The following is a 41,774-nucleotide window of genomic DNA, read 5'->3' as shown; positions in this document are numbered from 1 at the left end:
CCACCCGCCCCCCCGCCCCTCCCCCGTACAATACAAAACACCACCCATACAACACAACAAAAACCCCCCCGGCCCCCCCCCCCCCCCCGCCGGGGGGGCCCCCCCCCCCCCCCCCCCCCCCCCCCCGCTTCTTGGTTCAGCCGGGAGGCCGGGTGGTCGGATCCGGATGGGGCATCGGGTCCGGGCCCGGCACCGGGTTCGGGAAGGGGGCGGGGTCCGGAACCGGCGGATACGGCACGGGGCCAGGGGGAATCGGGTACGGACCGGGATCCGGTTCAGGCTCCGGGGTCGACGGCGGTGCGGGCGGATAGTCCGGATCCGGCCCGGGCGGCGGGCCCGGCGGCGGTTCCGGGGACGGGGCGTGTTCGGGCGGCATGGTGGAGTCGCTGGCCGGCACCATCCGGGGGCTGGATCCATCGGTGGAATTCTGGAACATGCTTTCTCCTCTGCTGGTGGGAGTTGACGCTCGTTCGTGCCGCGGTTCCCGGCGACGTACCGGTCCCGGGCGCCGGCGGCAGCTGCGGGCCGTTTGCCCATCGTTGCACGGAGCCGGACGCGAAGTACACCCCTTTGGCGGCTGGCGCCCGCGTGCGTCAAGGTACGCCTTTGGATGGACCCGGCGGCCTTCGGCGCCAACTAGAGTGGGTTGCGAAGCAATAGCGAACAAGACAATCTTTCTAGGATGGCAGATGCATCGGCTGGCCGCACTTTCCCTGGGCAACCGTGCCCTCATCGCACTGATCACCGTGTTTGTGGCGGTCTTCGGCGTGATCACCATGGGGCAACTCAAGCAGGAACTCATTCCCGCGCTCGAGTTCCCGCGGATCTCCGTGGTGGCATCCCAGTCCGGCGCATCTCCGGAGGTCATCGACAAGCAGGTGGCCCAGCCGCTGGAGGGCGCGCTGCAGGCCGTCGAGGGCCTGGAATCCTCCTCCTCGACCTCGCAGACCGGCTTCACCACGATCTCACTGTCCTTCGCCTACGGCACCGACCTGGACCGCGCCCGCGCCCAGGTCGACAAGGCCATCTCCAACGCCAAGGCCACGCTGCCCGAGGACGTGGAGCCCTCGGCCTTCGCCGGCTCCATCTCCGACTTCCCCATCGTCTACCTGGCGGTCTCCGGCGGGAAGGACCTGAACTCGCTGCGCTCGGACGTCGAGCGCCTGGTGCTGCCCAAGCTCTCCAAGATCGACGGCGTGCGCACCGCGGACGTCTCGGGCGGCACCTCCCAGCACATCGCCGTGCTGCCGGACGCCGCCACGCTGGCCTCCGAGCGCCTGGGCGTCAACGACCTGAAGACCGTCATCGAGGAAGGCTCCGGGCTGATGCCCGTGGGCCGGCTGGACACCGACGGCCTGGACCTGCCGGTCACCTCCGGCTCGCTGGTCGACTCGCTGAATGCCGTCAAGTCGCTGCCGGTGCGCGGGGCCTCCGGGGTGTACGACCTCTCCCAACTGGCCGAGGTGAAGATGGTCGATGACACCGCCACCTCCATCACCCGCACCAACGGGGTCGAAACCCTGGCCGTGTCGGTGACCAAGAAGCCCGCCGGGGACACCGTGGGCATCTCCCACGCCGTGGCCGCCGCGCTGCCGGCACTGGCCGACCAGCTGGGCGGCGACGCGAAGTTCACCACGGTCTTCGACCAGGCCCCCTTCATCGAGCAATCCATCCACGACCTCACCGTCGAGGGCCTGCTCGGCCTGGGCTTCGCCGTCGTGGTGATCCTCATCTTCCTGCTCTCGGTGCGCTCCACCCTGGTCACCGCGATCTCCATCCCGCTGTCCCTGCTGGTCACCTTCATCGGGCTGCGCATGGGCGGCTACTCGCTGAACATGCTGACCCTGGGCGCGCTGACCATCTCCATCGGCCGCGTGGTCGACGACTCCATCGTGGTCATCGAGAACATCAAGCGGCACCTGGCCTACGGCGAGGAAAAGTCCAAGGCCATCCTCACCGCGGTGCGCGAGGTCGCCACCGCCGTGACTGCCGCGACGCTGACCACCGTGGCGGTGTTCCTGCCCGTGGCGCTGGTCGGCGGCATGGCCGGGGAACTCTTCCGCCCCTTCGCGCTGACCGTGACCATCGCGCTGCTCGCCTCGCTGCTGGTCTCCCTGACCATCGTCCCGGTGCTGGCCTACTGGTTCCTGGGCCACACCCGGCCCGGCGCCGCGGACCTCGCCGCGGCCCGCGCGAAGGCGGAGAAGAAGGAAGCGGCCTCCTGGCTGCAGCGCGGCTACTCCCCCGTCCTCAAGGGCACCCAGAGGCACCCGGTGATCACGCTTGTCGCCTCCGTGGCACTGCTGGGGCTCACCGTCATCATGGTCCCGCTGGTGCCCACCAACCTGCTGGGCGGCACCGGGCAGAACACCTTCTCGGTCACGCAAAAGCTTCCGGCCGGTTCCTCGCTGGAGACCACCATGAAGGCCGCCGCCCCCGTCGAGAAGGCCCTGCGCAACCTCGATTCCGTGGTCGACGTGCAGCTGACCGCCGGCACCCCCTCCGGCGGGTTCTCCGCATTCCTGGCCGGCGGCACCGACTCGGCGTCCTTCACCGTGATGACCGATGCCGACGCCGACCAGGATGCGATCCAGGATGCGGCCCGCGCCGCGGTCAAGCCCCTGGCCAAGGACTCCGACATCTCCATCTCGGCCTCCGAGGGCGGGATGGGCGGATCCTCCGCCGTCACCGTGCAGGTCGGCGCCCCCACCCCCGAGATCCTCACCGAGGCCACCGAGGCCACCCTCGAGGCGATGGCCGGCATCGAGGGTGCCACCGATCTCAGCGACAACCTGTCCACCGCCCGCCCGCAGGTCTCCGTGGCCATCAACAGGACCAAGGCCGCGGCCGCCGGGCTCTCCGAGGCGCAGATCGGCGCGCTGACCGCCGGCAGGCTCTCCCCGGTCCCCGCCGGCACCGTGCGCGTGGGCTACACCGACTACCCGGTGAGCATCGGCGAGGGAACCGACCTGACCAACCTGAACCAGCTGCGCGACCTCAAGCTGCCCACCGCCACCGGAACGGTGCGCCTGGGCGACGTGGCGAAGGTCGAGCGCTCCGAGTCCCCGGCCACCATCACCTCCTCGAACGGGGAGCGGATCGCCACGGTCTCGATCACCCCGGGCGAGAACGACCTCGGTTCGGTCTCCGCCGAGGTCGCCAAGCGGCTCGACGCACTCGCCCTGCCCGAGGGCGCCACTGCCGAACTGGGTGGGGCCGCCACCGAGCAGGCCGAGTCCTTCGCCCAGCTCTACCTGGCGCTGCTGGCCGCGATCGCCATCGTCTACGTGGTGATGGTCGCGACCTTCAAGTCGCTCATCCAGCCGCTGATCCTGCTGGTTTCCATCCCGTTCGCCGCCACCGGCGCCATCGCACTGCTGCTGCTCACCGGGGTGCCGCTGGGGCTGCCCTCGCTGATCGGCATGCTGATGCTGGTGGGCATCGTGGTCACCAACGCGATCGTGCTGATCGATTTGATCAACCAGTACCGCCTGCCGCGCGACGGGCACCCGGCCATGAACCTGCAGGACGCGATCCACCACGGCGCCAGGCAGCGCCTGCGCCCGATCCTGATGACGGCGCTGGCCACGATCTTCGCCCTGATTCCGATGGCCCTGGGCCTGACCGGCGGCGGCGGGTTCATCTCCAAGCCGCTGGCCGTGGTGGTCATCGGCGGGCTGGTCTCCTCCACCGCGCTGACGCTGATCCTGGTTCCGGTGCTGTACCACCTGGTGGAGGGCGCCAAGGAGCGTGCCGCCGCGCGCCGGGACGAGAGGCACGGTGCCCACCCGGTCACCGAGGAGGTCATGGCGCTGGTGGGCGCCCGCATGGAGGTGCCCGCGGCGCAGGCTGCCCCCAAGGTGACCTCGACCCCGATCTCCGGGCCGGGCGCGGGAGCCATCCCTGCACCGAAGCCCGCAGGCCCCACGGTGCCGGCCCCGGCACCCGGGGTGCTGGTCAACCCGGCCACCGGATCGATCCCGCTGACCCGCCGCGAGCGCAAGGAAATCGAGGACGAGCTCAAGCACAAGCCCAAGGACTCCTAGCGCGGGCACCTCAGGCCTGGCGGGCCACGGATCGAGCGCCGCTGGCCCGACGCAGGGAGGCAGGAACCATTGGTTCCTGCCTCCCTGCGTATTTTCTTGGCATCATTTCCCCATCCACGCGCGGTGGCCGGCTTCCCCCAAACACCCCTCCACCCCGGATTTCTCTCTCTCGCGCGCGCGTGCGCGCCCGCGCCCGAGGCGTATCCTTGGGAATGTCGGGACCGCTCCGGAAGACGCTGTGGCTCTACCGGCCAACGCCGGGCACCCTGCAGGCAGGGGCGCACGTTGTTCGGGCCGGCAACCCACGAAAAACCGTCTCGGTATCGGCCCCGACGCCACCGGGTCCATCCATTCCGGGCGCCCGGCCGGGTAGTGCCCCGAGAGGCGCAGTCCAGCTCTGGCCACATGGCGCGCGCCGACGTACGCTCAATCCATGGAAGAGAACCAGACCCACACGGACATCGAAGCACTCGAATCCAACCAGTGCCTGGAACTGCTGCGCGCGGTTTCACTTGGCCATCTGGCCGTCAGCCACGATGACATGCCGCAGATCTTCCCGGTCAACTTCACCGTCGACCACGGAACCGTGGTGTTCCGCACCGGGGAGGGCACCAAGCTCAAGACGCTGCGCGCCCAGCCCCAGATCGCATTCCAGGCCGACGGGGTCAACCAGGAGACCGGCGTCGCCTGGTCGGTCATGATCCAGGGCAAGGCCGAGCTCTTCGGCGGCATCGAGGAGACCCTGGACTCCTTCAACCTGATGCTCTTCCCGTGGGAGTCCGGCCCCAAGGACCAGTTCGTGCGCATCGTCCCGACCTCGATGACGGGCCGGCGCTTCAAGGTCGCCGACCCGCTGACCTGGTGGAAGCACATGCGCCACGGCTAAGCCGTCGTGACCGGGTCGATGCCCGGACCGATGCCCGTCCCCCTTGGCTCAGGCGTCGCGGCGCGTGAACACCCACATCCCGGCAACCAGCAGCCCACCGGCCCAGGCCACCAGCACGGCGATCGCCGTCGCCGCGCCGTAGGGTTCCACCGCCCCGGTGCCCAGCACCTGCCCGGCCGTCGTCGGCAGGTAGACCACGACGCGTTGGATCCAGTCGACGGTGAACAGCGGCAGGATCTGCGGCAGCCCGAAGAGCAGCACGAACGCGCCGGTGATCGCACCGGCGGTGCTGCGCAGCAGCGCCCCGATGCCCAGCATCACCAGCGCGAGCATCCCCAGGTAGACCCCGCCCCCGGCCAGCGCGAGCAGCAGGTCCGACACCGTGAAGGCGCCATACGTCCCGGCCGCCAGCGCCGCCACCAGCGTCCCGGCGCCCACCAGCACCACGCCGCTTCCCAGCCCGACGATGCCCAGCACCGCGGCCTTGGCACCGAGCAGCCGGGAGCGCACCGGCACGGCCTGCAGCGAGGAAATGATCGTCCCGTTCGAATACTCCGAGGTGATCGCCAGGGCGGCGAGCGTGGCGATGAACAGCTGCGCCAGCTGCAAACAGGCCAGCGCCATGAACGGCGCTGGCATCGCCGACTCGTAGCCGTTGACCCCGCTGGCCCACGCCGAGAAACCGATCAGCCACGCCATCGCCAACTGCGCGGCCAGGGCCACGGCCAGCGTGATGCGGGTGGAGCGCACCGCCCACAGCTTCGTGAACTCGAACGCCATCGCCGCCCGGAAGCCGGGCCGCGGCCCCGCCGTCTGATTCATCGCTGCCCGCTTCATGGTGTCCACCTGCGTTGCCTTCGTCCCGCTCATGATTCCTCCCCGATCCGTGTCGGCACATAGTCCAGGGACCGGGCCGTCAGCTCCGTGTAGGCCTGTTCCAGCGACGCCCGCCGCAGGCCCAGTTCGTTGATCCGCACGCCCAGAGAGTGCGCGACGCCGCCGACTTCCTCCGTCGTGGCACCGGTGACCCGCAGCGAGTCCGGCCCCGCCACCGCCACCGCGTACCCGGCCCGCTCCAGACCCGCCGCCAGCACCCCGGCCTGCGGGGAGGAGACGACGACCGCGGTCTGCGCACTGGCGGCCAGCACCGCGTCCATCGACTCGTCGGCCAGCAGCTTCCCGCGCCCGATCACCACCAGGTGGTCCGCGGTGGACTGCATCTCGCTCATCAGGTGGCTGGAGACGAACACCGTCGCCCCGGCCCTCGCCTTCGCGCGCATCAGGTCGCGGATCCACGCGACCCCGTCGGCGTCCAGCCCGTTGACCGGTTCGTCGAACACCAGCACCTCCGGCTCGCCCAGCAACGCCGCGGCAATGCCCAGGCGCTGGCGCATGCCCAGCGAGAAGGTGCCGATGCGCCGGCGCCCGGCCTCCCCCAGCCCCACTTCCTGCAGCACCGCATCCACCCGGGCCACCGGGATCCGGTTGCTGCGCGCCAGTCCCCGCAGGTGCGATTCCGCGCGTTGCCCGCGGTGCCCGGTGCGCGGCTCGAGCAGCGCGCCGACGGTGCGCAGCGGAGCGGCAAGCTGCGCATAGCCCACCCCGTTGACCAGCGCCCGGCCGGAGCTCGGGGCATCGAGGCCCAGCAGCATCCGCATGGTGGTGGTTTTCCCCGCCCCGTTGGGCCCCAGGAACCCGGTGACCTTCCCCGGCGCCACCGTAACGCTCAGCGAATCCACGGCCCTGACCGACCCGAAGTCCTTGCCCAGGTTTTCCAGCGTGATCATGGTCCCCCTCCTTCCTGGGCAGTCCCCCGCCCGCTGGTTCGTGCACTTTTCCCTGCCTTCCACGCTAGGCCCGGCCCGGGCCCATTCACAGCAAAATCCCTCAGGGTCCGCCCCGAGACACCCCTGGTTTTTCCCCGACCCGACCCCGCACGGGCTTACCGCGCGCACACGCACACGCGCGCGCACACACGCGCTCACAAACACGCGCGCGCGAGAGTCACCATCGCCCACCGGGTGTCATCACCGACAGATCCCACCCGCAAAACGTTTCGTGGATTCGCCGAACTCCGGGTTATCCACAATTTCCCGGCCCGGCCCCCATCGCACTGCCCCGGCGTCCACACTGGAGGCATGCAAACAGACGCCTTCATCGCCAACCTCGCTGGACACAGCGACGATCCGGGGTATTCACCTACCTCGGACGATGAACTGCGCGCATTGATCGAGGACATCCACCAGATGGACGCCCTCGTCGCCCGGATCGCCGCCCGTCCCCCTTCCCCCACCCGGGCCCTGCTCACCGCCATGGCCGTCGAGCAGGCCAAGCACGCCATCGCTGTCGCGCAGCTGAAGACCGCGCAGCTGGCCCGGCATTCCCTGGTGCACGAGCTGCCCTCAGACACCCTCGCCGAGCTGCGCGCCATTGCCGAGGACCCCACCGCCTTCATGGCCGGCGAAGCGCAGCTGCCCGAGGACCCGCGCACCGTTCCCACCGGCCGGCTGCAGTTCAAGACCCCCGCCGACTGCCTCGCGGGCATGGCGGGAATCGACTACTTCGAGGCCCTGAACCGCATGCAAGCGGGAGACAACCTGTTGCCGGGCATCGACGAGCACGGCCTGCCCCGCGGCCCGCGCTACCCGCAGCTGGCCGAGCAGCTGGCCACCGGCAAGAGCGAACCGGGAGCCGTCGCCGCCGCGGCGCGCAAGCTGGAGAAACTGCGCCCGATCATCGAGGCGCGGCCCGACGCCGTCCAGGTCGCCGAGCGGATCGAGTCCCGCGTGGCCGAGTCCCTGGCCGAGGGCTACGCGAAGAACACCACCAAGCTCTTCGACAAGATCAACGACGAGCTCGACGACGCCGATTCGGCCCCCACGCCCCGGGAGATCCGCAACAAGACCGGCATCTCCATCACCAAGCGCACCCGGCACTTCACCTACTTCACCGCCTGCATGCTCAACATCGACGCGGAGGTCTTCCTCTCGCACTTCGCCGAGTCCGACAACGCCCGGACCCTGGCCGGAAACCGCCAGGCCATCGCCGCGGCCGCCACGGCCCCGGGTCGCGGACCCACCACCAGCCCCTCCACCGCCCAGCCCGGCAGCACTGCTACCGACAGCACGGAAGACGCAGGACCCGGCACCGCGGGCGACGTGAAGTCCTCCACCGACGTCGGCACCGACACAAGCGCCACCGCGGCTGAACCCGACGGCATCTCCCCCAGCGGAAACCCCACCCCTGACAACCCCGAACCCGCCCCTGAACCGACACCCGGACCACCCCTGGTCCCGGCCATTGGCCTCGACCCCACCCAGGGTTCCTTGTTTCCGCCATCGGAACCGTCCGATGGCCCCGATTGGTTCGACCACCCTCCCGGCGCGGAAACCCTCGACGACCCACAGCCCATGGAAAGCGGCACCGGCACAGTTGCCGAGGAACCAACTCCTGCCCAACGACACCTGCAAACCCTGCTCAACCTGATGCGCACCCCGAAGCCTTCGGCCAACGGTGCCACCGGGCTGCCCACGGCCAAGCTCTTCGTCTACATCACCCTGGAGGTGCTGCTCGGGCTGGCCCGCGGCGCAGGATGGAGCGCGCACGGCCTGGAAATCTCCGTCGCCGAGCTGCGCCAGAGACTGGCCGAATTCGGGATCATTCCCATCACGCTCGGCGGCGACGGCCAGCTGCTGGACTACGGGCGCGAGCGACGCCACCCGCCAGAATCCATGAAGCAGGCAATCCGTGCCCGCGACCGCGGATGCATCAAGCCCGACTGCGCCGTCCCGCCGGAACATTGCGACTACCACCACATCAAACCGTGGTCCGAGGGCGGAACCACGAGCGTGTGGAATCTGGGCATGTTCTGCCCCTCGGATCACCGCGGCGCCGACAAGGGCGACTTCGAGGTCGTGATGAAGAACGGCGTCCCGTGGGTGAAGCTTGCCCCGTTCGAGGACCCCGAGCAGCTTCCCCGCCGCAACAAGCACTGGCAGGGCGAACAGCCCCCGCTTTTCTGACCCTGCCCGGTGCCGGAACCGACGCGCACGGATCCACGTCGATCCTGCAGCCCGCCCCTGCGCCGGCAGCGAGGTTCAGGTCTTGGCGTCCTCCAGCGCATCGCGCGGAACCGCGAACAGGGCCAGCGCACACACGATCGCGGTGCCGCCGCAGATCGCCCACACGAGAATGTAGCCGGCCAGCGGCGCGGCGAAGTTCTCGCTCGCCCCGTCCGAGACGGCCCCGGCAACCTGTCCGATCAATGCCAACCCGAAGATCGCCGAGGCGAAGGACCCGCCAACGGTCTTGATCGCGTTGGTCAACCCGGTGGCCATGCCGGTCCGGTTGAATGGCGCTGCGGCCGCCGCAGCCGCAGGCAGGGCCGCGACCAGGGCCCCGGAGCCGATCCCCGCCACCATCATGTTCGCCAGCACCTGCGCCAGCGAATCGTGCAACGGCAGGAAGAGCAGGTATCCGATCCCGACCAGGGCACTGGCAGCAACCAGCGTCATCCGGGTCCCCGCCCAGCGGGCGGCGACCGGGAAGAGCAGCGCGCCGACGAGCAGCGCCAACACGTAGGCACCGATGATGACCGAAACCCCGGAGGCGCTCAGCCCCAGTCCGTAGCCGTTCACCGCCGGGTCGGTGCGGGCGAAGGTGCTCATCGGGATCTGGGCTCCCAACACCGAGACCCCGAAGAGCCCGGCCGTCAGCTGCACCGGCCACATCGCCCGGGCGAAGAGCACCTTGAAGTCGATCAACGGGTCCTTCTGCTTGTTCTCGTGGCGGTAGAACACATAGAGCACCGCCAGCCCCAGCACCAGGCACGCCCACACCAGCGGGCTGGAAGGCCCGTTGATCCGCAGGAAGCTCAGGCCGCTGGTGAGCAGCAGCAGTCCCACGGCCAGGTAGGTGAAGCCCCCGCCGTCGATCCTCGCCCCGTTGCGGTCCCCGTCATCGGGCACCCCGAAGGCCACCGCGAAGATGCACGCGGTGGTGGCGACGGCGGGGATCGCCATGGTCGGTGCGATGTTCCCGTCGAACACCCCGATCAGTGCGCCGCCGGCCAGGGCCCCGCCGATCACCCCTACCTCCAGCGCGCCGACCAGCAGGCCCGCGGCGCGCCGGGTCATCGGGCCCGGCACCCCGAGCTTTCGTGCGCGGGAGAAGACGATCGCGATTTCCAGCGGGAGCCACACCGCGTAGAAGCCCTGGAGCGCCCAGGCGATGAGGAAGGTGGTGAAGGAACCGGAGAACACCACGGCCCAGGAGGCAATCGCGGTGACGACGGCCGAGAGCAGCAGCATCGTCTTGTGCCCGAAGATGTCCCCCAGCGAGGCCAGCAGCGGCACGGCCAGCGCGGAAACCATCAGCTGGGCGGCCTCGAACCAGTTCACGTCCGCGTCGTGGATCCCCAGGTGGCGGGCGATGTCGGTCATCAGCGGCGTGTAATAGCCCTGCAGGATGCCGCTGGTCAGTTCGACGATGGCCAGGAACCCGACGATCCCCGCCACCGCGCTCCAGCGCACCGGTTGCGCCCTGGCCGGGTCCTCGTGGGCGGAAAGCGGGGTGTCCATAGCGGGAGCCTATCGCGAAGCCGCGCCACAGGGTGAGGCACCTCACGCGGGTGCCGGGGAATTATTCCGCTGCGGCACGCGCTATTACATGCAAACGCATACAACCCTGGCACAATGGATACCAGGGACCAGCACACAGGAGACAACCATGCAGTTCGGAATTTTCTCGGTCAGCGACATCACCCGCGACCCAACCACCGGCAAGACCCCGTCCGAGGCCCAGCGCATTAAGGACATCGTGGCCATCGCCAAGAAGACCGAAGAGGTCGGCATGGATGTCTTCGCCATCGGCGAGCACCACAACCGCCCCTTCTTCTCTTCCTCACCCACCACGACGCTTTCATACATCGCGGCACAGACCGAAAAGCTCATCCTCTCCACCACCACCACGTTGATCACCACCAACGACCCGGTGAAGATCGCCGAGGACTTCGCGATGCTGCAGCACCTGGCCGACGGCCGCGTGGACCTGGTGCTGGGCCGCGGCAACACCGCCCCGGTCTACCCATGGTTCGGCAAGAACATGCAGGACTCGGTGAACCTGACGGTGGAGAATTACAACCTGCTGCGCCGGCTCTGGGACGAGGACACGGTGAACTGGGAAGGCAAGTTCCGCACCCCGCTGCAGAACTTCACCTCCACCCCGCGCCCGCTCGATGGCGTGGCACCGTTCGTTTGGCACGGTTCCATCCGCACGCCGCAGGTCGCCGAGATCGCCGCCTACTACGGCGACGGCTTCTTCGCCAACAACATCTTCTGGCCCAAGGAGCACTACCAGCAGCTGATCGACCTCTACCGCGAACGCTACGAGCACTACGGCCACGGCCGCGCCGACCAGGCCATCGTGGGCCTGGGCGGGCAGTTCTTCATCCGCAGGAACTCCCAGGACGCCAAGAACGAATTCCGCCCGTACTTCAACAACGCCCCGGTCTACGGCCACGGCCCGTCGATGGAGGACTTCACCGACCAGACCCCGCTCACCGTGGGATCGCCGCAGGAAATGATCGACAAGACCCTCACCTTCCAGGAGGCCTTCGGCAACTACCACCGCCAGCTCTTCCTGGTCGACCACGCGGGCCTGCCGGTCAAGACCGTCCTGGAGCAGCTGGATCTCTTTGGCGAAGAGGTGTTGCCGACGCTGCGCAAGGAGTTGGCCAACCGCAAGCCGGCCGACCACCCGGATTCGCCGACCCACGCCAACCGCGTCGCCGCCCGCGACGCGAAGCTGGCCGCCGGGGCCGACAATGCCTAGCCCGGCTTCCCTCCGCGCCTCCAATGCCGCCTGGGAGGCCTTGTTTCGGGCGCAGGTCACGGTGATGCGCGAGATCCAGAAGCTGCCGGAGTTCAAGGAAATCAGCACCCGCGAATACGACGTGCTCTTCAACCTCTCGCGCTGCGAGGCGGGGACCAGCCGCCTCAAGGACCTGAACCAGCACCTGCTGATCTCCCAGCCAAGCCTCAGCCGCATGGCCGATCGCCTGGAGGCCAAGGGCCTGGTCACCCGCAAGCCGGATCCCACCGACCAGCGGGCGGTGCTCTTCACACTCACGGAAGAGGGCGCCCGATTGCAGAAGGCCATCGGACGCGAGCATGTCAAGGGCATCCACGCCCTGATTGGCACCGCGCTGACGACCGAGGAATTTGCAACGCTGGCGGAGCTGACGACCAAGTTGCGCCTCCACATGGAAGCGCGCTAACCACCGAATCCCACACGCACGAAGCAGGGGCCCGTTGGCCGGGAAAATATCCTTGGCCACCGGGCACCTGCCTGCGCCAGGGATCAACTCGGCGAGGCCGTTCAGACCCCGAATGGTTCGGAGTATCGGAAACTTCCCTTGGGCAGCGGCATCTCCGACAGGTTCAGCACCATGAAGTAGTCACCCCAGGACGGGTCCGAGGGGATGATGCCAGCGGGAATGGCGGGTCCGTAGCCAAATCGACCGTAGTACTCCGGGTTCCCCAGCAGCACGATCGCCCGCTCTCCCTGCTTGGCCGCGCGGTTCCGGATTTCGTCCAGCAGCGCCGTGCCCACGCCTTGCCTTTGGTGGCCGGGTTCAACCGACACCGGCCCAATGCCCAGCAGGGGGATGTCGCCATCGAGCCACCCGCGGGTGGCAATCGCGTGGCCCACCAAGTGGCCATTGATCTCAGCCACCACGGAATACTCGGGCAGGTATCCGTCGCAGGAGTAGAGCTCGGAGAGCAATACGGCTTCCCCGGGCTCCCTATGCGAGTCCGGGTCGGCGAAGGCCCGAACGGTCAGTTGACGGATAGTCTGACGATCGGCCGGAACCTCGCTTCGAATCTTCATCTCCCCAGCCTAGCTTTCCGCACACGATCACTTTCCGGAGCAGGCCAAGGGCCCGGTCAACGACCGGGCCCTTGAATTTTGGTTGTCTAGTGCGAGCCGATTGGGTGATGCTCGTGGTAGACCTTCATCGCGGGCTGAATTGCCATGATCGAGGCAATCAGTGCCACAATTCCCGGGATCCAGGTATTCCATGCCACGCCCGGCATACCCGAGGCGAAGCTGCCCATCCAGGGAGATGCGACAACGAGCGCGGCCACAACCAGCTGCACCCATTCGGCCACGGGCATGCCCGGGGCCGCCAAGTTGATTACACCGATGACAATCAAGACGATGCCGCCGGTCAGCATGTAGGCATCCGAGGATCCCACAGCCGTAGTCCATGTCATGGCCAAGACGGTGTAAAGGCCAGCAGCCACGGCGAGCCAATTCTGCCATGCAGTCCATCGCTTCATGGTCCAGATCTCCTTTTGTCTTCTACGCACCCCCCGATCGCGGATCTTCCGCAATCGCACAGGATGCCCTTGCCGTACCGACGATCCAGCTGGCCCCAACCTTCCTGCCGCGCTGTCCCTTCGGCTGTAATCCCATCGTGCCCGTAGCGCCCGTCCTCGGGTAGGGTCCAAAGTCACGGTGCCGAGAACGACGGCCATGGCGGTGCCCTCCCAGCGGTCGCGAGCACTTGTGGTGAGGCATGCGGGCGCCAACCCGGTACCCATTCGACGACCGGAAATTTCGCGAGCAAATCCAGGTGAGGCACCAGTAGTGTTTCGCGAGCACTTTGGGTGAGGCACGCACCCACCCTTGCGGCGTCCCGCCCGGCTGTGTTTGATGGAAAGCATGAGCGAATCCGTCAAGGGCCCCAAATCCTATTTCCCGTCGATCGAGTCTAAGTACGGCCACCCCGTTGGCCACTGGATGGAACTCCTGGACCAGGTGGCGGACCAAAAGCACCTGGAGCAGGTGAACTGGCTCAAGATCGAACACGGAATCGGCCACGGTCATGCCAATGCCCTGGTCCACGTCTACCGCGCCGAACACCAGCCATAGACATTAGCCGCCCTCGGTGACAGTCCCGAAATGACACGAAGGCAACGCAAGGAAACCGGCAAGCGTGCCCCGGACACCGTTCGTCGGGCCGGGGGCCGCTTGCGCGGTGTCCTGGGCATGGTCGCCGCCATTGCTGCTCCGCCGCTGTTGTTCTACCTCCTGCGCCATGCCGGGTTGTCCATCTACGTGTCCCTGGTGGTTGTCGCGGTGGCCACCGGATTGCTGGCCCTGGGATCGCTCGCCCGGCGCGGCCCGAAGAAGCACGTGATAGCCACCTACTTTTCCCTCGCCTCCGTGGCCGCAGTCGTCTTGGCGTTTGTCCCGGGCAGCCCGCAATTCCTGCTGGCCCGCGACGCGCTGATCACCGCCGGAACCGGCATCTGGTTCATCTCCACGCTGCGCGGCGCACGGCCCCTGGTCTACACCTTGACCAAGCCCGTCCTCGAGGGCCGCTTTCACTGGCCCGTTGGCTGGGAAAACCATTGGGAGCAAGCACCGCGTTTCCGGCGGATGTGGCGCATCTCCACAATCATGTGGGGGTGCGGATTCCTGCTTGACGCGGTGCTGCGCGTGGTCCTGGCCTACTCGCTGGAACCCGACGCGGTGCCCGCGGCGACCACCGCAATGTACCTGGCGACAAACCTCGTCCTGATCCTGCTGAGCAACGTCTTCTACATCTCCTCGGGAATGCTCAATCCCCGCTCCATTCTCTTTGCCCCGGCAGATGGCTAGGATGGGCCAATCGATTCCTTGCCCGTCCGCGGCCCGGACCCGATTCGGAAACCCACCACCCAGCCAACGGAGTTCGCCCACATGAGCAAACGGTCCCACCGCCCGGTCGCATTCGGCGCCGCGGCCTTCGCACTGGCATTGGCCATCTCCCCGTTGGCGGCCCCGCCCGCGCTGGCCACGCCAACCCCCATGCACCAGGTGGCGCGACCGCAGCATGAAGTCACACCGGCATTGACCCCCACGGCACTGTTGGCCACCAAGCCCAAGCCCCCGCGGGACCCCGCCAGGGCCGATGTCCTGGTCAACAAGAAATACCCGTTGATCCCCCGCAAGTACGTGCCAAGGCTCACCGAGGTGCCGGGCACGGGGATCCGCCTGCAGCCACAGGCCGCCAAGTCCTACAAGAAGCTGGTTGCCGCGGCCCGCCGCGACGGGGTGGACATCAGGCTCACCTCCGGATATCGATCCTATGCAGTGCAAAAGGGACTGCTCGAGAAATACACCCGCGCCTACGGCCCGGCCTACGCCCAGCGCATCGCGGCCAAGCCCGGCACCTCCGAGCACCAGACCGGGTTGGCCATCGATGTGGGAAACCGCAACCGCGCATGCGCCCTGCAAGCCTGCTTCGCCACCACCAAGGTTGGCAACTGGATGGCCAAGAACGCCCCGAGGCACGGCTTCATCCTCCGCTACCCCAAGGGCATGGAATCGGTCACCGGCTACGCCTACGAGCCGTGGCACTTCCGCTATGTCGGCACCGCCCAGGCCAAGGCCATGGCAGGGTCCAGGTCCAAGACCCTGGAGCATTTCTACGGCGTTGCCCCCGCGCCCAGGCCCAACGCAGCCAAGCCCTCGGCGCCCAAATCCGGAACCCTGAAGAACACCAAGAAGACCACCGCGAACCTGAACCTGCGCCGCGGACCGTCCACCGGAACCACCATCCTCAAGACGGTGCCCCGGGGCTCGACGGTTCGGCTGACCGGCAAGAAATCCGGGTCCTGGGTCCAGGCCACGCACCGGGGCACGACCGGGTGGATGAGCTCGCGGTACCTGCGCTGAGCGCCGCGGCCGCGACCCGATGACCGGGAGTGCGCCCGGGGAATCTAAACTGGAACAATGACTGCAACACTCGTGGCCAAGGACCTTGCCGGCGGCCACGCCCACCGAACCCTTTTCTCCTCCCTCAGCTTCACCGTCTCCCCCGGGGACGTCATCGGGGTGGTGGGGGCCAACGGCGCCGGCAAGTCCACGCTGCTGCGGCTGCTCGCCGGGGTGGACGAGCCGCTGGGCGGCACCGTCTCCTCCGCACCGGACGGCGCGTTCATCGGCTGGCTGCCGCAGGAACACGAGCGCATCGCCGGCGAAACCATCGACGCCTACTTGGCCCGGCGCACCGGCTGCGCCGCGGCCACGCACGCCATGGAATCGACCGCCGAGGCCCTGGGTTCCGGGGCTCCGGGTGCCGACGACGCCTATGCGGCGGCCTTCGACCACTGGATGGCAGCCGGTGCCGCGGACCTCGAGGACCGCGCCCCGGCCACGCTGGCCGAGCTGGGTCTCACCTTGCCCACCGACACGCTGATGACCGCGCTGTCCGGCGGGCAGGTCGCCCGCGTGGCCCTGGCCGCGCTGCTGCTGAGCCGCTTCGACTTGGTGCTGCTTGACGAGCCGACCAACGACCTGGACCTGGCCGGGCTTGAACGCCTCGAATCCTTCGTCTCCTCACTGCGCACCGGCGTGGTGCTGGTCTCCCACGACCGCGAATTCCTGGCCCGCTGCGTGACCCGCATCGTCGAGCTCGATCTGGCGCAGAACCAGGTCGCTGTCTACGACGGCGGCTATGATTCCTACCTGGAGGAGCGGGCCGTCAACCGCCGGCACGCCCGCGAGGCCTACGACGAGTTCGCCGACAAGAAAGCGGACCTGGTCTCCCGGGCGCGGACCCAGCGCGAATGGTCCTCGCAGGGAGTTCGCAACGCGATGAAGAAGAACCCCGACAACGACAAGCTCCGGCGCAAGGCCTCCAACGAGTCCTCGGAGAAGCAGGCGCAGAAGGTCCGCCAGATGGAATCGCGCATCAAGCGCCTGGACGAGGTCGCCGAGCCGCGCAAGGAATGGGTGCTGCAATTCGAGATCGCCGCCGCCCCGCGCTCCTCCTCCGTTGTCTCCACGCTCAACGAGGCAACCGTCACCCGCGGGGACTTCACCTTCGGCCCGGTCTCCGCCCAGGTCAACGCCGGGGAGCGGATCGGCATCACCGGTCCCAACGGGGCGGGCAAGTCCACGCTGCTGAACCTGCTGCTCGGGCACCTGGCCCCGGATGCCGGCTCGGCCTCGCTGGGCTCCTCGGTGGCGATCGGCGAGATCGACCAGGCCCGCAGCCAGCTGCCCGAGGATGCCGCGCTGGGAGATGCCTTTGAGCTCGCGGTTCCCGGGATGAACCCGGCCGAGGCCCGCACGCTGCTGGCCAAGTTCGGGCTCAAGGCGCACCAGAGCGCCTCGCTGGTCCGCGACCTGTCCCCCGGCGAACGCACCCGGTCGGGCCTGGCCCTGCTGCAGGCCCGCGGGGTCAACCTGCTGGTGCTGGACGAACCGACCAACCACCTGGATTTGCCGGCCATCGAGCAGCTCGAAGAAGCCCTGGAATCCTACGAGGGCGCGCTGCTGCTGGTGACCCACGACCGCCGGCTGCTGGACAACGTCCGGCTCGATGCCCGCTGGGAGGTCGACGCCGGGAAGGTGCGCATCGGCATCAATTCCTAAAGTTTCCGTTGCAGATTTCCCAACGTCCTGCCATGGAACTTCATGGCAGGACGCTCGATGAAACCCATGGCCTATTGTGCCGGTGCGGCGCTGCGGAGCAAGATGGTTTGGGCACGCGATGACGTTGCCCACCCCCTTCAGGCCGGTTCGTCGAAAGTGCTCCCATGAAGAAGTCCTTTGGCAAACGCACCTCCCAGTCCATGCTGCGCTCCGCGCCGGACAACCCTCCCGCGCTTGAGCTGACGGTGCACCCCTCCCGGGTGCCGGCCAACGAGGCACCCACCTGTGGTTCCTGTGGCTCCGGCGACTACCTGGTCTACGAGCACGTCGAGCTGCTGCTGGACCGGCGGCGAGTCCAGCCTCCCTGCTGGGACGTCGAGTTCTGGTGTGGGAAATGCGAGTCGTTCTACGGCATGCTCACCACGCAGGTGCCCGATGACCGTCGAGCCGTGCGGTTGGCCTCCGAGAACCCCCGCTACGTCAGTTACCCCGGGCCCGCGCCGGAATCCGGCGCCGGCACCAAGGTGTCCCGGGACGCGCGCACGCAGGTTCCCGGCCTTGATGGTGCCGCGCCGGTCGCCGCCTTCCACCTCGACCGGTCCACCGACCGGTTCAGTGGCGCCTTCGAGTAGCGCGGTGCCCGCGGTGCGCACCTTCGGAATCGAGCAGGAATTCTTCCTCATCAACCCCGCCACCGGGCAACCGGCGGTGCCCCGTCACCACGTCCACAACGAACTCATGGCCCTGGGCAGCGGCGGCACCCTCACGCACCCGGAGTTCCTGGCCTGCCAGGTGGAAAGCAGCACCCCGGTCTGCACCACGGGCGCCGAGGCGCTCGATGCGGTGGCCGGCGCCCGCCGCGGCCTGTCCAAGGTGGCCCGCGAAGCCGGGCTGCAGCTGGTCGGGCTGGGTACCCCGCCGCGGATCCCCGCGGGCCCGGCGGCCATCCACGCCTCGGACCGTTACCACGCGATCAACCGGTTCTGTCCGGGCATCGCCGCGGAGCAGTATGTCAGCGGCACGCATGTGCACGTGGGCATCGAGGACCTCGAGGCCGGCGTCCAGGCCATGAACTCGCTGCGCCCGTGGCTGCCGTTGCTCACGGCGCTGGGTGCCAACTCGCCGTTCTGGCGCGGCGCCGACAGCGGCTTCGCCTCCTGGCGCACCATCCAGTACCTGCGCTGGTCGGTGCACGGAATCCCCCCGCGCTTCGCCGATGCCCGGGACTACCTGGCGCGCATGGAATACCTGCTGGCCTCCGACGTGGTGCTGGATGCCGGGCACATCGGCTGGGGAGCCCGCCTCTCGACCCGCTTCCCGACCGTGGAGATCCGGGTGGCCGACGCCCAGCTTTGTGCCTCCGACGTCGTGGTGCTGGCGCTGGTGATGCGCGCCCTGGTGTCCGCCGGAATCCACAGCCCCGCCCGCATCCCGGACCCCGCACCCGAGGCGCTGGACATCGCCCAGTGGCAGGCGGCGAAGTTCGGGACCCGGGGAAACCACTATGACCTCGCCGCAGGATCCAAGTGCAGCCTGGACCGGCGCCTGGACGCGCTGCTGGACTACATCGGCCCGGAACTGAAAGTCAGCGGCGACACCGAAGTCGTGGGTGCCGGGCTGGCGCGCATCGCCGGCGAGGGCAATGGGGCGGCTGCCCAGCGGCGCATCTTCCGTGCCGGCGGGTTCGATGCGCTGATTTCCGAGGCCGGAGCCCGGCTCCTGGACTGAACCCGTCCCGCAGGCCCGTGCGCACGAGGCCACCCGGTGGTACCGGCCTTCCACCAGGCTATTGGATTGTTCCTGGCCTGGTTCCCGGCGAATATCCCTTCCCGCGCGTTCCCCGCGCGGGCGCACGTATCGGCGCCATGCGACTGAACCCTGGCCCGGGGCTCAGGCCCCGCCGGACAGTGCTTCTGCCACCCCCGGGATCCGTTCCCGGTAGTTCTGCAGCAGTTGCCGCGCGACGGAGATCGAGTCCACCAGCGGGTGGGCGGCCAACGCCCGCCAGGCCAGCGTCTCGCTCCTTTCGCGCGACGCGGCGATGACCAGCCGCTCCACGGCCTTGACCTGCTGCAGCAGCCCGAGCATCTCCCCGGTGACCGGCGCGATGGCCTTGGGCACGATGCCGGCGGCGCTGACGGTGCACGGCACCTCGATCACCGCGTCGTCGGGAAGCTCGGGAACCACGCCGCGGTTGGCGACGTTCAGGATCATGGTGGCCGGCGTCCCGCCCAGCAGCGCCGCCATCAAGTCCAGGGCTACCTGCTGGTAGCCCCCGCCCTCGATGTCCGCAGCCTCCCGGTTGGTGCGCTGGTCCTGGGGCCGGCTTTCGGCCATGTAGCTGGCCTCGCGTTCGTGCTTGGTGGCCAGCCAGGCTTCCAGCGCGCGCTCCGGGTGCGCGGCGGCATCTTTGTAGAAACCCGACTGCTGGCGGTGCAGGAACTCCCCGCGGGTGGGTTCCGGGCCGCGCAGCCGCGCCGTGGCCTCGCGCTGGAAGTAGTAGTAGTACAGGTATTCGTTGGGGATCGCGCCCAGCGCCCGGACCCAGTCCGGGCCCATCAGCCGGGCCTCCTCGATTCCTTCCAGCGCCGCGTCGTCGGCCAGCAGCGCAGGCAGCTTGTCCACCCCGTCCACCACCAGGGAGCGCAGCCAGCCCAGGTGGTTCAGGCCGACGTAGTCGAAGTCCACCTGCTCCGGGGTGGAGCCGATGGCGGCCACGGCCCGGCGCATCAGCCCGATGGGGGTGTCGCAGATCCCCACGACCCGATCCCCCAGCGCCTCGCGCATCGCCTCGGTGACGATGCCGGCGGGGTTGGTGAAGTTGATGACCGTGGCCTCCGGGGCGTGCCTGGCCACGCGTTCGGCCAGGTCCCGGGCGTGCGGCAGGGTGCGCAGGGCGTAGGCCAGACCGCCGGGCCCGGTGGTTTCCTGGCCGAGCACGCCCATCTCCAGGGCGACGCGCTCGTCCTGGATCCGTCCCTCGGTCCCGCCGATGCGCATGGCGGAGAAGATGAACCTGGCCCCGGCGACCGCCTCGTCCAGCGAGGCGGCGGTGGTGACCTTCGGGGGCGCGGGCAGGGAGGGGGCCAGCTGCGCCAGCACGGCCTCGATGGCAGCCACCCGCACCGGGTCGGAGTCGAAGAGGCACAGTTCGGTGATGCGCACGGCCTTGTTCCCGGCCGAGAGCGCCTCGAAGATCTGCGGGACCCTGAATCCGCCGCCGCCGATGATGGTCAGTTTCATGCCAGAACCACTTCGCTTCCTGATTTCCTGAATGCCTCGAGGGTGCGCGGATCGGCACCCCGGCTGGTCACCAGCGTGGTGATCCGTGCGGCGGTGCAGACGTCGCGGATCCCCACCCCGGGGAACTTGGTCTCGTCGGCCAGCAGCACGATCTTCGCGCTGGAGTCCAGGATGGCCTGCTTGACCGGCACCTCGATGCCGGTGGTGTCCTGCACCGTGCTGTCTTCCCTGATGCCGCTGCAGCCCAGGAAGCTGATGCTCGCCCGGATATTGGCCAGCGACGCCAGGGTCAGCGAGCCCACGAGCGAATGGTAGGAGCGGCGCAGCACCCCGCCGAGGATGACCAGTTCCACCTCGGGGTCGGTGCGCAGCTCGTCGAGCACCGCCAGGCTGGAGGTGATGACCGTGATCCTGCGCCCGCGCAGGGCCCGGGCCAGCATCGCGGTGGTCGTGCCGATGTCCAGCAGCACCACGTCGCCGTCCTCGACGAGCTCGGCGGCCCGGTTGGCGATCTTTTCCTTGGCCGGCGAGCTTCTGGCCAGCACCTCGCGGAAGTCGATCTTGTCCGAGTCCAGTGACCCGCCCCCGTGGACCCGGCGCAGGTGCCCCTCGGAGGAGAGCAGGTTCAGGTCCCGCCTGATGGTCGACGGGCTCACCCCCAGGTCGTTGGCCAGTTCCCGGACCGAGACGTCCCCGGCCTCCTGGATCCGGCGCAGGATCGAGCCCTGCCTCGCGCTTATCAGCATGCCCCCAGACTAACAGTCACCAATGAGCAGAACCGAGCATTTTCAATCACTTGTACCACCCCCTGGTGCGTGCTAACGTCCAATCAAGGGTGCGCCGCGCGCCCGGATGCCACCGGGAAGCCGGCGCGCGTCCCGGACCGCCCGCTGGCGGCGCAAGCAAGAGGAACCCACAGGTGAACACCGCATCCGAGCCCGGCACCGAACTCGACCTGTTCCTCACCGGCTCGCTCTTTTTCGACATCATCTTCACCGGCCTGCCCACCGCCCCGCAGCCCGGCACCGAGGTCTGGGCCGAGGGCATGGGTTCGGTGCCCGGAGGCATCGCCAACCTCGCGGTGGCCGCCGCCCGGCTGGGCCTGAGCACCGGGCTGTCGGCCGGCTTCGGGGACGACGCGTACGGTGCCTGGTCGTGGTCGCTGCTGGAGGAGCAGGAGGGCATCGACCTGAGCCGCTCGCGCGTCTTCGAGGGCTGGCACTCGGCGCTCACCGTCTCCCTGGCCCGCGGCGGGGACCGCTCCATGATCACCCACGGCCACCCGATGCCCCTCAGCGCCGCCGAGCTCATCGGCACCCCGCCCACCTCCAAGGCCATGATCGCCGAGCTGGCCATGCCGGGGCACGGGGAACCGTGGTGGATCGCCTCGCACCCGAAGCAGGGCAAGGTCTTCGCCGCGGTCGGCTGGGACCCGACCGAGAAGTGGGACACCTCCACGCTCAACGACCTGGAACTCTGCCACGGCTTCCTGCCCAACCACGTCGAGGCCATGGCCTACTCCCGCACCGACTCGCCCGACGCCGCACTCAGGGTGCTTTCCTCCCGCGCACCGCTGGTGGTCATCACCCGCGGCGTGGACGGTGCCATCGCCATCGACTCCTCCACCGGGGAACAAGCCAGCGTGCCCAGCCTGCGCGTGGCGGCCATCGACCCGACCGGCGCCGGGGACGTGTTCTCGGCCGGCATCGTGCTGGGCACCCTGGCCGGCTGGCCGCTGGAACGGCGGCTGCTCTTCTCCACGCTCTGCTCGGCCCTGGCCGTGAAGCACTTCGGCGGTTCCCTGGCCTCCCCGGGCTGGGGCGACATCGCCGACTGGTGGGAATCGACGAAGCTGCGCGCCCGGGAAAACGCCGAATGCGCCGACGTCGCCAAGCGCTACGGCTTCCTCGACGAGGTGCTGCCCCAACACAAGCCCAATGCCGTGCGCCGCGCCGAGGCCACCTTCGGGCTGCTCACCGAGGCAGAGGCCCACTACCGCCCGCACGGGCACGGGCCGCTGCCGCCCTCGCGCTGAACCCCGCTTCCACCCGCGGCCGCCGCCTTCCGCCGCAGCCGGCCGCACACCGATTTCCACCGCACCTTGCATGAAAGGACACACACCATGTCACCGAGAGGCAAAACCCGCACGCTGGCGCTGGCCGCCACGGCCGCCCTCGCCCTGCTGCTTTCGGCCTGCGCCCCCGGCTCCGAGGCCCCGGCCCCGTCGGCCCCGCAAAGCGGCGCGACCATCGAGACGGACGTAGCCAAGATGGGCGAGCAAACCCTCACCGTCTGGGACCAGGAGGTCCGCGGCGGGCAGAACGAGCAGATGACCAAGCTCAACGACGCCTTCGAGGCCAAGTACCCGAACATCACCATCAAGCGCAACTCCCAGTCCTTCGAGGACCTGGGCAAGACCCTGCGCCTGGCTTTGTCCGGCACCGACGCCCCCGACGTGGTCCAGGCCAACAACGCCCGCAACACCATGGGCGCGTTCGTCAAGGCCGGGCAGCTGCTGCCGCTGGATGACTGGGCCAAGGCCTACGGCTGGAGCGAGCGCTACCCGGCCTCGGTGCTGAAGTACTCGCAGTACTCCACCGACGGCACCACCTTCGGCTCCGGCTCTACCTACGGGCTGCCGCAGGTCGGCGAGGTCGTGGGCGTCTTCTACTCCAAGAAGAAGCTCGAATCCCTGGGCCTGGAGGTCCCGGCCGACTGGGCCGCCTTCGAAACGGCCATCGCCACCGCCAAGGACAAGGGCGAGACCCCGCTGCTGCTGGGCAACATCGAAAAGTGGCCCGCCGGGCACGTCTTCGGGCCCATCCAGGGCGCCAAGGTGCCCGCGGAACAGATCGAGAAACTCGGCTTCGGCAACGCCGGCGCCTCCTGGACCACCCCGGAAAACCAGGCCGCCGCGCAGACGCTGGCCGACTGGAGCGCCAAGGGCTACTTCAACAAGGGCGTCAACGGCACCGACTACGACGCCGCCTGGCAGAAGCTGACCAAGGGCGAGGGCGTGTTCCTGATGGGCGGCTCCTGGATGGCCGCGGATCTGGCCGATGCGATGGGCGATGACGTCGGGTTCTTCGCCCCTCCGGCCACCGCCGGGGAAGGCGCGCACACCACCGGCGGCACCGGGCTGCCGTTCACCGTGACCGCCAAGACCAAAAACGCGGACCTGGCCGCGGCCTACATCGACTTCATCACCAACGAGGACGCGATGAAGGTCCTGGCCGACACCGGGAACCTGCCGGTGCTCGACACCGCGGCGCACGCCCCGGCATCGGGCGTGCTCAAGGACGTGTACACCGCGTTCGAGTCCGTCACCACCGACGGGGTGCTGCTGCCGTACCTGGACTACGCGACCCCGACCATGGGAGAGACCCTCGGCGACTCGCTGCAGGGCCTGCTGGACGGCCGGATCGACGCGAAGGCCTTCACCGAGGCCATGGAAGCGGACTATGCGGGCTTTACCCAGGGCAAGTAGCACCATCGGCGCCCCTGGCCGGCACACGGCCCGCCAGGGGCTCGCCATCACCCCGTACCTCTTCATCGCCCCGGCCTTCATCGTCTACGCCTTGTTCATGCTCTACCCGCTGGCCCGCGCCGTGCACCTCTCGCTCTACGACTGGGACGGGCTGAGCCTGGCGACCTTCGTCGGGACGGGGAACTACACCGACATCCTGGCCGATACGCGGCTGCGCGCCGCCTTCGGCCATGCCGGCGCCTTCATCTTCTTCTACGCGGTGCTGCCGTGCGGGATCGGGCTGGTGCTGGCCGCGGTGCTGACCCGGGCCAAGGTCCGCGGGCTGGCCCTCTTCCGCACCCTGGTGTTCCTGCCCCAGGTCATCGCGATGGTCGTGGTCTCGGTGGCTTTCAAGCAGATCTACGCCCCCGACGGGCTGCTGAACTCCGTGCTGCGCTCCATCGGACTGGACGGGCTCACGCGCGCGTGGCTCGGGGACTACGTCTTCTCGCTGCCCGCCGTCGGGCTGATCGGCTCCTGGGTGTCCACCGGCCTGGTCACGGTGCTGCTGCTGGCCGGCATGGCCCGGATCCCGGCCGAGCTGTTCGAGGCCGCCCGGCTGGACGGCGCCGGCGCGGTGCGCGAGTTCCTCTACATCATCGTCCCCTCGGTGCGCGCCGAACTCACCGTGGCCCTCACGCTGACCATCGTCGCCTCGCTGAAGACCTTCGACTTGATCTACATGACCACCTCCGGCGGGCCCGGCTCCTCCACCACGGTGCCCAGCTACGAGGTCTACCGGCGGGCATTCGAGACCGGGCAGGTCGGATCCGCCGCGGCCATCGGCGTCACCCTGACCGTCATCATCTTCCTGGTCACCCTGGCCGTGAACCGGGTCTCGGAGCGCGGCGCATGAGGGTCTCGGCCACCGAGCGGACGCTGAACTATGCGATCCTCATCGGCTTCTCGCTGATCGTGCTCACCCCGGTGGCCTCCATCCTGGTCGCCGCGTTCGGCCCGGCCAACGCCTCGGCTGCCCGCGAGGGGGCCTTCCACCCGGGCAACTTCGCCACCGCCTGGGTGGAGGGGAGATTCGGGCAGTACATGGGCACCTCGGTGCTGGTGGCGGTGATCGTGGTGTCCCTGGCCGTGCTGCTCTCGATCCTCTCGGGCTACGCCTTCGGGACCATGTCCTTCCGCGGCGAACAGGTGCTGTTCTACCTCTTCCTGCTGGGCATCATGGTGCCGGCCGAGGCCATCATCGTGCCGCTGTTCTTCGACCTGCGCACCTTCGGGCTCACCGACACCGTCTGGGCCGTTGCGCTGCCGCAGGTCGCCCAGTCCGTCGCGTTCGGCACCTACTGGATGCGCGCCTACTTCAAGTCCGTGAACCCCTCGATCATGGACGCGGCGCGCGTGGACGGGGCCTCGAAGGGCCGGATCCTGATATCCATCCTGGTGCCCATGGGCCGCCCGGCGATCACCACCATGGTGGTGCTGATGTTCATGTGGACCTGGAACGAGTTCCTGATCCCGCTGGTGATGTCCCCCTCCGGGGAGTTCCGCACCGCGCCGCTGGGCCTGGCGTTCTTCCAGGGCCAGTACACCCAGGGCACCGCGCTGCTGGCCGCCGCCGCGGTGATGGTCGCGTTGCCCGTGGTCGTGCTGTACTTCCTGATGCAGCGCCACTTCATCAAGGGCATGCTGGAGGGTGCCGTCAAGGAATAACCGGCGCACAATGGGTGCATGAGGATCCTGCTGCAGACCGCGCGGCTGGTGTTGCGCGAATTCACCGCCGACGACGCCGGGGCCCTGGTGGAGCTCGATGCCGATCCGCGGGTCATGCGCTACATCTCCAACGGCACACCCACCCCGCGGGAGGAGATCACCGCGGAGCACATCCCCGCCTACCTGGCCTACCACCGGGCGGGTCCGGACTTCGGGTTCTGGGTGGCCCAGCTGCGCGGCACCGGCGCCTTCGCCGGCTGGTTCCACCTGCGCCCCGAACCCGGGTTCCCGGCCACGGACCCGGAGCTCGGCTACCGGCTCAGGCACGAATTCTGGGGCCGCGGGCTGGCCACCGAGGGCGCCCGCGCGCTGGTCGCCCACGGCTTCTCCGTTCCCTCGGTGACCCGCATCCATGCCAGCACCATGGCGGTGAACACCGCCTCGCGGCTGGTGATGGAGAAATGCGGGATGGACCTGGTGCGCCACTTCACCGCCGACTGGCCGGTGCACATCGACGGGGACGAGCTCGGCGACGTCGAATACGCGATCACCCGCGAACAGTGGCTGGCCCTGGAACCCGGGCCGCAGGAAGCCATGCCCGGGCCGTGATCCCCCGGCGTCCTGCCGGCACCCGGCGGGCTTCGGCCATGGGCCCGGGCCGCCACATCGTTTACGCTGAAGACCAGGGGGGCCGCTGCCGCGCTGCGGATCCCGACCGCCAGAAGGGGGAACACATCATGGGCACCACCCGCATCCACACGATCGGCCACTCCACCCACGGGATCGCCGAGTTCATCGAGATCCTCCGGGCCCACGGCATCGCCCGGGTCATCGACATCCGCACCATCCCCAAGTCCCGGCACAACCCCCAGTTCAATGGCGAGGAGCTGGCCGCGGCCCTGGCCGGCGCGGACATCGGCTACCACCGCGCCAAGGACCTCGGCGGGCTGCGCCCGACACATCGGGACAGCGTCAACGGCGCCTGGCGCAACGACTCCTTCCGCGGCTACGCCGACTACATGCAGACCGAGGAGTTCTCCGCGGGGATCGAGGACCTGCTGGACCTGGCCCGGGGCGAGGGCACGGCCATCATGTGCGCCGAGGCGGTGCCGTGGCGCTGCCACCGCTCACTGGTCGGCGACGCGCTGCTGGTGCGCGGCGTCGAGGTGCTGGACATCTTCTCCAGGACCAAGGCCACCGCGCACACGCTGACCTCCTTCGCCCGCGTCGAGGGCACCGCCATCACCTACCCGCCGACCGCGCAGGACCCGGGCGAGGGCACGCCCTAGCCTGGAGCGTCAGGGGGTTCGGCGCCGCAGCTGCCTGCTTCGCAGGGCCCGGGCCCGGGCACGCTTTTCGCGGGCATCGGGATTCATGTGCCGGCCCGTGTAGACCATTCCGAACCCGGCCACTGACGCCGGGGCGCCGATGAGCATCGCGAGCTGGAACGACCTGGCCTTCCGGCCCGGGAGCGCCGAAGCCTCGGGGGTGTCGATGACCATGCGCGTGGATCCGCCCATGTCGTACAGCAGGGGCAGTTGCCGGCCCACGACCCGGAGTCCGCTGTCCGTGGAGTCGTAGTGCTTCCATTCGGTTCTCGTGTGCACGCCGCGGATTTCCTGCTCGGTCACCGGGTAGTACGTGGTGCTTCCGCCGCCGGGCCGGGCGTGCGGCGTGGACGCGCGCCCGATCTCGACGATTTCGCCGATGGCCGGCGCCCCGTTCTGGCGCACCTCGACGTCGGCACGCTGGGCGGAGGCGGCGGAGGGCAGGTAGATGACGCCGCCGATCACCAGGAACAACCCGACATGGGCCGGGAAGAGCCCGATCGTCCACAGCCACATGCCCAACCGCTGACGCGGCGTCAACTTCTTGCGCTGGCGTTTTGGCGCCCGCCCGCCCGTGCGGTTCCGCTGTCGTCGTTTTCGCATCACGACTTCCATTGTTCCGCATTCGCGTGCCCGTTCCGGGACGGCTGCGCGTTTGCGCACCGCCGACTCCATCCAGGCCTCCCCCCTGCCGGGTGGACCAACCGCCACGGGCCAGCGTTACGCTGGGAGCCAGAACATTCCAGCGTCCACCGGAGGAGAACCCATGACCGGCCACGCATTCGTGCAGGTTGCGCAAGACATCGCCCGCCGCGCCCACGCCGGACAGCTCGACAAGTCCGGCGTCGACTACATCACCCACCCCGCGCGTGTGGCCGCCGGCGTGGCCAGCCACGGCGGGGACGACACCGCGGTGGCCGCGGCCTGGCTGCACGACGTGCTCGAGGACTGCGACGTCACCGCCGGGGACCTGCTGGAAGCGGGCATCCCGGCTCCGGTGATCGAGGCGGTCCGCGCCGTCACCAAGGCCGGGGGCGAAACGCTGGAGGACTACTGCGCACGGGTGCGCGCCAATCCCGTCGGGATGCTGGTCAAGCGAGCCGACATCGAGGACAACACCGACCCGGCCCGCACCGCGCTCCTGCCCGGGCATCTCCGTGTCCGCCTGGCCGCGAAGTACACCCGCGTCCGGGTCCTGCTCGGATTCCCGCAGCAGGGGTAGCCCCCTGGCACTCCGGCCGGTGTCCCCCAGGCAGGTCCGGGCCGCCGCCGGAATCCACCACGGGCCTTTGGCCCCTTGTCCGAAGCCGGTTCGGCGGCCAAGAATGGAAGCGTGCAGGGGCACCGGCACGCACCCACGGGATCGGGAGGGACCGTCATGGACCACGCAGCGGCAACGGGGAACGCCCCGGGGCAGGCCACCGGCCCCGAGCCCGCCACCGGCCCGGAACCTGCGACCCCCATCCGCGTCTTCATCCTCGATGACCACGAACTGGTGCGCCGCGGCCTGGCCGAGCTGCTGGAGGGCGAGGGCTTCGAGGTCGTGGGCACCTCGGGGACCGCGCACGACGCCCGCAAGCAGATCCCGGCGCTGCGCCCGGATGTCTCGGTGCTCGACGCCCGGCTGCCCGACGGCACCGGCATCGAGGTCTGCCGGGACGTGCGCTCCATCGACGGATCGCTGAACTGCCTGATCCTCACCAGCTACGACGACGAGCAGGCGCTGCGCGGGGCGGTGCTGGCCGGGGCGGTGGGCTACGTGCTCAAGCAGATCGCCGGCAACGACCTGATCCGTGCGCTGCGCCGGGCCGCCCGCGGGGAATCGCTGTTCACCCCGGGGCTCAAGGCCCGGATCATCTCCGGGCTGATCGCCCACGAAAACCCGGACCCGCGCATGAAGCAGCTGACCGTCCAGGAACGCCGCGTGCTGGAACTGGTCGGCGAGGGCCTGAGCAACCGGCAGATCGGCGAGCGCATGCGCCTGGCGGAGAAGACCGTGAAGAACTACGTCTCCTCGATGCTGGCGAAGCTGGGGTTCGAGTCGCGCACGCAGGCGGCGGTGTTCGTGACCCATCCGCTGCCGGGGCCCAACGACGGGGGCACCTAGCCCGCGGGGGGCGCCTGGTCTTCGGCGGGCATGGGCACGACCCAGTGCAGCGTGGTCCCCTCCCCTGGGGTCGAGTCGATGTCCAGGGTTCCACCCAGTTCCCCGGCGCGCTGGCGCATGTTCGCCAGCCCGCTTTCGGGCCCGCCGGGGACGAAGCCGGCCCCGTCGTCGCGCAGCGTCAGGGCCAGGGTTCCGTCGGTGCGTTCCACCGTGAGTTCGACGGCGCGGGCCTGGGCGTGGCGCACCACGTTGCTCAGGGCCTCGGTGATGACCGCCAGCAGGTGGGTCAGCGTGGTTTCGTCGGTCAACGCGTCAACTTCGTCGCCCAGGCGCAGCGCCGGGGTGATCTCCAGCGGTTCGGAGGCCAGGCGGATGGCGCGCAGGATCCGTGAGCTGGGGGTCTCGGTCTCCCCCGCGTCGGTGCGCAGCGAGTAGATGGTGGCGCGCAGCTCGGCGATGGTGGTGTCCAGCTCCCCGGCCAGCCCGGTGGCCCGCTCCCGGGCGGCGGGGGTGGGCAGTTGCCTGCGCAGCGCGCTGATGCCCAGGCCCGCGGCGAAGATGCGTTGGATGACGATGTCGTGCAGGTCCCGGGCGATGCGTTCGCGTTCCAGGTAGAGCAGCACCTCCTCGCGCAGGTGGTGCATCTGGACCAGGCCGAGCCCCTGGGCGATGTTGGCGGCGAAGATCCCTGCCATCTGGGCCTCGACGGGGCGGTAGCCCGGCGCCCCGTGTTCCCTGACCATGGCCAGCAGCCCGTAGTGGATGCCGCGTGCCAGCAGTTCGGCGACCAGGGTGGCTTCCCCGTCGGCCAGTTCGCCCAGCGGGAGGATGGCCTCGGGTGCCGCCAGCAGCAGTGGCTGGCTGTTGCGCAGCACCAGCCGGTTGCGCACCCCCACCTGCAGCAGCACCCGACCGGCCAGGTGCGGGTGGACGTGTTCGCTGATCCCGGCGATCCGGTAGCCGGTGTTCTCGGGTTCCTGGCCGGTGATGGGGGTCAGCAGCAGGGCGTACTTGGACCGGGATTCGCGGCGGGCCAGTTCGGCGACGTCGTTCAGGCCCTGGGTATGGTGCCGGGATTCGCCGCCCAGCAGGGTGCCGATGCGGGCGGAGGCGGCCAGCCAGCGGGCGCGGTCCGCGGCGTCCTGGTAGAGCTGGGCGTTCTCCAGGGCCACCCCGGCGCTTCCGGCGAGCGCCTCGCCCAGTTCCCGGTCGGCCCGCGAGTAGCGGTCCTTGCCGTGCTTGGGCCCCAGGGTGAGGCGGGCGAAGTGTTGCTGGCGGGTCTTCAGCACCAGGCGCAGGCGCTTGGCCTCGTCCTTGCCCGCGGCCTCGAGCAGGCTTGCGGCGTCCTTGCCCTTGGCCAGGTGCCCCTGCTGGTGGGAGGCGTTGGTCAGCTCCAGCACCCCGGAGGTGGCGCCGAAGATCTTCATGGCTTCGTCCAGCACGCGGTGGGTGATGGCGGTGACCGAGAGGTCGCTGGCGATCGAGGCCATGGAGGCGAGCAGTTCGCGCACCCGGGCGTCGCTGCGCTTGGACATCTGCATTGCCCCTTCCCGGTTCCCCGCTTGGTGCCCCCGTCGCCGACGGCATCCCCACCTATGCGCCACCCTACCCGCGCGCGCGAGGACGGCGACAGGGGCAAGGGTGCAATAGATTGGGTGGATGGATATTCGTGTTGCCACGCAGGAAGACTGGCCGGGCCTGTGGCCCGTCATCGAGGAGGTCGTGCGCCAGGGCGAGACCTATTGCTGGTCCGTGGACGCGACCGAGGAGCAGTGCCGCGCGTGGTGGACGGGCAAGGCCGGCGGGACGGTGTTCGTGGCGGTGGACGACGACGGCGCGGTGGCGGGCACCGCGGAACTGCACCCGAACCAGCCCGCCGCCGGCTCCCACGTGGCCAACGCCGGCTTCATGGTCGCCTCGCACGCCTCCGGGCGGGGGCTGGGCCGGGCCCTGGCGGCCCATGTCATCGAGGCGGCGGCCGGGCAGGGGTTCACGGCCATGCAGTTCAATGCCGTGGTTTCCAGCAACAAGCATGCGATCCGGCTCTGGGAGTCGCTGGGCTTCGAGGTCCTGGCCGTGATCCCGCAGGCCTTCAACCACCCGGTCCACGGGCTGGTGGGCCTGAACGTGATGCACCGGTCCCTGTAGCCACCGGGCATCCGCCAACTCGAACACCATTAGAACATGGTTTCGAATGCCGGTCCGGGAACCCCGCACTCCCCACGTCCTGCCACGTACCCCATCGGCTTCGCGGCCCATGGCACGGGTCTAAAGCGCCCTGAGCAGGAAGGTGTAGAACTGCACGGCCTTCCCCAGCTCGGCGACCTCCACCGATTCGCCGGTACCGTGGATGGCACCCCGCTGGGCCTTGTCCATGCCCAGGGGCGCGAAGCGGTACACCTGCTCGCAGATCCCGGTGAAGCGGCGCGCATCGGTGGCCGCCATCATGATGTACGGGACCGGGCGGGCCTCCGTGTGCGAATGGCCGAGCGCCGCTTCCAGCAGGGCAAAGCCGTCGGAATCCATCGGAGAAATCGGCGAGGGCTCGGTGGCGCCGAGCACCGTGAAGGCGATCTTCGCATCCCGCACGCGCCGACGCACCCCGGCAATCGCCGACTCCACCGATTCGGTGACGTTGATGCGGATGTTCAGCCCCACCGCGGCCCGCCGCGCCAGCACGTTGATGCCCTCGCTGCCCTCGAGCCGGGTGGCGGCGACGGTGGTGCGCACCATGGCGGCCGGTTCCGCCCCGGCACGGGCCAGCACCTCGCCGGCCAGCCGCCCGGGGCGGGATGCCAGCTTCAGCAAGGTGCCGGTGATCCCGGGGGCGGTGGCGGCCAGGCGGCGGAAGGTCTCCTGGGTGACCGGGTGCAGGGCGGCGGGGAACGGCTTGGACTGCAACCTGCCCACGGCCCGGGCGATGCGCTGCACGGCACCGAAGCGGGGCGGAGCCGAGGCGTGCCCGCCGGAGTCCTCGGCTTCCAGCAGCAGGTCCAGGATGCCCTTCTCGCCCACCCCGATCACCCCGGCCGGGGCGTCGATCCCCGGGAACGCCTGGTGCGCCACCGCACCACCCTCGTCCAGGACCATCCAGGGGCGCACCCCGGCAGCGGTGAGGAAGTCCACCGCCTCCAGGGCGGTGGGCCCGGAGATCTCCTCGCAGTCGCCGAAGAAGAAGTACACGTCCTGCCCCGGGACGAAGCCCGTGGCGGCCAGGTCGTCGGCCGCCTGCAGGATGCAGGCCAGATCCCCCTTGTCATCCAGGGCGCCCCGTCCGTGGACGCGGCCCTGCGAAACGACCCCGGCAAAGGGCGGGTGCTGCCAGTCCGCTTCGCCTTGAACCGGGACCACGTCCTGGTGGGCCATCAGCACCACCGGCTCGCTGCTTTCGGTGCCGCGCCAATGCCACAGCTGCCCGGTGATCCCCAGCGTGTGCTGCTCGACGGCGCCGGCGATGTGCCCGAAGAGCTCGGTGAGCAGCCGGGCGTGCTTGGTGAATTCCGCCCGTTCCTCGGCTTCGCGGTCGGGCCGCGAGACCGTCCGGCAGGCGATCAGCTGTGCCAGCTTGGCCGCCACCTGCTGCGCGGCTTGGCCGGGGATTACAGCCGGATGTGGGGTGGGCGACATGTTTGACAGTCTATGCCGCGGCGCCGGGCGGTCGACCGGTCCACAGCCGTGCGCCCGCAGGCGTCTTTTCGGATCGGTTACGGCTGATCGGCGGAACCGGAGTTGCCTCGCGCGCGCACGCGCGCGAAAGGATCACCGGCCAGCGCTTCGGATTGCCCGTGGTCCCGCTCAACCCGGTGCCCGAGAAGCGCTCCCACCGCATTGGCGTAGCGCCGGAGGGTCGATAGCCTGGGGTCGGCATCGCAGGCCTCGAACTTTGAGACCGCCTGCTGCGTAACCCCCATGCGCTCGGCAACCTCGCCCTGCGACAGTCCCGCCTCACGCCGGACGCCAACCAGTTCCGCGCGCATCAACCGGTGTTCGCGCGCCAGGACCTGTGCCCTGGCCGTGATTGCCGCCGGTGTCATCGGGGCCGCCGCGCTCGCGTCTTCCTGCATGCTTCGATGTCTACCGCACAAGCCCAAGGTTGTGAAGGGCGTCGGGGCGAGGTCCATCGTCCCCCGCAAGCCGGGCGGGAGGGAAGTTGCCGCCCCTCAGGCTCCGGCAGCCGGATCCCCGGCGTCGAGCGCGGCAAGCAGCCCGGCCAGCGGGGCGGGTATCGCGTCCAGGGGCACGGCCTCGGCGAGCAGTTGGGCGTAGCGCACCTTGTTGCCGCTGCGGCCGCCGAAGAACCGGGCCAGCTGGTGTTCGACAGGCTTTCCGGACAGGTTGGGCTGGGCCTGCAGGCGGCGGAAGGACTCGAGCTCGCCCTGCCCGGCGATCACCGCTTCGACCCCCTCGATGCCCAGGGCGCGGACGAATTCGGCTTCCAGGTCCGGGTCGCAGACGAACACCGCGACAAGCACCCGCTCGAAGTCGCGCCGCTGCGCCGCGTCCACCAGGCCAAGCAGCCGCTGCCCGTCCAGCTGACCTGCCGCGCGGCGGGCGCCCTTGGACCCGCCGACGGGCAGCACGCGCGGGGTGGGCAGGCCGAGCCTCCCGGCCAGGGTCCGCACGGCGACGGCGTCGGACTCGCCTTCAACCAGCACAATCGGCATGGGGCCATGAAATCACGAAGGGAGTCCCCGGCCCAAGGGATCCGGCCGGGTTCGCGAACCCGCGGTCCGCCGGGTCCGGGAGCTACCGGCCGGCTATGGCCTTGACCGCCGCCACCACGGCGCGGGCGGCGGTGGCGATTTCCGCTTCCTTCACGGTGCGGGTGAAGCTCAGCCGCACCGCGGTGTGCGCGGTGTCCTCGTCGTACCCCATGGCCAGCAAAACGTGCGAGGGATCGGTGGACCCGGCGGCGCAGGCCGACCCGGAGGAGCACACCACCCCGCGGCGCTCGAGTTCCAGCAGCACCGTCTCGCCCCCGGTTTCGGGGAACACGAAGGAGACGATGCCCGGCACGCGCCGTTGGGGATCCCCGGTGAGCCGGGCGCGGATCCGCCCGTCGGTGTTCAGCCCGTCCAGCACGGTGTCGATGAGGTGCCTGCCGTGGCCCTGCGCGGTGCCGGTGGAGTTGGCCGCGGCGGCCAGGGACAGGGCGGTGGCGGTGGCCACGGCCCCGGCCACGTTTTCGGTCCCGGAGCGGCGTTCGCGTTCCTGCCCGCCGCCGTGGATCAGCGGCTCCAGGGCCAGCTTGCCGCGGACCATCAGCAGCCCGGCGCCCTTGAGCCCGCCGATCTTGTGCCCGGAGATGCCCAGCGCATCGACATGCGCGGCGATCTCGGCCAGGTCAAGCCAGCCGGCGGCCTGCACCCCGTCGCAATGCACCAGGGCGCCCACCGCGCGGGCGGCCGCTGCCGCCTGCGCGACGGGCTGAATGGTGCCGACCTCGTTGTTCACCGCCATCACCGAGACCAGGGTGGTGTCCGGGCGCAGCAGCTTGGTGAACGCGTCCAGGTCCAGGATCCCGAGGCCATCGACCGGGGCCACGTCGAGCTCGAACCCGTGGTGCCGCACCAGGTAGGCGCAGGCCTCGGCGACCGCGGGGTGCTCGATGGCCGAGTGGATGAGGTGGCGCCCGCGCGGGTTGCCCAGCGCCAGGCCCTTGATGGCCAGGTTGTTGGACTCGGTGCCGCCGGAGGTGAAGACCACGTCCCCGGTGCGCACCCCGAGCACCTTGGCCGCGGTTCCCCGGGCGTAGTCCAGGGCGCGGGCGGCGCTCTGGCCCATCGAGTGGGTGCTGGAGGGGTTGCCGTAGTCGCTGGTCAGCAGCGGGATGATGACGTCCAGGACGTCCTGGCGCACGGGGGTGGTGGCCGCCGCGTCGAGGTAGATCACGGGGTGTTCGCCCCGCGGCCGCGATCGATGGCGATGTCCAGGCCGAGGTCCAGGGCGCGCACCGAGTGGGTGAGCGCGCCGGAGGAGATCACGTCGACCCCGGTGGCCGCGATGGCCGCCACGGTCTCCAGCTTCACGTTGCCCGAGGCCTCGACGAGTGCGGCTCCGGCGATGCGGCGCACCCCGGCGGCCAGGTCCGCGACGGAGAAGTTGTCGAGCATGATGGTGTCGACCCCGGCGGCGAGCACCGCGTCGAGCTGGTCCAGCGAGTCGATTTCCACCTCGAAGTGCACGGTGTGCCCGAGGTTGGCCCGGGCGGTGCGCAGCGCGGCGGTGAGCTCGGAGCCGGTGCCCAGCAGCGCCAGGTGGTTGTCCTTGGCCATGACGGCCTCGGAGAGGTTGTCGCGGTGGTTGTGCCCGCCGCCGCAGCGCACCGCGTAGCGTTCAAGCACGCGCAGCCCCGGGGTGGTCTTGCGGGTGTCCACGATGCGCGCGTTGGTGCCCGCGGCCGCCTCCACGAAGGCGGCGGTGGCGGTGGCGATGCCGCTCAGGCGCTGGAGCAGGTTCAGCCCCACGCGTTCCCCGGCCAGCAGCCCGCGGGCCGGGCCGGACACGGTGACCAGCGTGTCCCCGGTGTTGAAGCGCTGCCCGTCGGCGAGCGCCGGGTGCAGTTCCAGGGCGGGGTCGGTGAGCTTCATGGCCGCGATGAAGGTGTCCAGCCCGGCGCAGATGCCCGGTTCGCGGGCGATGACCGCGGCGGTGGCCGTGGCATCGACGGGGATCAGCACGTTGCCGGTCAGATCCCCGCGCGGGTTGTCCTCCTCCAGGGCGGCGAGCACGATCTTCTCGATGGCGCGGGCGGGGACCGGGAGCAGCGTGGCGGGGCGGGCCGGGGCGGCGGTGGTGGCGATGGCCGTGGTGGTGGTGTCAGACAAGGGAGGAGATCCTTAGGTTCAGGTTTGTGGTGGCCGGCACCTGGGCGTAGCGGGGCAGGTGCCCGTTGAGCGGCCGCGGCGCCTCGGGGGCGTCGGAGCGGTAGTGCGCGCCGAGGGAGTTTTCCCGGTTCAGGGCGGCGGTGGCGATGAGCTTGGCCACCTCAAGCAGGTTGGCCCGCTCGTGGGAGGCGCGGTCTCCGGTTGTGACACGCCAGCGTGCCAGTTGTGCCAGCGCGGTGCGCAGGCCCTGCGCGGTGCGTTCGACGCCCAGGTGTGCCTGGGCCAGGGCCTGCAGCGCGGACAGCTCCATTTCCTCGGGCGCTTCGCCTCGCGCGCGCAAGTCCGCGTCGTCGGCATCCCCGGCGGCGGCGGGGTGGGTCACGATCACGTTCATGGGCGCGCTGCCTGCCGCGGTGGCGCCCGGCGGGTTGGCCGGCAGGTTCGCCACGGTGCGCCAGGCGAAGACCAGGCCCTCGAGCAGCGAGTTGGAGGCCAGCCGGTTGGCGCCGTGCACCCCGGTGCAGGCGGCCTCCCCGGCGGCGTAGAGCCCGGGCAGCGTGGTGGCGCCGGTGTCGTTGGTGAGGATCCCGCCCATCCAGTAGTGGGCGGCCGGGGTGACCGGCACCGGTTCGGCGGCCAGGTCCCAGCCGAGCTTGGACAGTTCGGCGGTGATGGAGGGGAAGCGCCGGGCCAGGAACCCGGGCCCGTGGGTGGCCTCCACGCCGCGGGCATCCAGGTGCACCGTGCCGCCGTTGGCGCGCACTGCGTGGATGGCGCGGGCCACCACGTCGCGGGGCGCCAGTTCGGCATCCGGGTGCACCTTGACCATGAAGCGCTCGCCGTGGCCGTCGATGAGCACCGCTCCCTCCCCGCGCACGGCCTCGGAGACCATGAAGCCGCCCGGGGACACCAGGGTCGGGTGGAACTGGATGAATTCGGCATCGGCCAGCGCCGCGCCGGCCCGGTAGGCCAGGGCGGCCCCGTCGCCGGTGGCACCCAACGGGTTGGTGGTCGCGGCAAAGAGCTGCCCTGCCCCGCCGGTGGCCAGCAGCACCGCCTTGGCGAAGAGGTCCTCGTGTTGCCCGTCGGTCCCGCGCACGCGCACCCCGGTGACCACGGCTGCCGGGTCCCGCTGGGCGCGGGCCGACGGGTTGGCCTCGGTGAGCAGCTCGGTGACGAAGGCGTGTTCGCGGATCCGAAGCCGGCCGGCGGCCTGCTGGGTGCGGCAGGCATTGATCAGCGCGCCGGCCAGGCCCTTGCCGGTGGCGTCCCCGCCGGCGTGCAGGATCCGCGGGTGCGCGTGCGCGGCCTCCAGGCCCAGGGCGAAGGAGCCGGAGTCGTCGGTGTCGAACCGCGCACCGGCCTCGATGAGCCGGGTGACATGGCCCCACGCGGTGGAGCACATGATCGCCACGGCGTCCGCGTCGTTCAAGTGCGCCCCGGCGGTGAGCGTGTCGGCGATGTGGCTGGCGATCGAGTCCCCCGCCGCGGCCCCGGCCGGGCCCACGGCGCTCAGTCCGCCCTGGGCGTACCAGGAGTTGGAGTCCGCCAACGCGTCCTTGGTCAGCAGGGTGGCATCCAGCCCGCGGACCGCGGCGGTCAGCGCGGCGTAGAGCCCGGCGACCCCGGAGCCGACGACCACCAGGTCGGTGCCGTTCACGGCCGTGCCGCCAGCATCCGTTCCAGGGCGACCTTGGCGTCGGCCGCCACGTCCGCGGGCACGGTGATCCGGTTCAGCACGACCCCGTCCACCAGGGACTCGAGCACCCAGGCGAGGTAGCCGGGGTGGATGCGGTACATCGTGGAGCACGGGCAGATCACCGGGTCCAGGCAGAAGATGGTGTGCTCGGGGTGCTGCGCGGCCAGCCGGTTGACCATGTTGATCTCGGTGGCGATGCCGAAGACCGAACCGGCCGGGGCCGCGGCGACGGCCTTTTGGATGTAGTCGGTGGACCCGGCGGCGTCGGCGGCGTCGACCACCGGCATCGGGCACTCGGGGTGTGCCAGGATCTGCACGCCGGGGTGCTCGGCACGGGCGCGCTCGATCTGCGCGACGGTGAAGCGCTTGTGCACCGAGCAGAAGCCGTGCCACAGGATGACCTTGGCATCGTGCAGGGTCTGGGCATCGCTGCCGCCCAGCGGCTTGCGCGGGTTCCACATCGGCATCGCCTCCAGCGGTATGCCCATGGCCTTGGCGGTGTTGCGGCCCAGGTGCTGGTCGGGGAAGAAGAGCACGCGGCGGCCGCGCTCGAACGCCCATTCAAGCACCGTGGCGGCGTTGGAGGAGGTGCACACGATCCCGCCGTGCTTGCCGACGAAGGCCTTCAGCGCGGCGGAGGAATTCATGTAGGTCACCGGGATGACCGAGGCGCGCCCGTCGGGGGAATCCTCGTCCGCGTAGAGGTCCATGAGCTGTTCCCAGCACTCCTCCACGGAGGACTCGTCGGCCATGTCGGCCATCGAGCAGCCCGCGGCCAGGTTCGGCAGGATCACCGCCTGCTCCTTGGTGGAGAGGATGTCGGCGGTCTCGGCCATGAAGTGCACGCCGCAGAAGACGATGTACTTGGCCTGCTCGCGGGTTAGCGCCGCGTTCGCCAGCTGGAAGGAGTCCCCCACGAAGTCGGCGAAGGCCACGACCTCGTCGCGCTGGTAGTGGTGGCCCAGGACCACCAGCTCATCTCCCAGGGTTTCCTTGGCGGCCAGGATCCGGGCGGTCAGTTCCGCATCCGAGGCCTCGCGGTACTCGGCCGGGATCTCGCCCTGCCGCGGGGTGTCGGCCGGGGCCACGTCGTCCTGCGAGGAGCCCGGCCCGTAGTCGGCCTCCCCGGTGTCGAAGAGCCAGGGGCCCTTGGTCAGGTCGGTGTTGCAGCTGGCCTCGGGGGAAACGAGCTTCAGGGTCTGGAGGGTGGCGTTGATGCTGCTCATGAGATGTTCTCGCTCTCAAGGGGGTGGGTGGTTGAGCCGGTGTAGCGATAGAGGCGCGGGGGGCGGTGCTTGCCGCCGGAGAGGAACTCGTCGGTTTCCTCGATGTCGGGGGTGCTGCGCAGGGTCCGGCGGAAGTTCGCCGGGTCCAGTGCCCGATCCAGCACCGCCTCGTAGACCTCGCGGACCTGGGCGAGGGTGAAGCGCTCGCCGAGCAACCGGTGGGCGATGGAGCCGTATTCGACCTTGTTGCGCAGCCGCCAGAGTGCGTATTCGATGATTTGCCGGTGGTCGAAGGCCAGGCTGCCCAGCGCCTCGGGGTCGTCCGCGCGGAACCAGGCGACGTTGGGGTCGTCGAGCAGCACCGAGGTGGCGGTGTCGTGGGGGTCGTCCTCACGGACCAGCGCCCAGTAGACGATGGAGACCACCCGGCGGGTGGGCGAGCGGTCCAGGTCCCCGAAGGCGTAGAGCTGTTCGAGGTAGCGCGGGATGAGCCCGGTGGTGTCGCGCAGGTTGTTCGCCGCGGCGTCGAGAAGGGAGTCGCGGGGGCCCAGCGGGCCGCCGGGCAGCGCCCACTGGCCGCGGAAGGGTTCGCGGGTGCGGCGCACCAGTGGCAGCCACAGGCTCTTGCGCCCGGTGCGTTCGTCGTCGCGCAGCGAGAAGATCACCGTGGACACGGCCAGTGCCGGCGGTTGTTCGCGGCGCTCGGCCACATTCGAAAACGGCAACCGACCCACCCTCCTAGTTAGTGTCATCCTGACCAGAACTAAGAATACGGCCCGGCCCGCCCGTTCACAAGCCCTGTGACGCGAAAGGTTCCCGGCATGTCGAACTCGCCGCCCGGACCCCTTGCGCGATGCGTTAGTGAGCACTAACGTATATTGTGTGCCCGACGTCCTGGAAACCGCTGCCGAACCCACCCGGCGCGCCCTGCTGAACATCCTGGCCAACGGGGAACACACCGTTGGTGAACTGGCCGAACGCTTCCCCGTGACCCGCTCGGCCATCTCCCAACACCTGTTGCTGCTGGCAGAAGTCGGCCTGGTCGCCGCCCGCAAGGACGGCCGCAACCGGTTCTACCGTCTCGACCCGGCCGGGATGGCCACGCTGCGCCGATCGCTGGAGTCCTTCTGGACCTCGGAGCTCAAGCTGCTGGTCGACGAGGCCACGGGACCGCAATCATGAACACACCCCAAGGAGACTCCCCATGTCCATTGAAAAATCGGTGTTCCTCCCGATCGATCCCGAGGCCGCCTTCGAGCTGGTGACCCGCCCCGACCGGCTCCGCCGCTGGCAAGCCGTCGCGGCGCGCATGGACCTGCGCGCCGGCGGCGAATACCGCTGGACCGTCACGCCGGGCCACTCCGCGGCCGGAACCATCAAGGAGGTCGACCCCGGCAAGCGCCTGGTCTTCGACTGGGGCTGGGAAGGCAGCGATTCCGCGGCCTCGACCGTCACCATCACCCTGGAGCCTGCCGACGGCGGCACCAGGCTCACCCTGGTGCACGAGGGACTGGCCGCCGGGGAAGTTGCCGGGCACACCGAGGGCTGGAACCACTTCCTCGAACGCCTGGTCCGCCTGGCCACCGACGGAGACGCCGGGGCCGACGACTGGGCCGCGGTCCCGGATCCGCTCAACGAGCTGGCCAGCGCCGAGGCAACCCTGGCCGTCGTCCAGCGGGTGCTGCACCAGCTCAAGCCAGCCGACCACGGGCTGCCGACGCCCTGCGAAAACTTCAGCGTCACGCAGCTGCTGGACCACCTGGTCGGTTCGGTGCACGGCATCGGCAAGGCGCTGGGCCTGCAGCTGCTCGACGACCCCTCCGCCCCGGCCGAGGCCCGCGTGGCCGACGCGGCGCAGGCGACGCTCGAGGCCCTCACCAGGCGCGGGCTGGAGGGCACCATCGACATGGGCTTCGCCCGGCTTCCGGCCGCGATCGTCGCGAACATCCTGAACCTCGAGTTCCTGGTGCATGCCTGGGACCTGGCCACGGCCACCGGCCAGACGCTTCAGGTCCACCCGGGGCTGTCCGAATACGTGCTGGGGCTCGCCCGGAACACCATCAGCCCCAAGATGCGCGGCAACAGCTTTGCCGACGAGACCTTGGTCGAGGAATCCGCCGCCAGCCTCGAACGCCTGGTGGCCTTCACCGGCCGGAGCGTCGCGGCCCGCTGAGGCGGGTCCGCGACCCAAGGAGGCATGATGGTCGACGTCAGGTGCGGGATCGTGATCCAGCGACCGCGTGCAGTAGTGGCCGGGTATGCGGGCGATCCTTCCAACGCCCCGTCGTGGCACGCGAACATCGGCTCGGCCGACCACCGAGGCGGACCGCCCCTGGGCGTCGGCACGCCCGTGGACTTCGGCGCCCGCTTCCCGGGGCGGGAGCTGAAGTACCCCTACGAGTTCATCGACGCGGTGCCCGGGCGCAGGTTGGTCATGCGCACCGCCCAGGGCCCCTTCCCCATGCAGACCACCCATACGTGGGAAGACGTGGGCGCGGCAACGCGCATGGTCCTGGCCAACACCGGCGAACCCGCCGGGTTTTCGAAGGTTGCCGGATTCCTGATGGCGCCGATGATGCGCCGGGCCATGGGCCAGGACCTGCGCAAGCCCAAGGCCCTGCTCGAGGCCGGGGCAGCCGACGGCTGACCCGCAAACCGCTGCGCCGCCCAGGCTCCCCCGCCCCGGGGGGGGGGGGGGCGCCGGGGGGGGGGCCGCGGGGGCGGCGGGGCGGGGGGGGGGGCGGGGGGGGCTGCGGCGGGGCGGGCGGGGGGGGGTGGGGGGCGGG

General features: G+C 69.8%; 40 protein-coding genes. 23 read left to right on the top strand and 17 right to left on the bottom strand.

What is annotated here, in order from left to right:
* Nucleotides 1-689 precede the first annotated feature (689 nt).
* Nucleotides 690-4,046 (top strand): efflux RND transporter permease subunit, encoded by a 3,357-nt coding sequence (locus J2T21_RS20335; RefSeq protein ID WP_307583966.1) that lies wholly within the window; start codon nucleotides 690-692, stop codon nucleotides 4,044-4,046.
* Between the two features lie 433 nt (nucleotides 4,047-4,479).
* Complete coding sequence (locus J2T21_RS20330; protein WP_307583965.1) at nucleotides 4,480-4,932, top strand: pyridoxamine 5'-phosphate oxidase family protein; 453 nt, start codon at nucleotides 4,480-4,482, stop codon at nucleotides 4,930-4,932.
* A 48-nt stretch (nucleotides 4,933-4,980) separates the two neighbouring features.
* On the opposite strand, the gene J2T21_RS20325 is transcribed toward J2T21_RS20330, so the two are convergent.
* Together J2T21_RS20325 and J2T21_RS20320 are read right to left on the bottom strand one after the other, a co-directional pair.
* Entirely contained in the window at nucleotides 4,981-5,802 is an 822-nt protein-coding gene (locus tag J2T21_RS20325; RefSeq protein ID WP_307583964.1) for an ABC transporter permease, read from the bottom strand.
* On the bottom strand, nucleotides 5,799-6,719 hold the full coding sequence (locus J2T21_RS20320) for an ATP-binding cassette domain-containing protein (protein WP_307583963.1): 921 nt from the start codon (nucleotides 6,717-6,719) through the stop codon (nucleotides 5,799-5,801). Before J2T21_RS20320 ends, J2T21_RS20325 begins: the two co-directional genes overlap by 4 nt.
* 351 nt (nucleotides 6,720-7,070) lie before the next feature.
* On the opposite strand from J2T21_RS20320, the gene J2T21_RS20315 reads away from it, so the two are divergent.
* Complete coding sequence (locus J2T21_RS20315; RefSeq protein ID WP_307583961.1) at nucleotides 7,071-8,954, top strand: HNH endonuclease; 1,884 nt, start codon at nucleotides 7,071-7,073, stop codon at nucleotides 8,952-8,954.
* A 75-nt stretch (nucleotides 8,955-9,029) separates the two neighbouring features.
* On the opposite strand, the gene J2T21_RS20310 is transcribed toward J2T21_RS20315, so the two are convergent.
* The gene (locus tag J2T21_RS20310) at nucleotides 9,030-10,511 is read right to left on the bottom strand and encodes an MFS transporter (protein ID WP_307583960.1); all 1,482 of its coding nucleotides are present in this window, start codon (nucleotides 10,509-10,511) and stop codon (nucleotides 9,030-9,032) included.
* Between the two features lie 148 nt (nucleotides 10,512-10,659).
* Here J2T21_RS20310 and J2T21_RS20305 point away from each other — a divergent pair, with 148 nt between their 5' ends.
* A complete protein-coding gene (locus J2T21_RS20305; RefSeq protein ID WP_307583958.1) occupies nucleotides 10,660-11,763 on the top strand; it encodes an LLM class flavin-dependent oxidoreductase in 1,104 nt (367 codons plus the stop codon).
* Entirely contained in the window at nucleotides 11,756-12,208 is a 453-nt protein-coding gene (locus J2T21_RS20300) for a MarR family winged helix-turn-helix transcriptional regulator (protein ID WP_307583957.1), read from the top strand. Before J2T21_RS20305 ends, J2T21_RS20300 begins: the two co-directional genes overlap by 8 nt.
* A 101-nt stretch (nucleotides 12,209-12,309) precedes the next feature.
* Here the strand turns inward: J2T21_RS20300 and J2T21_RS20295 are convergent, their stop codons facing one another.
* Nucleotides 12,310-12,822: a GNAT family N-acetyltransferase gene (locus J2T21_RS20295; RefSeq protein WP_307583956.1), complete on the bottom strand. Its 513-nt coding sequence runs from the start codon at nucleotides 12,820-12,822 to the stop codon at nucleotides 12,310-12,312.
* Nucleotides 12,823-12,908: 86 nt separating this feature from the next.
* Nucleotides 12,909-13,274 (bottom strand): SPW repeat domain-containing protein, encoded by a 366-nt coding sequence (locus J2T21_RS20290; protein ID WP_071216605.1) that lies wholly within the window; start codon nucleotides 13,272-13,274, stop codon nucleotides 12,909-12,911.
* Between the two features lie 385 nt (nucleotides 13,275-13,659).
* Here J2T21_RS20290 and J2T21_RS20285 point away from each other — a divergent pair, with 385 nt between their 5' ends.
* The 6 genes from J2T21_RS20285 (at nucleotide 13,660) to J2T21_RS20260 (ending at nucleotide 19,092) form a co-directional block, all read left to right on the top strand.
* Nucleotides 13,660-13,869, top strand: a complete 210-nt coding sequence (locus J2T21_RS20285; RefSeq protein WP_307583954.1) for a DUF4287 domain-containing protein — start codon at nucleotides 13,660-13,662, stop codon at nucleotides 13,867-13,869.
* A gap of 30 nt (nucleotides 13,870-13,899) precedes the next feature.
* Nucleotides 13,900-14,601 carry a VC0807 family protein gene (locus J2T21_RS20280; protein ID WP_307583953.1) on the top strand — a complete coding sequence of 234 codons (702 nt, stop codon included), beginning with the start codon at nucleotides 13,900-13,902 and terminating at the stop codon, nucleotides 14,599-14,601.
* A gap of 81 nt (nucleotides 14,602-14,682) precedes the next feature.
* Nucleotides 14,683-15,660 (top strand): D-alanyl-D-alanine carboxypeptidase family protein, encoded by a 978-nt coding sequence (locus J2T21_RS20275; protein WP_307583952.1) that lies wholly within the window; start codon nucleotides 14,683-14,685, stop codon nucleotides 15,658-15,660.
* 57 nt (nucleotides 15,661-15,717) lie between these two features.
* Nucleotides 15,718-17,364 carry an ABC-F family ATP-binding cassette domain-containing protein gene (locus J2T21_RS20270; protein WP_307583951.1) on the top strand — a complete coding sequence of 549 codons (1,647 nt, stop codon included), beginning with the start codon at nucleotides 15,718-15,720 and terminating at the stop codon, nucleotides 17,362-17,364.
* Between the two features lie 164 nt (nucleotides 17,365-17,528).
* The gene (locus J2T21_RS20265) at nucleotides 17,529-17,996 is read left to right on the top strand and encodes a hypothetical protein (RefSeq protein ID WP_307583949.1); all 468 of its coding nucleotides are present in this window, start codon (nucleotides 17,529-17,531) and stop codon (nucleotides 17,994-17,996) included.
* Between the two features lie 13 nt (nucleotides 17,997-18,009).
* Nucleotides 18,010-19,092: a carboxylate-amine ligase gene (locus J2T21_RS20260; RefSeq protein ID WP_307583948.1), complete on the top strand. Its 1,083-nt coding sequence runs from the start codon at nucleotides 18,010-18,012 to the stop codon at nucleotides 19,090-19,092.
* Between the two features lie 162 nt (nucleotides 19,093-19,254).
* Here the strand turns inward: J2T21_RS20260 and J2T21_RS20255 are convergent, their stop codons facing one another.
* A complete protein-coding gene (locus J2T21_RS20255; protein ID WP_307583947.1) occupies nucleotides 19,255-20,607 on the bottom strand; it encodes a 6-phospho-beta-glucosidase in 1,353 nt (450 codons plus the stop codon).
* Nucleotides 20,604-21,353, bottom strand: coding sequence for a DeoR/GlpR family DNA-binding transcription regulator (locus tag J2T21_RS20250; RefSeq protein ID WP_307583946.1), 750 nt, complete (start codon nucleotides 21,351-21,353; stop codon nucleotides 20,604-20,606). The genes J2T21_RS20255 and J2T21_RS20250 overlap by 4 nt, the downstream gene beginning before the upstream one ends.
* Nucleotides 21,354-21,526: 173 nt before the next feature.
* On the opposite strand from J2T21_RS20250, the gene J2T21_RS20245 reads away from it, so the two are divergent.
* From J2T21_RS20245 to J2T21_RS20220, 6 genes are all read left to right on the top strand, one after another.
* Nucleotides 21,527-22,642, top strand: a complete 1,116-nt coding sequence (locus tag J2T21_RS20245; RefSeq protein WP_307583945.1) for a PfkB family carbohydrate kinase — start codon at nucleotides 21,527-21,529, stop codon at nucleotides 22,640-22,642.
* 87 nt (nucleotides 22,643-22,729) lie between these two features.
* Nucleotides 22,730-24,094, top strand: a complete 1,365-nt coding sequence (locus tag J2T21_RS20240; RefSeq protein WP_307583944.1) for an ABC transporter substrate-binding protein — start codon at nucleotides 22,730-22,732, stop codon at nucleotides 24,092-24,094.
* Nucleotides 24,069-24,989 carry a carbohydrate ABC transporter permease gene (locus J2T21_RS20235; RefSeq protein ID WP_307583943.1) on the top strand — a complete coding sequence of 307 codons (921 nt, stop codon included), beginning with the start codon at nucleotides 24,069-24,071 and terminating at the stop codon, nucleotides 24,987-24,989. Before J2T21_RS20240 ends, J2T21_RS20235 begins: the two co-directional genes overlap by 26 nt.
* On the top strand, nucleotides 24,986-25,801 hold the full coding sequence (locus J2T21_RS20230; protein WP_307583942.1) for a carbohydrate ABC transporter permease: 816 nt from the start codon (nucleotides 24,986-24,988) through the stop codon (nucleotides 25,799-25,801). The genes J2T21_RS20235 and J2T21_RS20230 overlap by 4 nt, the downstream gene beginning before the upstream one ends.
* Nucleotides 25,802-25,819: 18 nt before the next feature.
* On the top strand, nucleotides 25,820-26,410 hold the full coding sequence (locus tag J2T21_RS20225) for a GNAT family N-acetyltransferase (RefSeq protein WP_307583941.1): 591 nt from the start codon (nucleotides 25,820-25,822) through the stop codon (nucleotides 26,408-26,410).
* Nucleotides 26,411-26,538: 128 nt separating this feature from the next.
* The gene (locus J2T21_RS20220) at nucleotides 26,539-27,090 is read left to right on the top strand and encodes a DUF488 domain-containing protein (protein WP_307583939.1); all 552 of its coding nucleotides are present in this window, start codon (nucleotides 26,539-26,541) and stop codon (nucleotides 27,088-27,090) included.
* Between the two features lie 9 nt (nucleotides 27,091-27,099).
* Here the strand turns inward: J2T21_RS20220 and J2T21_RS20215 are convergent, their stop codons facing one another.
* Nucleotides 27,100-27,735 carry a hypothetical protein gene (locus J2T21_RS20215; RefSeq protein WP_307583938.1) on the bottom strand — a complete coding sequence of 212 codons (636 nt, stop codon included), beginning with the start codon at nucleotides 27,733-27,735 and terminating at the stop codon, nucleotides 27,100-27,102.
* Between the two features lie 160 nt (nucleotides 27,736-27,895).
* On the opposite strand from J2T21_RS20215, the gene J2T21_RS20210 reads away from it, so the two are divergent.
* A complete protein-coding gene (locus J2T21_RS20210) occupies nucleotides 27,896-28,351 on the top strand; it encodes an HD domain-containing protein (RefSeq protein WP_307583936.1) in 456 nt (151 codons plus the stop codon).
* 156 nt (nucleotides 28,352-28,507) lie between these two features.
* Nucleotides 28,508-29,236 (top strand): response regulator, encoded by a 729-nt coding sequence (locus tag J2T21_RS20205; RefSeq protein WP_307583935.1) that lies wholly within the window; start codon nucleotides 28,508-28,510, stop codon nucleotides 29,234-29,236.
* On the opposite strand, the gene J2T21_RS20200 is transcribed toward J2T21_RS20205, so the two are convergent.
* Nucleotides 29,233-30,771 carry a GAF domain-containing sensor histidine kinase gene (locus J2T21_RS20200; RefSeq protein WP_307583934.1) on the bottom strand — a complete coding sequence of 513 codons (1,539 nt, stop codon included), beginning with the start codon at nucleotides 30,769-30,771 and terminating at the stop codon, nucleotides 29,233-29,235. The two genes, J2T21_RS20205 and J2T21_RS20200, sit on opposite strands and share 4 nt — an antisense overlap.
* A gap of 124 nt (nucleotides 30,772-30,895) precedes the next feature.
* Between J2T21_RS20200 and J2T21_RS20195 the strand changes: the two genes are divergently transcribed.
* Complete coding sequence (locus J2T21_RS20195) at nucleotides 30,896-31,384, top strand: GNAT family N-acetyltransferase (protein ID WP_307583933.1); 489 nt, start codon at nucleotides 30,896-30,898, stop codon at nucleotides 31,382-31,384.
* Between the two features lie 120 nt (nucleotides 31,385-31,504).
* On the opposite strand, the gene J2T21_RS20190 is transcribed toward J2T21_RS20195, so the two are convergent.
* The 8 genes from J2T21_RS20190 to J2T21_RS20155 all read right to left on the bottom strand — a co-directional run bounded on the left by J2T21_RS20190 (nucleotide 31,505) and on the right by J2T21_RS20155 (nucleotide 39,713).
* Nucleotides 31,505-32,863, bottom strand: coding sequence for a M20/M25/M40 family metallo-hydrolase (locus J2T21_RS20190; protein WP_307583932.1), 1,359 nt, complete (start codon nucleotides 32,861-32,863; stop codon nucleotides 31,505-31,507).
* Between the two features lie 77 nt (nucleotides 32,864-32,940).
* On the bottom strand, nucleotides 32,941-33,300 hold the full coding sequence (locus J2T21_RS20185) for a helix-turn-helix domain-containing protein (RefSeq protein WP_307583931.1): 360 nt from the start codon (nucleotides 33,298-33,300) through the stop codon (nucleotides 32,941-32,943).
* 96 nt (nucleotides 33,301-33,396) lie between these two features.
* Nucleotides 33,397-33,900, bottom strand: coding sequence for an ATP-dependent endonuclease (locus J2T21_RS20180; RefSeq protein ID WP_307583930.1), 504 nt, complete (start codon nucleotides 33,898-33,900; stop codon nucleotides 33,397-33,399).
* A gap of 82 nt (nucleotides 33,901-33,982) precedes the next feature.
* Entirely contained in the window at nucleotides 33,983-35,128 is a 1,146-nt protein-coding gene (locus J2T21_RS20175) for a cysteine desulfurase family protein (RefSeq protein WP_307583929.1), read from the bottom strand.
* Complete coding sequence (nadC, locus tag J2T21_RS20170) at nucleotides 35,125-36,039, bottom strand: carboxylating nicotinate-nucleotide diphosphorylase (RefSeq protein WP_307583967.1); 915 nt, start codon at nucleotides 36,037-36,039, stop codon at nucleotides 35,125-35,127. Before nadC ends, J2T21_RS20175 begins: the two co-directional genes overlap by 4 nt.
* Nucleotides 36,040-36,055: 16 nt before the next feature.
* A complete protein-coding gene (gene nadB / locus J2T21_RS20165; RefSeq protein ID WP_307583928.1) occupies nucleotides 36,056-37,723 on the bottom strand; it encodes an L-aspartate oxidase in 1,668 nt (555 codons plus the stop codon).
* A complete protein-coding gene (nadA, locus tag J2T21_RS20160; RefSeq protein WP_307583927.1) occupies nucleotides 37,720-38,988 on the bottom strand; it encodes a quinolinate synthase NadA in 1,269 nt (422 codons plus the stop codon). Before nadA ends, nadB begins: the two co-directional genes overlap by 4 nt.
* Nucleotides 38,985-39,713: an NUDIX hydrolase gene (locus tag J2T21_RS20155; RefSeq protein WP_307583926.1), complete on the bottom strand. Its 729-nt coding sequence runs from the start codon at nucleotides 39,711-39,713 to the stop codon at nucleotides 38,985-38,987. The genes nadA and J2T21_RS20155 overlap by 4 nt, the downstream gene beginning before the upstream one ends.
* A gap of 136 nt (nucleotides 39,714-39,849) precedes the next feature.
* Between J2T21_RS20155 and J2T21_RS20150 the strand changes: the two genes are divergently transcribed.
* The 3 genes from J2T21_RS20150 to J2T21_RS20140 are packed head-to-tail and all read left to right on the top strand — an operon-like array spanning nucleotide 39,850 to nucleotide 41,635.
* Nucleotides 39,850-40,170 (top strand): ArsR/SmtB family transcription factor, encoded by a 321-nt coding sequence (locus tag J2T21_RS20150; protein ID WP_307583925.1) that lies wholly within the window; start codon nucleotides 39,850-39,852, stop codon nucleotides 40,168-40,170.
* 22 nt (nucleotides 40,171-40,192) lie between these two features.
* Nucleotides 40,193-41,161: a TIGR03086 family metal-binding protein gene (locus J2T21_RS20145; protein ID WP_307583924.1), complete on the top strand. Its 969-nt coding sequence runs from the start codon at nucleotides 40,193-40,195 to the stop codon at nucleotides 41,159-41,161.
* A 24-nt stretch (nucleotides 41,162-41,185) separates the two neighbouring features.
* Nucleotides 41,186-41,635, top strand: a complete 450-nt coding sequence (locus J2T21_RS20140; protein WP_307583922.1) for an SRPBCC family protein — start codon at nucleotides 41,186-41,188, stop codon at nucleotides 41,633-41,635.
* Nucleotides 41,636-41,774 lie beyond the last annotated feature (139 nt).

The sequence above is a fragment of the Paeniglutamicibacter psychrophenolicus genome (assembly GCF_030812255.1).
In the GTDB taxonomy this organism is placed as follows: domain Bacteria; phylum Actinomycetota; class Actinomycetes; order Actinomycetales; family Micrococcaceae; genus Paeniglutamicibacter; species Paeniglutamicibacter psychrophenolicus_A.
Note: the sequence above shows the minus strand (reverse complement) of the source record. Positions and strands in the feature narration are given on the sequence as shown.

Coding starts and splice junctions, on each gene's coding strand:
- J2T21_RS20335 (WP_307583966.1), top strand. CDS start 690: ATGCATCGGCTGGCCGCACTTTCCCTGGGCAACCGTGCCCTCATCGCA.
- J2T21_RS20275 (WP_307583952.1), top strand. CDS start 14,683: ATGAGCAAACGGTCCCACCGCCCGGTCGCATTCGGCGCCGCGGCCTTC.
- J2T21_RS20240 (WP_307583944.1), top strand. CDS start 22,730: ATGTCACCGAGAGGCAAAACCCGCACGCTGGCGCTGGCCGCCACGGCC.
- J2T21_RS20330 (WP_307583965.1), top strand. CDS start 4,480: ATGGAAGAGAACCAGACCCACACGGACATCGAAGCACTCGAATCCAAC.
- J2T21_RS20205 (WP_307583935.1), top strand. CDS start 28,508: ATGGACCACGCAGCGGCAACGGGGAACGCCCCGGGGCAGGCCACCGGC.
- J2T21_RS20315 (WP_307583961.1), top strand. CDS start 7,071: ATGCAAACAGACGCCTTCATCGCCAACCTCGCTGGACACAGCGACGAT.
- J2T21_RS20190 (WP_307583932.1), bottom strand. CDS start 32,863: ATGTCGCCCACCCCACATCCGGCTGTAATCCCCGGCCAAGCCGCGCAG.
- nadA (WP_307583927.1), bottom strand. CDS start 38,988: ATGAGCAGCATCAACGCCACCCTCCAGACCCTGAAGCTCGTTTCCCCC.
- J2T21_RS20250 (WP_307583946.1), bottom strand. CDS start 21,353: ATGCTGATAAGCGCGAGGCAGGGCTCGATCCTGCGCCGGATCCAGGAG.
- J2T21_RS20200 (WP_307583934.1), bottom strand. CDS start 30,771: ATGTCCAAGCGCAGCGACGCCCGGGTGCGCGAACTGCTCGCCTCCATG.
- J2T21_RS20285 (WP_307583954.1), top strand. CDS start 13,660: ATGAGCGAATCCGTCAAGGGCCCCAAATCCTATTTCCCGTCGATCGAG.
- J2T21_RS20270 (WP_307583951.1), top strand. CDS start 15,718: ATGACTGCAACACTCGTGGCCAAGGACCTTGCCGGCGGCCACGCCCAC.
- J2T21_RS20295 (WP_307583956.1), bottom strand. CDS start 12,822: ATGAAGATTCGAAGCGAGGTTCCGGCCGATCGTCAGACTATCCGTCAA.
- J2T21_RS20210 (WP_307583936.1), top strand. CDS start 27,896: ATGACCGGCCACGCATTCGTGCAGGTTGCGCAAGACATCGCCCGCCGC.
- J2T21_RS20225 (WP_307583941.1), top strand. CDS start 25,820: ATGAGGATCCTGCTGCAGACCGCGCGGCTGGTGTTGCGCGAATTCACC.
- J2T21_RS20145 (WP_307583924.1), top strand. CDS start 40,193: ATGTCCATTGAAAAATCGGTGTTCCTCCCGATCGATCCCGAGGCCGCC.
- J2T21_RS20320 (WP_307583963.1), bottom strand. CDS start 6,719: ATGATCACGCTGGAAAACCTGGGCAAGGACTTCGGGTCGGTCAGGGCC.
- J2T21_RS20235 (WP_307583943.1), top strand. CDS start 24,069: ATGCGGGCTTTACCCAGGGCAAGTAGCACCATCGGCGCCCCTGGCCGG.
- J2T21_RS20140 (WP_307583922.1), top strand. CDS start 41,186: ATGATGGTCGACGTCAGGTGCGGGATCGTGATCCAGCGACCGCGTGCA.
- J2T21_RS20305 (WP_307583958.1), top strand. CDS start 10,660: ATGCAGTTCGGAATTTTCTCGGTCAGCGACATCACCCGCGACCCAACC.
- J2T21_RS20220 (WP_307583939.1), top strand. CDS start 26,539: ATGGGCACCACCCGCATCCACACGATCGGCCACTCCACCCACGGGATC.
- J2T21_RS20185 (WP_307583931.1), bottom strand. CDS start 33,300: ATGCAGGAAGACGCGAGCGCGGCGGCCCCGATGACACCGGCGGCAATC.
- J2T21_RS20290 (WP_071216605.1), bottom strand. CDS start 13,274: ATGAAGCGATGGACTGCATGGCAGAATTGGCTCGCCGTGGCTGCTGGC.
- J2T21_RS20230 (WP_307583942.1), top strand. CDS start 24,986: ATGAGGGTCTCGGCCACCGAGCGGACGCTGAACTATGCGATCCTCATC.
- J2T21_RS20310 (WP_307583960.1), bottom strand. CDS start 10,511: ATGGACACCCCGCTTTCCGCCCACGAGGACCCGGCCAGGGCGCAACCG.
- J2T21_RS20265 (WP_307583949.1), top strand. CDS start 17,529: ATGAAGAAGTCCTTTGGCAAACGCACCTCCCAGTCCATGCTGCGCTCC.
- J2T21_RS20255 (WP_307583947.1), bottom strand. CDS start 20,607: ATGAAACTGACCATCATCGGCGGCGGCGGATTCAGGGTCCCGCAGATC.
- J2T21_RS20180 (WP_307583930.1), bottom strand. CDS start 33,900: ATGCCGATTGTGCTGGTTGAAGGCGAGTCCGACGCCGTCGCCGTGCGG.
- J2T21_RS20280 (WP_307583953.1), top strand. CDS start 13,900: ATGACACGAAGGCAACGCAAGGAAACCGGCAAGCGTGCCCCGGACACC.
- J2T21_RS20300 (WP_307583957.1), top strand. CDS start 11,756: ATGCCTAGCCCGGCTTCCCTCCGCGCCTCCAATGCCGCCTGGGAGGCC.
- J2T21_RS20195 (WP_307583933.1), top strand. CDS start 30,896: ATGGATATTCGTGTTGCCACGCAGGAAGACTGGCCGGGCCTGTGGCCC.
- J2T21_RS20325 (WP_307583964.1), bottom strand. CDS start 5,802: ATGAGCGGGACGAAGGCAACGCAGGTGGACACCATGAAGCGGGCAGCG.